Origin of the sequence: Halorubrum sp. SS7 (assembly GCF_005435055.1) — an archaeon.
GTDB lineage: Archaea > Halobacteriota > Halobacteria > Halobacteriales > Haloferacaceae > Halorubrum > Halorubrum salinarum.
In genome coordinates this window covers 1-56,428 of the sequence record NZ_SGXV01000008.1, presented here as the reverse complement: position 1 = coordinate 56,428, position 56,428 = coordinate 1, and the positions used below count along the sequence as shown (strand labels likewise).

The 56,428-nt window shown below is 70.1% G+C and carries 53 protein-coding genes (1 of these 53 cut by a window edge); 37 read left to right on the top strand and 16 right to left on the bottom strand.

The window, feature by feature from the left end; genetic code table 11:
- The 8 genes from EXE44_RS09910 to EXE44_RS09875 form a co-directional block, all read left to right on the top strand.
- Nucleotides 1–1,020 carry the 3' portion of a DNA-directed RNA polymerase subunit B'' gene (locus tag EXE44_RS09910; RefSeq protein ID WP_053770171.1) on the top strand. 546 nt of this gene lie to the left of the window's left edge, so only the last 1,020 of its 1,566 coding nucleotides appear in the window; the start codon falls outside the window, past its left edge; the stop codon is at nt 1,018–1,020.
- Nucleotides 1,021–1,022: 2 nt separating this feature from the next.
- Nucleotides 1,023–2,852 carry a DNA-directed RNA polymerase subunit B gene (rpoB, locus tag EXE44_RS09905; RefSeq protein WP_137717005.1) on the top strand — a complete coding sequence of 610 codons (1,830 nt, stop codon included), beginning with the start codon at nt 1,023–1,025 and terminating at the stop codon, nt 2,850–2,852.
- A complete protein-coding gene (locus tag EXE44_RS09900; protein WP_199241197.1) occupies nt 2,853–5,786 on the top strand; it encodes a DNA-directed RNA polymerase subunit A' in 2,934 nt (977 codons plus the stop codon).
- Entirely contained in the window at nt 5,779–6,993 is a 1,215-nt protein-coding gene (gene rpoA2 / locus EXE44_RS09895; protein ID WP_121600378.1) for a DNA-directed RNA polymerase subunit A'', read from the top strand. The genes EXE44_RS09900 and rpoA2 overlap by 8 nt, the downstream gene beginning before the upstream one ends.
- On the top strand, nt 6,993–7,412 hold the full coding sequence (locus tag EXE44_RS09890) for a NusA-like transcription termination signal-binding factor (RefSeq protein ID WP_137717004.1): 420 nt from the start codon (nt 6,993–6,995) through the stop codon (nt 7,410–7,412). The genes rpoA2 and EXE44_RS09890 overlap by 1 nt, the downstream gene beginning before the upstream one ends.
- Before the next feature lie 44 nt (nt 7,413–7,456).
- Nucleotides 7,457–8,263 (top strand): twin-arginine translocation signal domain-containing protein, encoded by an 807-nt coding sequence (locus tag EXE44_RS09885; RefSeq protein WP_137717003.1) that lies wholly within the window; start codon nt 7,457–7,459, stop codon nt 8,261–8,263.
- Between the two features lie 201 nt (nt 8,264–8,464).
- The gene (locus tag EXE44_RS09880; RefSeq protein ID WP_006111505.1) at nt 8,465–8,893 is read left to right on the top strand and encodes a 30S ribosomal protein S12; all 429 of its coding nucleotides are present in this window, start codon (nt 8,465–8,467) and stop codon (nt 8,891–8,893) included.
- Nucleotides 8,890–9,543 (top strand): 30S ribosomal protein S7, encoded by a 654-nt coding sequence (locus EXE44_RS09875; RefSeq protein ID WP_053770165.1) that lies wholly within the window; start codon nt 8,890–8,892, stop codon nt 9,541–9,543. The genes EXE44_RS09880 and EXE44_RS09875 overlap by 4 nt, the downstream gene beginning before the upstream one ends.
- A 223-nt stretch (nt 9,544–9,766) precedes the next feature.
- On the opposite strand, the gene EXE44_RS09870 is transcribed toward EXE44_RS09875, so the two are convergent.
- Nucleotides 9,767–11,752: an aconitate hydratase gene (locus tag EXE44_RS09870; RefSeq protein WP_121563482.1), complete on the bottom strand. Its 1,986-nt coding sequence runs from the start codon at nt 11,750–11,752 to the stop codon at nt 9,767–9,769.
- Between the two features lie 276 nt (nt 11,753–12,028).
- Between EXE44_RS09870 and EXE44_RS09865 the strand changes: the two genes are divergently transcribed.
- Nucleotides 12,029–12,502: a deoxyuridine 5'-triphosphate nucleotidohydrolase gene (locus EXE44_RS09865; RefSeq protein WP_121600375.1), complete on the top strand. Its 474-nt coding sequence runs from the start codon at nt 12,029–12,031 to the stop codon at nt 12,500–12,502.
- Nucleotides 12,503–12,541: 39 nt separating this feature from the next.
- Here EXE44_RS09865 and EXE44_RS09860 read toward each other — a convergent pair whose 3' ends face one another.
- The 4 genes from EXE44_RS09860 to EXE44_RS09845 all read right to left on the bottom strand — a co-directional run bounded on the left by EXE44_RS09860 (nt 12,542) and on the right by EXE44_RS09845 (nt 16,164).
- Complete coding sequence (locus tag EXE44_RS09860; RefSeq protein WP_121600374.1) at nt 12,542–12,916, bottom strand: tautomerase family protein; 375 nt, start codon at nt 12,914–12,916, stop codon at nt 12,542–12,544.
- A 363-nt stretch (nt 12,917–13,279) separates the two neighbouring features.
- On the bottom strand, nt 13,280–14,644 hold the full coding sequence (locus EXE44_RS09855) for an LLM class flavin-dependent oxidoreductase (RefSeq protein ID WP_137717002.1): 1,365 nt from the start codon (nt 14,642–14,644) through the stop codon (nt 13,280–13,282).
- A gap of 121 nt (nt 14,645–14,765) precedes the next feature.
- Complete coding sequence (locus EXE44_RS09850; RefSeq protein ID WP_121563486.1) at nt 14,766–15,173, bottom strand: cyclic nucleotide-binding/CBS domain-containing protein; 408 nt, start codon at nt 15,171–15,173, stop codon at nt 14,766–14,768.
- Nucleotides 15,174–15,207: 34 nt separating this feature from the next.
- Complete coding sequence (locus EXE44_RS09845) at nt 15,208–16,164, bottom strand: DUF5787 family protein (RefSeq protein ID WP_137717001.1); 957 nt, start codon at nt 16,162–16,164, stop codon at nt 15,208–15,210.
- Between the two features lie 130 nt (nt 16,165–16,294).
- Between EXE44_RS09845 and EXE44_RS09840 the strand changes: the two genes are divergently transcribed.
- The 3 genes from EXE44_RS09840 to EXE44_RS09830 all read left to right on the top strand — a co-directional run bounded on the left by EXE44_RS09840 (nt 16,295) and on the right by EXE44_RS09830 (nt 18,268).
- Nucleotides 16,295–16,678 (top strand): hypothetical protein, encoded by a 384-nt coding sequence (locus tag EXE44_RS09840; protein ID WP_053770159.1) that lies wholly within the window; start codon nt 16,295–16,297, stop codon nt 16,676–16,678.
- On the top strand, nt 16,675–17,307 hold the full coding sequence (locus tag EXE44_RS09835) for an NUDIX hydrolase (protein WP_137717000.1): 633 nt from the start codon (nt 16,675–16,677) through the stop codon (nt 17,305–17,307). Before EXE44_RS09840 ends, EXE44_RS09835 begins: the two co-directional genes overlap by 4 nt.
- Nucleotides 17,308–17,434: 127 nt before the next feature.
- Nucleotides 17,435–18,268 (top strand): NAD+ synthase, encoded by an 834-nt coding sequence (locus EXE44_RS09830; protein ID WP_137716999.1) that lies wholly within the window; start codon nt 17,435–17,437, stop codon nt 18,266–18,268.
- Between the two features lie 76 nt (nt 18,269–18,344).
- Here EXE44_RS09830 and EXE44_RS20750 read toward each other — a convergent pair whose 3' ends face one another.
- Both EXE44_RS20750 and EXE44_RS09825 read right to left on the bottom strand, forming a co-directional pair.
- Nucleotides 18,345–18,494 (bottom strand): hypothetical protein, encoded by a 150-nt coding sequence (locus tag EXE44_RS20750; RefSeq protein ID WP_167551883.1) that lies wholly within the window; start codon nt 18,492–18,494, stop codon nt 18,345–18,347.
- 245 nt (nt 18,495–18,739) lie between these two features.
- Nucleotides 18,740–19,837 carry an anthranilate phosphoribosyltransferase gene (locus EXE44_RS09825; RefSeq protein ID WP_137716998.1) on the bottom strand — a complete coding sequence of 366 codons (1,098 nt, stop codon included), beginning with the start codon at nt 19,835–19,837 and terminating at the stop codon, nt 18,740–18,742.
- Nucleotides 19,838–20,160: 323 nt separating this feature from the next.
- Here EXE44_RS09825 and EXE44_RS20745 point away from each other — a divergent pair, with 323 nt between their 5' ends.
- On the top strand, nt 20,161–20,319 hold the full coding sequence (locus tag EXE44_RS20745) for a hypothetical protein (protein WP_173229154.1): 159 nt from the start codon (nt 20,161–20,163) through the stop codon (nt 20,317–20,319).
- Between the two features lie 108 nt (nt 20,320–20,427).
- Nucleotides 20,428–21,486, top strand: a complete 1,059-nt coding sequence (locus EXE44_RS09820; RefSeq protein ID WP_137716997.1) for an Lrp/AsnC family transcriptional regulator — start codon at nt 20,428–20,430, stop codon at nt 21,484–21,486.
- A gap of 58 nt (nt 21,487–21,544) precedes the next feature.
- Here the strand turns inward: EXE44_RS09820 and EXE44_RS09815 are convergent, their stop codons facing one another.
- Both EXE44_RS09815 and EXE44_RS09810 read right to left on the bottom strand, forming a co-directional pair.
- Entirely contained in the window at nt 21,545–22,309 is a 765-nt protein-coding gene (locus EXE44_RS09815; RefSeq protein ID WP_137716996.1) for a bacteriorhodopsin, read from the bottom strand.
- Between the two features lies 1 nt (nt 22,310).
- Entirely contained in the window at nt 22,311–23,987 is a 1,677-nt protein-coding gene (locus EXE44_RS09810) for a methyl-accepting chemotaxis protein (protein WP_137716995.1), read from the bottom strand.
- 140 nt (nt 23,988–24,127) lie between these two features.
- Between EXE44_RS09810 and EXE44_RS09805 the strand changes: the two genes are divergently transcribed.
- From EXE44_RS09805 to EXE44_RS09795, 3 genes are all read left to right on the top strand, one after another.
- Nucleotides 24,128–24,928, top strand: a complete 801-nt coding sequence (locus tag EXE44_RS09805; protein ID WP_137716994.1) for an aldo/keto reductase — start codon at nt 24,128–24,130, stop codon at nt 24,926–24,928.
- A 79-nt stretch (nt 24,929–25,007) separates the two neighbouring features.
- The gene (locus tag EXE44_RS09800) at nt 25,008–25,223 is read left to right on the top strand and encodes a hypothetical protein (protein ID WP_137716993.1); all 216 of its coding nucleotides are present in this window, start codon (nt 25,008–25,010) and stop codon (nt 25,221–25,223) included.
- A gap of 127 nt (nt 25,224–25,350) precedes the next feature.
- Nucleotides 25,351–25,749 carry a DUF5790 family protein gene (locus EXE44_RS09795; protein ID WP_137716992.1) on the top strand — a complete coding sequence of 133 codons (399 nt, stop codon included), beginning with the start codon at nt 25,351–25,353 and terminating at the stop codon, nt 25,747–25,749.
- Between the two features lie 10 nt (nt 25,750–25,759).
- On the opposite strand, the gene EXE44_RS09790 is transcribed toward EXE44_RS09795, so the two are convergent.
- A complete protein-coding gene (locus tag EXE44_RS09790; RefSeq protein WP_137716991.1) occupies nt 25,760–26,521 on the bottom strand; it encodes a creatininase family protein in 762 nt (253 codons plus the stop codon).
- Nucleotides 26,522–26,653: 132 nt separating this feature from the next.
- Here EXE44_RS09790 and EXE44_RS09785 point away from each other — a divergent pair, with 132 nt between their 5' ends.
- Nucleotides 26,654–26,962 carry a hypothetical protein gene (locus EXE44_RS09785; protein ID WP_137716990.1) on the top strand — a complete coding sequence of 103 codons (309 nt, stop codon included), beginning with the start codon at nt 26,654–26,656 and terminating at the stop codon, nt 26,960–26,962.
- A gap of 39 nt (nt 26,963–27,001) precedes the next feature.
- Here the strand turns inward: EXE44_RS09785 and EXE44_RS09780 are convergent, their stop codons facing one another.
- Together EXE44_RS09780 and EXE44_RS09775 are read right to left on the bottom strand one after the other, a co-directional pair.
- Nucleotides 27,002–28,945, bottom strand: coding sequence for an ABC transporter ATP-binding protein (locus tag EXE44_RS09780; protein ID WP_137716989.1), 1,944 nt, complete (start codon nt 28,943–28,945; stop codon nt 27,002–27,004).
- A 220-nt stretch (nt 28,946–29,165) separates the two neighbouring features.
- Nucleotides 29,166–29,441, bottom strand: a complete 276-nt coding sequence (locus EXE44_RS09775; RefSeq protein ID WP_137716988.1) for a hypothetical protein — start codon at nt 29,439–29,441, stop codon at nt 29,166–29,168.
- Nucleotides 29,442–29,579: 138 nt separating this feature from the next.
- Here EXE44_RS09775 and rnz point away from each other — a divergent pair, with 138 nt between their 5' ends.
- The 13 genes from rnz to EXE44_RS09710 all read left to right on the top strand — a co-directional run bounded on the left by rnz (nt 29,580) and on the right by EXE44_RS09710 (nt 47,163).
- Entirely contained in the window at nt 29,580–30,512 is a 933-nt protein-coding gene (rnz, locus tag EXE44_RS09770) for a ribonuclease Z (RefSeq protein ID WP_137716987.1), read from the top strand.
- A gap of 699 nt (nt 30,513–31,211) precedes the next feature.
- Nucleotides 31,212–32,138, top strand: a complete 927-nt coding sequence (locus EXE44_RS09765; RefSeq protein WP_137716986.1) for a replication factor A — start codon at nt 31,212–31,214, stop codon at nt 32,136–32,138.
- Nucleotide 32,139: 1 nt separating this feature from the next.
- On the top strand, nt 32,140–32,790 hold the full coding sequence (locus tag EXE44_RS09760) for an RPA family protein (RefSeq protein ID WP_137716985.1): 651 nt from the start codon (nt 32,140–32,142) through the stop codon (nt 32,788–32,790).
- A 113-nt stretch (nt 32,791–32,903) separates the two neighbouring features.
- Nucleotides 32,904–33,308: a CopG family transcriptional regulator gene (locus tag EXE44_RS09755; protein ID WP_053770142.1), complete on the top strand. Its 405-nt coding sequence runs from the start codon at nt 32,904–32,906 to the stop codon at nt 33,306–33,308.
- A 344-nt stretch (nt 33,309–33,652) separates the two neighbouring features.
- Nucleotides 33,653–34,756: a pyruvate dehydrogenase (acetyl-transferring) E1 component subunit alpha gene (gene pdhA / locus EXE44_RS09750; protein WP_137717047.1), complete on the top strand. Its 1,104-nt coding sequence runs from the start codon at nt 33,653–33,655 to the stop codon at nt 34,754–34,756.
- A complete protein-coding gene (locus EXE44_RS09745) occupies nt 34,757–35,743 on the top strand; it encodes an alpha-ketoacid dehydrogenase subunit beta (protein WP_137716984.1) in 987 nt (328 codons plus the stop codon).
- Nucleotides 35,744–35,788: 45 nt separating this feature from the next.
- Entirely contained in the window at nt 35,789–37,384 is a 1,596-nt protein-coding gene (locus EXE44_RS09740; protein ID WP_137716983.1) for a dihydrolipoamide acetyltransferase family protein, read from the top strand.
- Nucleotides 37,384–38,811, top strand: coding sequence for a dihydrolipoyl dehydrogenase (lpdA, locus tag EXE44_RS09735; protein ID WP_137716982.1), 1,428 nt, complete (start codon nt 37,384–37,386; stop codon nt 38,809–38,811). The genes EXE44_RS09740 and lpdA overlap by 1 nt, the downstream gene beginning before the upstream one ends.
- Nucleotides 38,812–39,161: 350 nt before the next feature.
- The gene (gene katG, locus EXE44_RS09730) at nt 39,162–41,291 is read left to right on the top strand and encodes a catalase/peroxidase HPI (RefSeq protein WP_137716981.1); all 2,130 of its coding nucleotides are present in this window, start codon (nt 39,162–39,164) and stop codon (nt 41,289–41,291) included.
- Between the two features lie 293 nt (nt 41,292–41,584).
- Complete coding sequence (locus EXE44_RS09725) at nt 41,585–41,914, top strand: DUF5783 family protein (protein ID WP_053770137.1); 330 nt, start codon at nt 41,585–41,587, stop codon at nt 41,912–41,914.
- Between the two features lie 78 nt (nt 41,915–41,992).
- Nucleotides 41,993–42,373, top strand: a complete 381-nt coding sequence (locus EXE44_RS09720) for an iron-sulfur cluster biogenesis protein NfuA (RefSeq protein WP_053770136.1) — start codon at nt 41,993–41,995, stop codon at nt 42,371–42,373.
- 235 nt (nt 42,374–42,608) lie between these two features.
- Nucleotides 42,609–43,028, top strand: a complete 420-nt coding sequence (locus EXE44_RS09715; protein WP_137716980.1) for a PPC domain-containing DNA-binding protein — start codon at nt 42,609–42,611, stop codon at nt 43,026–43,028.
- Nucleotides 43,029–43,068: 40 nt separating this feature from the next.
- Complete coding sequence (locus EXE44_RS09710; RefSeq protein ID WP_137716979.1) at nt 43,069–47,163, top strand: DNA-directed DNA polymerase II large subunit; 4,095 nt, start codon at nt 43,069–43,071, stop codon at nt 47,161–47,163.
- A 210-nt stretch (nt 47,164–47,373) separates the two neighbouring features.
- Here EXE44_RS09710 and EXE44_RS09705 read toward each other — a convergent pair whose 3' ends face one another.
- The gene (locus tag EXE44_RS09705) at nt 47,374–48,018 is read right to left on the bottom strand and encodes a bifunctional 4-hydroxy-2-oxoglutarate aldolase/2-dehydro-3-deoxy-phosphogluconate aldolase (RefSeq protein ID WP_137716978.1); all 645 of its coding nucleotides are present in this window, start codon (nt 48,016–48,018) and stop codon (nt 47,374–47,376) included.
- A 216-nt stretch (nt 48,019–48,234) separates the two neighbouring features.
- Between EXE44_RS09705 and EXE44_RS09700 the strand changes: the two genes are divergently transcribed.
- Nucleotides 48,235–50,424 carry an elongation factor EF-2 gene (locus EXE44_RS09700; RefSeq protein ID WP_137716977.1) on the top strand — a complete coding sequence of 730 codons (2,190 nt, stop codon included), beginning with the start codon at nt 48,235–48,237 and terminating at the stop codon, nt 50,422–50,424.
- Between the two features lie 72 nt (nt 50,425–50,496).
- Here the strand turns inward: EXE44_RS09700 and EXE44_RS09695 are convergent, their stop codons facing one another.
- Complete coding sequence (locus tag EXE44_RS09695; protein ID WP_137716976.1) at nt 50,497–50,988, bottom strand: DUF3592 domain-containing protein; 492 nt, start codon at nt 50,986–50,988, stop codon at nt 50,497–50,499.
- 353 nt (nt 50,989–51,341) lie between these two features.
- Between EXE44_RS09695 and EXE44_RS09690 the strand changes: the two genes are divergently transcribed.
- The 4 genes from EXE44_RS09690 (at nt 51,342) to rpsJ (ending at nt 54,697) form a co-directional block, all read left to right on the top strand.
- The gene (locus EXE44_RS09690) at nt 51,342–51,965 is read left to right on the top strand and encodes an amino acid-binding protein (protein ID WP_137716975.1); all 624 of its coding nucleotides are present in this window, start codon (nt 51,342–51,344) and stop codon (nt 51,963–51,965) included.
- On the top strand, nt 51,962–52,945 hold the full coding sequence (locus EXE44_RS09685) for a homoserine dehydrogenase (RefSeq protein ID WP_137716974.1): 984 nt from the start codon (nt 51,962–51,964) through the stop codon (nt 52,943–52,945). The genes EXE44_RS09690 and EXE44_RS09685 overlap by 4 nt, the downstream gene beginning before the upstream one ends.
- A 174-nt stretch (nt 52,946–53,119) precedes the next feature.
- Nucleotides 53,120–54,385, top strand: coding sequence for a translation elongation factor EF-1 subunit alpha (gene tuf, locus EXE44_RS09680; protein WP_053770129.1), 1,266 nt, complete (start codon nt 53,120–53,122; stop codon nt 54,383–54,385).
- A gap of 3 nt (nt 54,386–54,388) precedes the next feature.
- The gene (gene rpsJ, locus EXE44_RS09675; protein WP_004048854.1) at nt 54,389–54,697 is read left to right on the top strand and encodes a 30S ribosomal protein S10; all 309 of its coding nucleotides are present in this window, start codon (nt 54,389–54,391) and stop codon (nt 54,695–54,697) included.
- A 117-nt stretch (nt 54,698–54,814) separates the two neighbouring features.
- Here rpsJ and EXE44_RS09670 read toward each other — a convergent pair whose 3' ends face one another.
- Complete coding sequence (locus EXE44_RS09670) at nt 54,815–55,375, bottom strand: rhomboid family intramembrane serine protease (protein ID WP_137716973.1); 561 nt, start codon at nt 55,373–55,375, stop codon at nt 54,815–54,817.
- Between the two features lie 61 nt (nt 55,376–55,436).
- The gene (locus EXE44_RS09665; RefSeq protein ID WP_137716972.1) at nt 55,437–55,739 is read right to left on the bottom strand and encodes a hypothetical protein; all 303 of its coding nucleotides are present in this window, start codon (nt 55,737–55,739) and stop codon (nt 55,437–55,439) included.
- Between the two features lie 111 nt (nt 55,740–55,850).
- On the opposite strand from EXE44_RS09665, the gene EXE44_RS09660 reads away from it, so the two are divergent.
- Nucleotides 55,851–56,428, top strand: a 578-nt coding sequence (locus tag EXE44_RS09660) for a lysylphosphatidylglycerol synthase transmembrane domain-containing protein (RefSeq protein WP_137716971.1), incomplete at its 3' end; no start/stop codon positions are given.

Here is a 56,428-nt window from a genome sequence, read left to right as displayed (position 1 = left end):
TACGACTCGAAGTACGGCGACGAGATCCAGGTCGCGAAGACGTTCTCCCAGCGCCGCGGGTACCGCGCGCTGGTCCTCTGTGAGCGTAACCGCGAGGGGCTGCTCGAAGTGTCGTTCCCCTCCGTTTCCGGCTCTATCGACTTCGTGACGCTCGTTCGGGCGCTCGGGCTCGAATCCGACGAGGAGATCGTCCACCGCGTCTCGGACGACCCCGAGATCGTGAAGTTCATGCTGGAGAACTTAGAGGAGGCCTCGGTCCAGACGACCGAGGAGGCCATCGAGACCCTCGGCGAGCGCGTCGCCTCCGGCCAGGGGAAGAACTACCAGCTCAAGCGGGCGAACTACGTCATCGACCGCTACCTGCTCCCGCACCTCCACGAGGAGGGCGTCGACGAGGAGGACGTGCGGATCAACAAGGCGTACTACCTCTGCCGGATGGCCGAGGCGTGCTTCGAGCTCGCCTTAGACCGCCGGGAGGCCGACGACAAGGACCACTACGCGAACAAGCGCCTGAAGGTCTCCGGCGACCTGATGCGCGACCTGTTCCGCACCGCCCTGAACAAGCTGGCGCGCGACGTGAAGTACCAGCTCGAACGCGCGAACATGCGGAACCGGCAGCTCACGGTCAACACGGTCGTCCGCTCGGACGTGCTGACCGAGCGGCTCGAACACCCGATCGCGACGGGCAACTGGGTCGGCGGCCGCTCGGGCGTCTCCCAGCTCGTCGACCGGACGGACTACATGGGCGTGCTCTCGCACCTGCGGCGCCTCCGCTCGCCGCTGTCGCGGTCGCAGCCGCACTTCGAGGCGCGGGACCTCCACGCGACCCAGTGGGGTCGCATCTGTCCCTCCGAGACGCCGGAGGGGCCGAACTGCGGGCTCGTGAAGAACTTCGCGCAGGCGATGGAGCTGTCACAGACGGTCGAGGACGAACAGGGGCTGAAACGAGAACTGGCGTCGATGGGTGTCGAGGGGATCCCCGGCATCGAGGGCGTCGACCGACAGACGGCGGACGACTGATCATGGCACAAGCAGAACGCGAAGCGAAGGTGTACGTCAACGGGAGCCTCGTGGGCACCCACGAGAACCCCCACGAGCTCGCGGAACAGATCCGCGAGGCGCGCCGCCGGGGCGACGTCTCGGAGATGGTGAACGTCTCGGTCAAAGACCGGACCCGCGAGGTCATCGTCAACGCCGACGCGGGGCGGGCGCGGCGCCCGCTCATCGTCGTTGAGAACGGCGAGCCCCTCCTCGGCGACGAGGAGATCGACGCCCTCGAACGCGGCGACGTCGAGTTCGAGGACCTCGTCGAGCGCGGCTACGTCGAGTTCATCGACGCCGAGGAGGAGGAGGACATCCTCGTCGCCGTCGACGAGGAGGACGTGACCGAGGACCACACGCACCTCGAGATCGACCCGCAGCTCGTCTTCGGTATCGGCGCGGGGATGATCCCGTACCCCGAACACAACGCCAGCCCGCGGATTACCATGGGCGCGGGGATGATGAAGCAGTCGCTCGGGCTCCCCTCGGCGAACTACCGGATCCGGCCGGACACGCGTCAGCACCTCCTCCACTACCCGCAGCTGGCGATGGTGAAGACGCAGACCTCCGACCAGATCAGCTTCGACGAGCGGCCGGCGGCGCAGAACTTCGTCGTCGCCGTGATGTCCTACGAGGGGTTCAACATCGAGGACGCGCTGGTGATGAACCAGGGCTCCGTCGACCGCGCGCTCACCCGCTCGCACTTCTTCCGGACCTACGAGGGCGAGGAGCGCCGCTACCCCGGCGGCCAGGAGGACCGCTTCGAGATCCCGGACCAGGACGTGCGCGGCGCCCGCGGCGAGGACGCCTACACGCACCTCGACGAGGACGGCCTCGTCAACCCGGAGACGAAGGTCGACGAGTCCTCCGTCCTGCTCGGCAAGACCAGCCCGCCGCGCTTCCTCGAGGAGCCCGACGACATGGGCGGGCTCTCCCCGCAGAAGCGTCGCGAGACCTCGGTGACGATGCGCTCGGGCGAGTCGGGCGTCGTCGACACCGTGACGCTGATGGAGGGCGAGGACGGCTCCAAGCTCTCGAAGGTGAAGGTGCGCGACCAGCGCGTCCCCGAGCTCGGGGACAAGTTCGCGTCCCGACACGGACAGAAGGGCGTCGTGGGCCACCTCGCGCCTCAGGAGGACATGCCGTTCACCGAGGAGGGGGTCGTCCCCGACCTCGTGATGAACCCGCACGCGCTGCCGTCGCGGATGACGGTCGGCCACGTGCTGGAGATGCTCGGCGGCAAGGTCGGCTCGCTCCGCGGCTCGCGGGTCGACGGCACGCCGTTCCAGGGCGAAGACGAGGAGGAGCTCCGCGATCAGCTCGAGGAGTACGGCTTCAAGTCCTCCGGCAAGGAGGTCATGTACTCCGGCGTCACCGGCGAGAAGATCGACGCCGAGATCTTCGTCGGGACGATCTTCTACCACAAGCTGTACCACATGGTGTCGAACAAGCTCCACGCCCGCTCGCGCGGGCCGGTCCAGGTGCTCACGCGCCAGCCGACCGAGGGGCGCGCCCGCGAGGGCGGCCTGCGCGTCGGGGAGATGGAGCGCGACACGATCATCGGCCACGGCGCGTCGATGGTGCTCAACGAGCGGCTGCTGGAGTCTTCCGACGCCGAGACGGTCCACGTCTCCGCGGAGACCGGGCTCGTCGCCGTCGAGGACCGAGAGCAGCGCCGCGTGTACGACCCGGTCACGGGCGACGAGGACGACATCCACGAGCTGGAGGTCAGCTACGCGTTCAAGCTCCTGCTCGACGAGATGATCGCCCTCGGCATCCGACCGAAACTCGAACTGGAGGACGCGATTTAGATGTCAACGCAAACACCGAAAGTGCTCGGCGGGATCGACTTCGGCCTCATGGACCCGGAGACGTACCGGGACATGTCCGCGACGAAGGTGATCACGGCCGACACGTACGACGACGACGGCTATCCGATCGACATGGGGCTGATGGACCCGCGACTGGGCGTCATCGACCCCGGCTTAGAGTGCCGCACCTGCGGTTCCCACTCCGGCTCCTGTAACGGCCACTTCGGCCACATCGAGCTGGCCGCCCCCGTCATCCACGTGGGCTTCACGAAGCTCATCCGGCGGCTGCTCCGCTCGACGTGCCGCGAGTGCGGGCGGCTCGCCTTAGACGACGCGCAGCGCGACGAGTTCCGCGACCGCTACGAGCGGGCGAAGGAACTGGGCGACGACGAGCACGACGTGCTGAAGGCCGCCGTCCGGCAGGCCCGGAAGGCGTCCACCTGCCCGTTCTGCGGCGAGCCGCAGGCGGACATCAAACACGAGAAGCCGACCACCTACTACGAGGTCCAGGACGTGCTCTCGGGCGACTACTCCGAGCGCATCGCGGCCGCGATGCAGCCCGACGAGGAGGAGGACGACCCGGGCACCTCGCCGCAGGAGCTCGCCGACGCGACCGACATCGCCCTCGACCGGATCAACGAGATCATGGCCGGCGAGTTCCGCCCGCGCAAGGAGGACCGCCGCGCCATCGAGAAGGCGCTCGATGTCGACCTCACCGAGGAGGACATGAACAAGCTGATGCCCTCGGACATCCGCGACTGGTTCGAGGACATCCCGGACGAGGACCTCGAAGTGCTCGGCATCGACGCCGAACACTCCCGGCCGGAGTGGATGATCCTGACGGTGCTGCCGGTGCCGCCGGTGACCACCCGTCCCTCGATCACGTTGGACAACGGCCAGCGCTCCGAGGACGACCTCACCCACAAGCTGGTCGACATCATCCGGATCAACCAGCGGTTCATGGAGAACCGCGAGGCCGGCGCCCCGCAGCTGATCATCGAGGACCTCTGGGAGCTCCTCCAGTACCACGTCACGACGTTCGTCGACAACGAGATCAGCGGGACGCCGCCGGCGCGACACCGCTCCGGGCGCCCGCTGAAAACCCTCAGCCAGCGGCTGAAGGGCAAGGAGGGCCGCTTCCGCGGCTCGCTGTCCGGCAAGCGCGTCAACTTCTCCGCCCGGACCGTCATCTCGCCCGACCCGACGCTCTCGCTTAACGAGGTCGGCGTGCCCGACCGCGTGGCCAAGGAGATGACGCAGACGCTCAACGTCACCGAGCGCAACGTCGAGGAGGCGCGGCAGTACGTCCGGAACGGGCCCGAGGCCCACCCCGGCGCGAACTACGTGCGCCGCCCCGACGGCCGCCGCCTGAAGGTGACCGAGAAGAACTGCGAGGAGCTCGCCGAGAAGGTCGAGGCCGACTGGGAGGTGAACCGCCACCTCGTGGACGGCGACATCGTGATCTTCAACCGGCAGCCCTCGCTGCACCGGATGTCCATCATGGCCCACGAGGTCGTGGTGATGCCGTACAAGACGTTCCGGCTCAACACCGTCGTCTGTCCGCCGTACAACGCCGACTTCGACGGCGACGAGATGAACATGCACGCGCTGCAAAACGAGGAGGCCCGCGCCGAGGCCCGCGTCCTCATGCGCGTCCAAGAGCAGATCCTCTCGCCCCGCTTCGGCGGGAACATCATCGGCGCCATCCAGGACCACATCTCCGGCACCTACCTGCTCACCCACTCGAACCCCGAGTTCACGGAGACGCAGGCGCTGGACCTGCTGCGCGCCACGCGCGTGGACGAGCTGCCCGAGGCCGACGGCGTCGACGACGACGGCCGCGAGTTCTGGACCGGCCGCACGCTGTTCTCGGAGCTGCTCCCGGACGACTTGGACCTCTCCTTTACCTCCTCGGCCGGCGACGAGGTCGTCATCGAGGGCGGCCAGCTGATCGAGGGCACCATCGACGAGGACGCGGTCGGCGCGTTCGGCGGCGAGGTCGTCGACACGCTCACGAAGGAGTACGGCGAGACCCGCGCCCGCGTGTTCATCAACGAGATCGCGTCGCTGGCGATGCGCGCGATCATGAACTTCGGGTTCTCGATCGGGATCGACGACGAGTCGATCCCGCCGGAGGCCGAAGAGCAGGTCGACGACGCCATCGAGAGCGCCTACGACCGCGTCCAGGAGCTCATCGAGACGTACGAGGCCGGCGAGCTGGAGTCGCTCCCGGGCCGCGGCGTCGACGAGACCCTGGAGATGAAGATCATGCAGACGCTCGGGAAGGCCCGCGACTCGGCCGGCGAGATCGCCGACCAGCACTTCGGCGACGACAACCCGGCGGTCGTGATGGCCCGCTCCGGCGCCCGCGGTTCGATGCTGAACCTGACGCAGATGGCCGGCTCGGTCGGCCAGCAGGCGGTCCGCGGCGAGCGGATCAACCGCGGCTACGAGGACCGGACGCTCTCGCATTACCGGCCGAACGACCTCTCCTCGGAGGCCCACGGCTTCGTGGAGAACTCCTACCGCGGCGGGCTCACGCCCCAGGAGTTCTTCTTCCACGCGATGGGCGGCCGCGAGGGGCTCGTCGACACGGCGGTCCGGACCTCCAAGTCCGGGTACCTCCAGCGCCGGCTCATCAACGCGCTCTCCGAACTGGAGGCGCAGTACGACGGCACGGTCCGGGACACCTCGGGCCGGATCGTCCAGTTCGAGTTCGGCGAGGACGGCACCTCGCCGGTGAAGGTCTCCTCCGGCGAGGAGGACGGCATCGACGTCGAGGGGATCGTCGACCGCGTGGTCGACGCGGAGTTCGCCTCCGACGAGGAGAAGGAGCGGTTCCTCGGCGAGCGCGAGCCGCCGACGAACCTCTCGGAGCACGCCGGGCCGGGCCTGAACAAGGCCGGCGGGCCGGGGGTGGAGTCCGATGACTGAGTACGACCACGTCACCGACGACATGGAGGCGGTCGTGGAGGCGACCGAGCTCCCCCGTCGGCTCAAGACGAAGGTGTACGAGGCCATCGACCGGAAGGCCGAGGAGGCCGGCGAGGTCACCATCGAGCAGGCGACCGACATCGTCGACGGCGTCGTGAACCGCTACGAGCAGACGCGGGTCGACCCCCTCGACCCCGTCGGGACGGTCTCGGCGCAGTCGATCGGCGAGCCCGGGACGCAGATGACGATGAACACGTTTCACTACGCGGGCGTCGCGGAGATCGACGTCACGCAGGGGCTCCCCCGGCTCATCGAGCTGGTGGACGCCCGGAAGACGCCGGACACGCCGATGATGACGGTCCACCTCGACGGCGAGTACGCGACCGACCGCGAGAAGGCCCACGAGGTCGTCTGGTCGATCGAGGCGACGCGCATCCTCGCGCTCGGCGACGTGTCGACGAACGTCGCCGACATGCTGGTCCGCATCGACCTGAACGACGACACGCTCTTAGAGCGGTGGCCCACGCACTCCGACGCGACGGAGGTCGCGGAGATCATCGCCGAGACGATCGAGGACTCGCTCGGCGTCGAGACTCGCCAGGCCGGCACGGTCATCGAGTTCGGCCCCAACGAGCCGAGCTACCGCGAGCTGCTCCAGCTCGTCGAGCGGCTCCGGGAGATCGTCTTCAAGGGCATCGAGGAGATCGAGCGCGTCGTCATCCGCAAAGAGGAGATCGACGGCGACGAGGAGTTCGTCCTCTACACCGAGGGGTCGGCGTTCGGCGACACCCTCGACATCGAGGGCGTCGACGCCTCGCGGACGACGTGTAACAACATCCACGAGATCTACCGGAACCTCGGGGTCGAGGCGGCCCGCGAGACGATCATCGACGAGACGAAGAACACGCTCGAAGAGCAGGGGCTCGACGACGTGAACGTCCGGCACCTCATGCTCGTCGCCGACATCATGACGAACAACGGCGAGATCGAGTCGATCGGCCGGCACGGCATCTCCGGCAACAAGGACTCGGTGCTCGCGCGCGCGGCGTTCGAGGTGACGGTCAACCACCTGCTCGACGCCGCGATCCACGGCGAGTACGACGACCTCGACGGCGTCATCGAGAACGTCATCGCCGGCAAGCCCATCTCGATGGGGACCGGCGACGTCGACCTCCGGATGGGGTCGCGCGTCGTGAGCGACGACTAATGCGCGTCGAGCTCTCCGACGAGGCGCGGCGGTACATCGGTCGGTTCGACGAGCTGACCGGCGTCACGCCGACCGACTGCCTCGTGGAGGGCGACCGGCTCGTGTTCGTGGTCCCGGCCGGCGAGATGGCGGCCGCGATCGGCCAGGGCGGCGAGACCGTCGCGGAGGCCGAACGGCGGCTCGACAAGTCGATCGAACTGGTCGAGGACGCGGACACCGCCGAGGCGTTCGTCGCCAGCACGCTCGCGCCGGCGGCCGTCAACGCCGTCACCATCTCCGAGCAGAACGACCGCGTGGCGTACGTCGAGGTCCCGGAGGCGGACCGCGGCGTCGCCATCGGCGCGGACGGCGCAAACATCGAGACCGCCCGCCGGCTCGCGGAGCGGCACTACGACGTCGACGACGTGCAGCTGACCTGACGGCGAACCCACGCCCTTTTGCCGACGCGCCCGTTCCTCGTCGCATGGACCGGAGACGCTTCCTCGCCGGAGTCGGCGCCGCGGTCGGCGCCGCCGGCTGTCTCGGCGGCGACTCGGCGGAGCGGCCGTTCCCCGACGCCGACTGGCGGAGCGAGGACGGCCTCGACGTCGCGACCCTCGCGGAGCGGCACGCCGCGGCGCTCGTCGACGCCGGGGGCGCCACGCTGTTCTCGACGGCGGCGACGAGCCACGACGGCGACGCGGAGCCGACCCCGTGGCTCCCGTCACAGGAGTACGAGGCCGCCTACGACCTCGAAAACGGTCGCCAGTACGTGCGACAGGCGGTGACCGAGACCGACGAGCCGGACGTCTCGGAGCTGTACGTCGCCGACGGGGTGGCGCTGATCCGTCGCGAGACGGCCGACGGGACGCGGTACAGTCGGCAGTCGACGGACCGCTCGGCGAGCGAGCTCGAATCGGCGATGCGCGCGGAGGTTCTGACTGGGATCCGCGTCGAGAGCGAGACTGCGAGCGGCGAGACGGCGTACGAGGGGCTGAACCTCTGGGCCCCGACGAGCGACGGCGGGGGCGAGGTGCGCGGCGAGCCGACCGCGCGGTTCGCGTCCGACTCCTTCGACGGCGACCGGAACGTCCCCGAGACCGTCGAGACGGCGTCGGCGACGGTCCACGTGTACGAGTCCGGCGTCGTGCCGCGGCTCGAACAGTCGTGGGCGGGCGAACACGACGGGCAGGGCGCGACGGTCGACGTCGACATCGACTACCGCGACCTCGGCGCGACGGTGTCGGAGCCGGCGTGGGTCGCCACGGCGCGCGACGAGACGAGCGGCTGACGCTCGTCCCGTTCCAGGCGAAACGACGGGCGCTCTCGTCCGCTTACCGGCTCAGCGGGAGCGAACGTCCGTCGTTTCCGACAACCGGCTCCCCGTGAAACACCCTCAGATCCGTCGAGAGGTACCGCTCGGAGGATCTGAGGCCGTTTCGCGACGGAGAAAGACGACGCTTAAGTAGCTCCGTTCGGAAGTAGGCGTACGATGGCGAACGGCAAGTACGCGGCCCGTAAGCTCAAAAAGGACCGGCAGAAGCGCCGCTGGTCCGACTCCGAGTACGCTCGGCGAGAGCGCGGGCTCAAGACGAAGTCCGACCCGCTGGAGGGTGCCCCGCAGGCGCGCGGCATCGTCCTCGAAAAGGTCGGCATCGAGGCAAAGCAGCCGAACTCGGCGATCCGAAAGTGCGTTCGGGTTCAGCTCATCAAGAACGGGAAGCAGGTCACCGCGTTCTGTCCCGGTGACGGCGCGATCTCCTTCATCGACGAGCACGACGAGGTCACCATCGCCGGGATCGGCGGTGCGAAGGGTCGCGCGATGGGCGACCTCTCCGGCGTCAACTACAAGGTCGAGAAGGTCAACGGCGTGTCGATGATCGAACTGGTTCGCGGGAACGCGGAGAAGCCGGTCAGATGAGCGGCGAGGAGACCGAGGCGCCGTCCGAGGAGGACGTCGCCGCCGACGAGCCGGACCCGGACGCGCCCGCCTCCAGCGAGGCGGCCAACGAGAACGCCCAGCTGTTCGGCGTCTGGGACGTCACCGAGATCGCCTACGAGGACCCCTCGACGAAGCGGTACATGACGGTGACGCCCATCGCCCACACGATGGGTCGCCACGCGTCCAAGCAGTTCAAGAAGTCCGAGATCTCGCTGGTCGAGCGGCTGATCAACCGCCTGATGCAGACCGAGGAGAACACGGGCAAGAAGCAGCAGGCGACGCGGATCGTCCGCGACGCCTTCGACATCGTCCACGAGCGGACCGAGGAGAACCCGGTCCAGATCCTCGTGACGGCCGTCGAGAACGCCGCGCCCCGCGAGGAGACCGTCCGCCTGAAGTACGGCGGCATCTCCGTCCCGAAGGCCGTCGACGTCGCGCCCCAGCGCCGCGTCGACCAGGCGCTGCTGTTCATCTCCGACGCCGTCGCCAGCGCGACGTACAAGTCGTCGACGCCCGCCGCCGAGGCGCTCGCGAACGAACTCGTCGCCGCCGCCGACTACGACGTCGAGGGCTCTTACTCCATCTCGCAGAAGGAGGAGCGCGAGCGCGTCGCCGCCGCGGCCCGCTGAACTCGGCCGCCGGCGCTTTCTCTCTCGTCTCTCTTCCGTCGGCCACCCGCGGGTCCGTCCCGATCGGGTCGCCGGTCGTCGATTCCGTCGTCGCGTCCCCACTTCTCGTCGGTCAGTGACTTCGTCGCCGCGTACCGGTCGGGTAGCCGGGCGTCGCACCGTCGCTGTCGGGGCGTGAAAAAACGAGAACGTCGGCGTCGAGCGGTCCGCGTCGGCCGTCGGCTCAGTCGTCGGCCGGCGCCGCGCCGGAGCCGCCGTCGGCGTGCTGCTGTTTGACCCACGAGAGCTTGCCGCCGGCCGCGAGGATGTCGCGCTCGCGCTCGGAGGCGTCGAGGTCGGCGGTGAACTCCCACTCGCCGTTGACGCTCACGGTGAACTCCTCCTGCCCGGAGCGGACGCCCGCGGGCACGTCGTCGACGATTTCGAGGTCGTCGCCCTGGTCGATCTTCTCGTACGTCTCCTCGTCGATCGCCAGCGGGACGATCCCGAAGTTGAAGAGGTTCGCCTTGTGGATGCGGGCGAAGCTCTGCGCGAAGACGGCCTCGATGCCGAGGTACATCGGACAGAGCGCGGCGTGTTCGCGCGAGGAGCCCTGGCCGTAGTTCTCGCCGGCCACGAGGACGCCGCCGTCGGCGTTGAGCGCGCGCTCGGCGAACGTGTCGTCGACGCGCGAGAGCGTGAACTCGGAGAGCTTCTCGATGTTCGAGCGGAACTTCAGGATGTCCGCCGTCGCCGGGATGATGTGGTCGGTGGTGATGTTGTCCTCCATCTTGAGGAGGGCCTCGCCGCCGTCCACGTCGATCCCGTCTTTCAGCGGCACGTCGCCGATGTTCGGGCCCTTGACGAGCCCGTCGTCGATCGCCTCGTCGGGCGAGATGATGTCCGAGTCGTCCTTCCCCATGCCGGGGCCGTACTTCGTCCCCATCTCCAGGCCGGGCGCCTCGAGGTCGCCGAGCTCGTCCGCGAGGTCACGCGGGTCGACGATCTCGCCGGTGATGGCCGCCGCGGTGGCGACCTCGGGCGAGCAGAGGAAGACGGAGTCGTCCTCGATGCCGGAGCGCCCCTCGAAGTTGCGGTTGAAGGTGCGCAGCGAGACGGAGTCGGAGGCGGGCACGTGGCCGATGCCGATACACGCGCCGCAGGTCGCCTCGGAGAAGTTGACGCCGGCCGCCATCATCTCCGCGGTCCAGCCCTCGCGGGCCAGCATCTCGGAGGCCTGCTTCGAGCCGGGCGCGACGATCATCTCGGTCTGCTTCGCGACCTCGCGGCCCTCCAGCATCTTCGCGCTGGGGAGGATGTCCTCGTAGGCGCCGTTGGTACAGGAGCCGACGATGACCTGCTCGACGTCGGTGCCCTCGTACTCGCTGACGGGGGCGACGTTGTCGGGCATCGAGGGCGCGGCCACGAGCGGCTCGAGCTCGTTTAAGTCGACCTCGATCGTCTCCGCGTACTCCGCGTCGTCGTCGGGCTGGAGGTCGACGTACTCGTCCTCGCGGTCCTGGCGCGCGAGCCAGTCCTTCGTCTTCTCGTCGGTCGCGAAGATCGAGGAGGTGGCGCCGAGCTCGGTGCCGAGGTTCGTGATCGTGGTGCGCTCGGGGATCGTGAGCTTCTCGGCGCCGGGGCCGGTGTACTCGAAGATCTTGCCGACGCCGCCCTTGACGGTGAGCTCGCCGAGCAGGTGGAGCGCGATGTCCTTGGCCGTCGCCCACTCGGGCAGCTCGCCCTCGAGGTGGACGTTGACGACCTCGGGCATCTCGACGTAGTAGGGGCCGCCGCCCATGGCGACGGCGATGTCGAGCCCGCCCGCGCCGATCGCGAGCTGGCCGAGCCCGCCGGGGGTCGGCGTGTGCGAGTCGGAGCCGAGCAGCGTCTTGCCGGGCGCCGCGAAGTTCTCCTTGTGGACCTGGTGGCAGATGCCGTTGCCGGGCCGGGAGAAGTAGGCACCGTACGTGCCCGCCGCGGAGCGGAGGAAGCGGTGGTCGTCGGTGTTCTTGAAGTCGAACTGGTACGTCTGGTGGTCGCAGTACTGCGCGGCGAGCTCCGTCTGGACCTCGTCCATCTCGAGGGCCTCGAACTGGAGCCACACCATCGTCCCCGTCGTGTCCTGCGTCAGCACCTGGTCGATCTCGATGCCGATCTCCTCGCCGGGCGTCAGCTCGCCCTCGACGAGGTGGTCATCGAGGATCTTCTCGGTAATCGTTTGTCCCATAGTACGCGATGATGGCTCTCCCGTGGATATAAAACCCGCGAGTTTCCAGAAGATCGACCGTGTTAGATCCCGCGATACGGCAACCTTCGCCCTAATCCTCGCGTGGTACCACGCACCGTGAAATACGTAGCCGTCCCGAGTGTTTTAGGACATTAAACGCCTGAAACGGCCGAAATCGGGCGACTCGACGGTCCCGGTGATTCCGGCCGGTTCCCCCCGTCGGCGCCGCGACTCGCGGGCGACACCGTTTTGACTCGCCCGCGGTTCCGGACGCGCATGTTCGACTCGGGAGCCGCGGTCGCGGCGGCGCTGGAGGCGGCCGGCGCCGACCTCGACGACGCGCAGCGACAGCCGAACGGCGTCGACCTCACCGTCGACGCGGTGTTCGCACAGACCGAACCGGGCCGCCTCGGACGCGACGGGAAGCGCGTGGGCGAGCGGCGGGAGCTGGAGCCCCGGGGCGACTGCTACCGGCTGGAGCGCGGGAGCTACGTCGTTCGCTACGGCGAGCCGGTGCGGATCCCGGAGGGCCGGATCGGCTTCGTCCTCCCGCGCTCGACGCTGCTGCGGAACGCCTGTACCCTCGACACCGCGGTGTGGGACGCGGGCTACGAGGGCGTCGGCGAGGGCCGGCTCGACGTGGGCCACCCCGTCGAGATCGAGCCGGGCGCGCGGATCGCGCAGCTCGTCCTCGCCGAGGCCGACCACGACGGGACGTACGAGGGCGCCTACCAGGAGGAGAACCTCTGAGCCGGCGGTATGGGGCGGCCCGGGAACCCCCGAGGCCGACTACGCCCCGTCCCAGTCCCCGCCGACGCGGTCGATGCCCATCATGTCCTCGCCCGCGTGTTCGGTGAACACGACCTTGCAGTTCGGCTCGGGCACGCCGAACGCCTCGACCGCCCGCTCCATCACCGCCAGCGCGAACGCGCGCTTGTACTCGAACGGGCGGCCCTCGCGAATTTCGGCGTCTAAGAAGAGGAGCGGTCCGTCGACTCCCCGCCCGATCGCCATCGCCGACGGCTCGCGCTCGGCGATCGTCACGGCGACGTGCCCGGCCGTCGTCTCCATCTCCTCGGTGTACCGGTCGGTGACGAACGCGACGAACGACTCCCGCTCCGCGGGCGACAGCGACAGCGTGGTCGAGAACTGTAACAGGGGCATACCCGCGCTTCGGCCGGGCGGGACTTCGCGCTATCGGCTCTGGGGCGCGAGTTCGCGTGCGGACGCCTCGGCGCGCGCGGCGGCTGCGCGAGCGAGTCGCTCGGTAGGTAAAGGAACGAACGGCACGCCCGTGCCGGGAAAAGATGGCACGAGCGTGTCGTTCTGTAGGTCCCCGCTGACGCTTCGGCCCTCCAAGCGAAGCGTCACCTGAAACAAGCGGTGGTAGACACTTAAGCGTGCCGGGGCCGGCAGCGTTGTCGTATTAGTTACCGGCAACGCGTTCACAACACGCAGTCAACAGGAACCGGGAATCCGCCCGACTGCGACCGGACGACCGCCGATCTGTCTGTCGATCCGATCCGACTACTGCCGAGCGGGGTGGTCAGCGCGGAGCCGCGTCTGCCCCTCGCCGAGGAGCCGCTCGCGGAGCGTCTCTCCCGGGGGCTCGGCGTCGGCCGGGGGGACGAGGCCGCGCTCGCGCAGCTCCGGGACGACGAGGTCGACGAAGTCGACGAGCGAATCGGGGCGGACGACCTCCTTGACGTTGAACCCGTGGACGCCGACCTCCTCGTGCCAGCGCTGGAGCTCGTCGGCGACGCGCTCGGGGGTCCCGACGATCTTCGGCGAGGTGGTGCCGAGCCCGCAGAACTCAGCGACCTCGCGCACCGTCCACTCGCGGTCCGGCTGGGCCTTCGTGAAGGCGTTCATCGTCCCCTGGATCGCGTCCGTCTCGATGTGTTCGACCTTCTGGTCGGGGTCGAGCTCGGAGAGGTCCATGTCGAGGAAGCCCGAGAGCAGCGCGAGCGTCGCCTCGACGTCGACGTGCCGCTTGTACTCCTCGTACTTCGCCTCCGCGAGCGCCTGCGTCTCGCCGACGACTGGCACCACGCCGATGAAGAAGCGGAGGCTCTCGGGGTCGCGGCCGGCGTCGGCCGCGCGCGACTTCACGTCCTCCATGTACTCGACGACGCCCTCCTCCGTCGGCTGGCTGGCGAAGACGGCCTCGGCGTTGCGCGCGGCGAACGACCGGCCGTAGTCGGAGGAGCCGGCCTGGTAGACGACCGGGGTGCGCTGGGGCGACGGCTCGCAGCCGTGCGGGCCCGGCACCGAGAAGTGGTCGCCCTCGTGGTCGACCGCGTGGACCTTCTCCGGGTCGGTGTACCGGCCCGCCTCGCGGTCGACCTCGACGGCGTCGTCCTCCCAGGAGTCCTCCCAGAGCTTGTAGCAGACGTCGAGGAACTCGTCGGCGCGGTCGTAGCGCGTCTCCTTGTCCATCCGCTCGTCGAGCCCGAGGTTCTCGGCGGCCGACTCCAGGTAGGAGGTGACCACGTTGATCGCGACCCGGCCGTCGGTGAGGTGGTCGAGCGTCGAGAACTCCCGCGCGAGCTGGTACGGGTGGGTGTACGTCGTCGAGCGCGTCACCGCGAAGCCGAGGTCGTCCGTGACCTCTGCCATCGCGGGGACGACGAGCTGCGGGTCGTTTGCGGGCGTCTGGACGGCCTTCTCGACGGCGGTCTCGCGGTCGTCGCCGTACACGTCGTAGATGCCGCGCACGTCCGCGAAGAACACCGCGTCGAACCCGCCGCGCTCGGCGGTGCGCGCGACCTCGGTCCAGTACTCGCGGTCGGCGTAGTCCGCCGACCGGTCGCCGGGATACCGCCACGACCCGGGCGAGACGTGCTCGACCGAGGCCATGGTGAAGAGGTTGAGGTGTAGGTGATCGGACACGCCTCTCGGTACGCGCTCCGGGGTAATACGGGCACAGGAAGTGGCGGGACTTGTCGCGGTCGCGGACGGACTCCGGGGGCTCCGGCGACCGCGGCCGAGGCCGCCGCGGGGCGCGGGCGCGTTACGCCGAGACGGACTCCGGCGAGGAGACGTACGCGGCGAAGTCGGAGGTGGTGATGATGCCGATGGGCGTGTCCCCGTCGACGACCGGGACGTGGTGGAACCCGTGTTCGAGCATCGTCGCGGCGACGGCCGCCACGTCGTCCTGCGCGCCCGCCGTGATCGGATCGCGCGTCATGTACCGCTCGACGGTCGTCTCTGCCTTCGGCTGGCTCTTCGCGACGATGTCGACGAAGTCCGTGGAGGTCAGGATTCCGACGAGCCCCCCGTCGTCGTCGACGACCAGCACTGAGCTGATGTCGTTGTCGAGCAGCACGGCGGCCGCGTCCTCGACCAGCGTGTCCGGCGTCACCGTGTGGAGGTCCGTCGACATCAGTCGCGCGACGAACACGTCTTCGATCTCGTCCATACCCGAAACACCCGCCCTCGCCGTATAAGCGTTCTCACAGATACCGTGAGAGCCCGGACTGCCGTCGCGGCCCGGCGCCCTCGGGCTCCGCGACCCACGCCGTCCGCTCGTCCCGGAGGCGGTCGCGGTCCGCCTCGGGCGGGTCGGCCGGCTCGAAGGCGGGACACCCGCTCCCGCACTCGCGGCCGGGGTCGACCACGCGGTCGAAGTGCGCGCAGCGGGGCCGGCCGTCGGCGGTCGCCTCGCCGTGCGCGCACGCCGGCGGCTCCGGGCGCCACCCCTTCCCGTACGCGCGCTCGGCGATCCGACGCCGCTTGCGCGCCTTCGCCTCGGGGCCGACCAGGGACACGTCCGTTCGAGAGGGGCGCTCGGCGCGGATCTCGACACCGGGGGCGTCCGGGTCGAGCGGCGTCGGCTCGCGGACCACCTCGCGCTCGCCCGTCTCCGGGTCGAACCGCCAGACGCCGACCGCCTCCGGGATCCGGTTGAGGTGCGCGCGGGTGACGTAGGAGGCGGTCGCGAGCACGACCTCGTCGAACAGGCCGAGCGCGGCGTCGTAGCGCAGCTGCGCCTCCAGGTCGCCCGGCGTGCCGAGGTCGGGCTTGTTCTCGACGGCGACGAGGCCGCCGACCCAGTCGTCCGGGTAGCGCGCCGTCGCGCGCACGGCGTCCCGCCCGTTCCGCCGCTCGCGTTCGAGGTAGCCGACCTCGACGGCCCGGTCGACGACGGCCGCGGCCCGGTCCGGCGGGAGATCGAACGCGTCGGCGACGGGCACGGCCTCGCCCGGCCCGACGGCGGCCTCGACGGCGGGATCGGGGATCCGCTCGGCGCTGATCGCGGCCCGGTCGTCGAAGCCGGGCCCCGGCGACAGCAGGCAGACGTCGACGATGCGCGTCCCGGGCGTCTCGACGCCCGCGCCGAGCTGGCGGGCGACGACCCGGTCGGGGGATTCGAGCGCGGCGCACAGCGCCAGCTCGAACCGGTACTCCATGGGAGAAGAAGGGGCGCGGCGGGCTAAAGCGCGTCGGCGACCGCGTCCGTGGCTCCGGTTCCGCTCGCCCCCTCCCCACGCCCCCGCCGCCGGTCGAAACCGGTATTCCCCGCGGGCACCTACCCCGACCATGCGCCGGGTCACCCGGAACGTCGTCGTCGCCATCGCGCTGGTCGTCGTCGCGCTGCTCGCGCTCGGCGCGCTCCCCAGCTACCTCGGCAGCGGCGACCCCTACTACCTCACGGTCGAACCGATCGAGACCAACGGCACCGCGGCCGACGTGAACAACGTCTCCGACCGCCGGTACCCGTACCTGATCGGCGCGATAGAGAGCGACGACGGTCGGTCGAAGGGCTACCAGACCGGCCCGTACGGCGTGAAGGAGTGGTTCACGCACACGCCGTTCGACGAGGTGGACGCGCTCACCCAACAGGTGCCCGGCGCCGCGACGGAGGGCGGCGTGCGGGTGCGCCGCGACGGCGAGGTGTACCACGCGGAGGTGGTCCGCCCGTGACGGACGGCCGCGACGACGCGGGCGCCGCCCCCGACGCGCCTGCGGCCGACCTCCGCGACCTCCCCGCGTTCTCCGACGGCCGCAGCCACTCGCTGCCGGGCGAGCCGGAGTGGCCCGTCAAGGAGGTCGCGGTCGAGTACGACGAGGGGTGGTTCGTTGGCGGCTACGACCGCGTCGAGCAGCCCGACGGGACGGAGAAAAAGTACTACTGGGCGGAGCTGTCGCCCGCGACCGTCATCGTCGCCGTCGCCGACGACCGCGTGCTGTTCGTCGAGCAGTACCGCCCCACCGTGCGGAACACGCAACTGGAGCTTCCGGCGGGGGTCGTCGAGGCCGGCGAGTCGTACACCGAGGCCGGCGCGCGGGAGCTCGCCGAGGAGACCGGCTTCGCGCCGTCGTCGACCTCGCTGCTCCAGGAGGTGTGGTGTTCGACGGGCGTGCTGCGCCACCGGCGCGGCTACGTGTTCGCCGAGGGGCTGGAGCCGGTCGACGTCGACCACGACAGCAACGAGTTCCTCTCCCCGCGGTCGGTCCCGGTCGAGGAGGCGCTGGCGACCGCGCGGGACCCGCCGACGAACGACGCGACGCTGGAGGGGCTCCTGCTCGCCGAGCGCGAGGGGCTGCTGTAGGCGCCCGCCGCCGGACCGCGACCCGTCGGTGCCCGACCGTCGCCGCGAACCGACGCAGAACCCGACGCGCGTCCAGTTCCCGGCGCCGACGGAGAGGTATTAGTCGTCTCAGTCCCTGTCCTCTGTCATGAGCCAGACCTCGGAGCAGTCGGTGTTGCTGTCGGACGACCCCCCGCTCGACCTCCGCCTCTCGGACGCGGAGCTGGAGGCGACCCGCGAGCGGATCGTCTCGTTCATCCGCGACGTGGTCGACGACGCGGGCGCGACGGGCGCGGTCCTCGGCCTCTCGGGCGGCATCGACTCGACGCTCACCGCGTACCTCGCGGTCGAGGCGCTCGGCGAGGAGGGCCTCCACGGGCTCACGATGCCCTCGGCGGTCAACGACCCGGACGTGATGAGCGACGCCGAGCGCGTCGCCGCGGACCTCGGCATCGAGTACGACGTGGTCGAGATCCAGCCCATCGCGGAGGCCGTCTTCGACGCCGTCCCCGACGCGGCAGACGACCGCACCGCCGCGGGCAACGTCTACGTCCGCACCCGCGCCGTGGTGAACTACTTCGTCGCCAACGCCGAGGACCGCGTCGTCCTCGGGACCGGGAACCGCGCGGAGGCGATGACCGGCTACTACACGAAGTACGGCGACCAAGCGGTCGACTGTAACCCCATCGGCAACCTCTACAAACAGCAGGTGCGCCAGCTGGCCGCGCACGTCGGGGTCCCCCGCGAACTGGTGATGCAGGAGCCGACAGCCGGGATGTGGGAGGGGCAGACCGACGCCGAGGAGATGGGCCTCGACTACGACACCGTCGACGCGATCCTCGCGGTCCACGTCGACGGCGGGCTCTCGCGGGCGGCGACGGTCCGCGAACTCGACGTGCCCGAGGCGGCCGTCGACCGCGTGGTCGACCTCCACGAGCGCAGTGCCCACAAGCGGGCGATGCCGCCGGCGCCGGAGCGGTAGGAGGGGTCGGAGCGGCGGCGGGCCGTCGGGGTCGGGAGAGACGATCGGGACGGCGAGCCGGAGCGGTCAGCGGGGGTCAGGCGTTCTGCGCCCGTTCCTTCGCCACCTCGGCGATCCCGGCGTTCGCCGAGCAGTTCGGGCACGCGTGTACCCGCCTCCGGTCGTCCCCGAACACCTGGACGAACCGCTCGGAGACGTGCGCCTCGCAGTGTTCACAGGTCGGCATGGCGGTGAATGGTATCGTGGGTCATCTTCGGTACACGTTCACTTGGTGCCCCGACCTCAAGAGCGCTTTTCAAACTCCGTTCCAAATCAGGCCCAAATTCGGGGACCGAAGCCGGAACACGGGCGAAAAAACGAGCCGAGAGACGGGGATTCGCGGGCGCGACGGCGACGCGGTTCCGTCACGCCGCCGCCCTCCCCAGCGATCCTCGATCGCTCCGCGCGACGCGCCGCCGAGGGGTCCGGCGGTCAGAACTCGCGCAGGGCGTCGAGCACGTCGTGGGCGCTCCCGTCGTCGATGACCTCGCGGGCGGCGTCGAGGCCGTCCTCGATGGAGTCGGCGTCGCCGCCGGCGTAGATCCGGAGCGCGGCGTTGACCGCGACCGCGTCCGCGAAGGCGCCGTCGCGCTCGCCGGCCAGCACCTCCTCGGTGATCGCCGCCGAGTCGGCGGCCACGTCGTCGACCGCGAGATCGTCCTCCTCGAGGTCCATCCCGTACTCCGCGGTCTCGATCTCGAAGTCGTCGAAGGAGGCGCCCTCGCTGCCGGCCTCGTCGCCGTCGTCGCCCGCGGCGTCCCACTCGGCGACCTTCGTGTAGCCGGGGCGCACGTCGTCGTACCCCTCCATGCCTTGGAACATCAGGACGCGGTCGAGATCGTGGAACTCGCTCTCCACGAACGTGTCGACCACCTTCTTCGCGAACGCGAGGTGGTAGAAGGAGCCGAGGTGGACGGAGGCGCCGGCGGGGTTCGCCAGCGTCTCGACGGTGTTGACGAACGTGCGGACGCCCATCATGTCGCGCCGCTCGAACAGGTCGTCGATGGCGGGGTTGAACGCGGGCTGGTAGTAGAAGCCGAAGCCGGTCTCGTCGACCATGTCGGCGGAGTCCGACGGCGTCAGCTCGGTGTGGACGCCAAGCTCGTCTAAGACGTGCTTGTACGCGTCCTGCTTCTGGGTCGGGACGCGGTCGCCGGAGTGGACGACGACCGGGGTGCCCGCGGCGGCCGCGACGGCGCCCGCGGCGACGCCTAAGATTGCGGTCCGGCCCTTCCCGTCGTAGTTGGCGCCGCAGTCGACGGGGTCGGCGTCGGGCTCGGCGTACTCGACGCGGTCGCACATCACGTCGACGTACGCCCCGAGCTCCTCGGGCGTGTTCCGCTTCCAGCGGTTCGCGAGCCAGAACGCCCCGAGCGTCGTCGGGTCCGGCTCGTCCGCGAGGATGCGCTCGAACGCCTCGGTCGCCTGCGCGCGCGTCAGGTCGTCGGCCGACTTGTGACCGGAGCCGCAGACCTCGGTCATCAGCCGCTTGAGGGGCCAGTCGCCGAACTCCTGAGTCGCCTGAGCCATACGCGCCGTTCGGGTTCTCGGACGAAAAGTCCCCCGTTCGACTCCCGCGCGTCGGGAACGCTCGGGCGGGGACCGGCCCCCGGGGCGGCTGCCGAGGCGACGCGCGCCGGTCCGCCTCACACCGCGCGCGAGCGCCAGGGCCGGACGACCGGGTCGCTCTCTCCGGAATCGTGGTACTAGTTCGCAAACAATAACCGCATGAACGTCCGCTTATACTAGTATATTTCATACACTTCGGTTATTCTGTGCTTTTCTAATTCTGTATCAGGGCCAAAACGGCGTCAGAGTTATATGTTCGTCCATCTACTGGGTGGTTGTACCCGATGACGTCCAAATCCGTCGCCACCGCGCTCACGCTGTACCGGTCCCGCACGCTGACGCTCGAACAGGCCGCGACCGTCGGCGGCTGCTCGACGGCGCAGTTGGAGGAGAGCGCCCGGGCGTTCGCGCCGACGCCCGGCGAGGCCCACGCCGACGACTGACGCGCGCTCGTCCGCATTCGACACCCGTCCCGCTGACGCTCGACGCGCTCCCGCTGACGCTCGACGCCCTCCGAAACCCGTAGGTACGCCCGGCCCCTACCCGAGGTAATGAGTCTGGACGCCGACTGGCGGGCCGACGTCGACGCCGTCGACGCGGCCCTCATCGACGAGTACCAGAGCGGCTTCCCCGTCGAGGAGCGCCCGTTCGAGCGGGTCGCCGACGAGATAGCGGCCGAGACGGGCGCCGATGTCGACGCCGACGAGATCCTCCGCCGCGTCCGCGACCTCCACGAGCGCGGCGTGTTCCGCCGGTTCGGCGCGGTGCTCAACCCGCCCGTGATCGGTTCCTCGACGCTGGCGGCGGTGCGCGCCCCCGAGGACCGCTTCGACGAGGTCGCCGAGGTCATCAACGGCTACCGGCAGGTGAACCACAACTACCGCCGCGACCACGAGTGGAACCAGTGGTTCGTCGTCACCGCGGGCTCCCGCGAGCGACGGGACGAGATCCTCGGAGAGATCGAGGAGCGAACCGGCTGCGAGGTCCTCGCCCTGCCGATGCTCACGGACTACTACATCGACCTGGAGTTCCCCGTCGTCAACGCCGACCGGTTCGCGCGGGAGTCCCTCGACGAGACCGACGTGTCCGCCACCCGCATCTCCGAGGACGCGCGCGGCGACCTCTCCGCGCTCGACGCCGACCTCCTCTTGGCGATCCAGGACGGCTTCCCGCTGTCCGCGACTCCCTACGCGGACGTGGCGGCGGAGATCGGCGCCCCGGTCGACGACGTGCTCGCCGCGGTCGAGCGCCTGCTGGCGGACGGCTGTATCAAGCGCGTCGGCTGTATCGTCAACCACGTCGTCACCGGGTTCACGAACAACTGCATGGTTGTCTGGGACGTGCCCGACGACGAGCTCGACGAGCGCGGCGAGGCGGTCGGGAGCCTCCCGTACGTCACCCTCTGTTACCACCGGCCGCGCCGCCCCGACCAGGACTGGCCGTACAACATGTTCACCATGATCCACGGCCGCGAGGCCGAGGCGGTCGACGCGAAGATCGACGAGCTGGCGGCCGACCACCTCCCGTTCGCCCACGAGCGGCTCTACTCCACCGAGACGCTGAAACAGACCGGCGCGCGCTACGAGGACCTGGTCGCGGACGGGGACTGACCGGCCGCAGGAAGCGGGAGGGACCGGACGGGCGACGCGAGCCGGACCGGACCGCGGCTCAGTCGTCGCCGAGGGCGGTCGTCCGCTCGCCGGCGGCGTTGCCCCCGACGCTGTCGCCGACGGCGACGCCGCGGTCGGCGCCGAGGCGGTCGAGCGCGTCGGCGCCCGCGACCGCGACGACGACGAAGCCCACCTTCGAGACGATGTCGAGGTAGACGAACACGAGCATCTCCGTCGCGGGCGTCAGCAGGCCGAACCCGGTCGGCGCGAGCAGCCACACGACCGGGTACAGCGTCCACAGCACCACCGTGATGTTCCGGAGCGTGCCGAAGACGGCGCGGACCCGGTCGCCCGCCGCCGAGGCCGACCGCGGGAGCGAGACGAGGAGCCCGTAGACGAGCGCGAGGTACGCCGCCCCGGCGACGCCGAAGGCGACCCACGAGACCGTCCCACCGGTGGCGGCGGCGGTGATGCCGCCGGCGATGACGACCACGTCGACCCCGATCAGTCCGGCGAGCACGCGCCGCGACGGCCGGGCGAGCAGCCCGAGGTACAGCAGGATGAGCGGCGTCGTCACGAGCCAGTCGACGTACCGGACGACCTCCAGTTCGCCGACGGCCGTCGACAGCGTCCCCACGCCGAGCGCCATCGCGAGGTACGCGAGCGCCGCGACGCCGGTGACGCCGGCGAGGGTGCCGTAGTAGACGGCGTGCGACTCGCCCGTCGCCGACGACCGCGAGTACCACGCCCACAGCGGGGGGACCGTCCCGGCGCCCATCGCGAGGGCGCCGATCCACGCCCAGACGGCGGTGTCGACGAGCATCTCAGTTCACCTCCTCCCCGGCGACCGCGTCGTCGCCGTCGTCGCGGGAGAACTCGAACTCGGTCCCGGCGCCGCCCGCGGTCCCCCCGTCGGAGACCGCGGTGGCGTCGGGCGCCGCGCCGCGCCCCGTCGCGCGGCCCGGGCCGTCGAGGCCCTCGTCGGTCGCGAACTCGAAGTCGCCGACCGCGTCGCGCAGCGCGAGCGCGCGGTCGGAGAGCGACCCGGCCGCGGTCTCGACCGCCCCGAGGGTCCGCTCCTGTTCGTCGACCGCGCCGGTCACGTCGCCGGCCGCGCTGGCCGTCTGCGCGCTGATCGCGGAGACGTCCTCGACGTGGCCGACGACCGCGTCGACCGAGTCCGCCTGCGTCTCGGTGGCGCGGGTGATCTCGGTCATGCTGGCGTCGGTGCGCTCCGAAGCCTCCGCGAGGCGCTCTAGGGCGTCGATCGACGTCTCGACCGTGTCGACGCCGGCGGAGATCCGCTGTTCGGTGCGCGCCATCGCGTCGGCGCCCGTCTCCGCGCGCTCCTGGACGGCGTGGATCCGGGCCTCGATCTCGCTGGCCGACGCCTGCGTCTCCTCGGCCAGCGACTTCACCTCCTCCGCGACGACCGCGAAGCCGGCGCCCTCTGCGCCGGAGCGGGCCGCCTCGATGGAGGCGTTCAGAGCGAGCAGGTTCGTCTGCTCCGCGATCTCCGAGATGGTGTCGACCACCTCGCCGATCTCCTCGACCTCCGCCGCGAGCGCCTCGACCTCCGCGGTGGTCTCCGCGGTGGTCTCCTCGACCGCGTCCATCTCCGCGAGCGCCTCCTCTGCGGCCTCGCGGCCCTCCTCGCCGACCTCGGCCGCGTGCTCCGCGGTCTCCGCGACGTCGGTGACGGTGGAGGCGACCTCCTCGGCGGACGACGCGAGGTTCTCCGCCTCGTCGGTCGCCGCCTGGAGGTCGTCGCGCTGCGTGCGGGCCCCCTCGGCGATCTCCGAGACCGCCTCGCTCACCGTTCCCGTCGTCGCCCGGAGGTCGTCCGTGCGGTCGTCGACGGTCCCGGCCACGTCGGCGGTGTCCTCGGCGACCGTCGCGACGGACGCGACCGTCCCCTCCAGCTCGTCGGCCATCTCGTTGAACGCGGCGCCGACGCGCGCCATCGCCTCGTTGTCGCTCTCCGGGTCGACCCGTCGCGTCAGGTCGCCGTCGGCGAGCGCGCGCATCGCGGTCTCGTACTCGGTCGCCTTCTCCTCGACCGTCTCGGCGCGCGCGTCGGCCTCCCGCCGGGCGCGCTCCGCCTCCTCGCGGGCCGACTCGGCGTCGGCGATCTCCGAGCGCAGCGAGCCGCGCATCTCGTCGAACGCGCCGAACAGCCGCCCGATCTCGTCGGTCCGGCCCGTGTCGAGCCGCACGCCGAGGTCGCCCTCGGCCATCCGCTCGGCCTTGGCCGTGAGCTGTCGCAGGGAGATGACCGTGTTCGATCCGATCGTGACGCCGATGAGCGCGAGCCCGATCACCGTCAACAGCGTCATCCCGACGAGCCCGGACCGCACCGTTTCGCCCGCGGCACCGGCCGCGTCGGCGCGAAGATAGACGATAACTCCGTATGAGACTGAGACCCCCATGACCCCGATCAGCGACAGAGCGAGCTTCGCGCCGTAGCTCGATCGGACGCCCGGGGCCGATCCTGCTTGCATGTGTACTCGACCGCAGGGATCCCCCCGTGATAATATCCCTCCTCCGTATATTAACCATGATAATCACTCTCGGCGCGGCGCCCGGCGGTCGCGGGGCTTCGACCGGTACGTTGAGGCCGCCGCCGCCCGCACGGTGGGACATGACGACCGCCTTCGACAGGCTCGGATACGGGACGTACAAGCTGGAAGACGGCGAGGAGTGCGCGGCCGGGGTCGCGCACGCGGTCGAGACCGGCTACCGCCACGTCGACACCGCGCAGGGGTACGACAACGAGGCCTCGGTCGGCGACGGGATCGACCGGAGCGGCGTCGACCGCGACGACCTGTTCGTCGCGACGAAGCTCTCGACGGACAACCTCTCGTACGACGACGCCGTCGAGACCGCCCGCGCCAGCCGGGACCGGCTCGGCGTCGACTCGATCGACCTGCTGTACGTCCACTGGCCGATCAACAGCTACGACCCCGCGGAGACGCTGCCCGCGCTCGACGACCTCGTCGACGACGGCGTGATCGACCGGATCGGGCTCTCGAACTTCGAGCCGGACCAGCTGGACGAGGCGATCGACCGCCTCGACCACGACGTGTTCGCCCATCAGGTTGAGTGTCACCCCCTCCTCCAACAGGAGCGCCTCCGCGAGTACGCGGTCGACGACGGCCACTGGCTCGTCGCCTACTCGCCGATCGCGCGCAACCGCGTCGCCGACGTCGACGCCCTCCGCGAGGTCGCCGCGGCCCACGACGCGACCCCCGCGCAGGTGAGCCTCGCGTGGCTGCTCTCCAAGGAGCGCGTCGCGCCGATCCCGAAGGCGGCCGACCACGGTCACGTCGAGGAGAACTGGGCCGCCCGCGAGATCGACCTGACCGACGACCAGATCGCCCGGATCGACGGGCTCGACCGCGGCGAGCGGGTCGTCGACTTCGAGGAGGCCCCCTGGAACTGACCCCGCGCTCCGGAGCGCTCAATACCGCTATTGTCCCCTCATAGTCGGTTTAACGGTCTTGCCGGTCGATCGGTCTCCCGTGCCGGAGTCGAGCCAACGGTCCGACCGCGGTCCCGCCCCGGAGGTCGACCGCGACGCGGACGGCGAGTCCGGTTCCCGCGACCGCCCGGCCCTCCTCGCCGCCACGCCCGACGCGGCGGCGGTGTCGGACCGGCTCCGGACGCTCGTCGCCCTCGCGGGCCTCCTCGGTCTCCTGCTGACGCTGATCGCGGCGGAGCTGCTCGTCCGGCTCTGAGCCGTCCGCCGCCGGACCGAAACTGAACGCCAGATCCCCCCGATCCGCCGTCGGATCCGTCCTCCCCGGCGGTTTCACTTCCGCTTTCGGGCGCGTTTTTAAAAGGTGCGGGCACGACGGTCCGGACATGGCTCAGTCCACGTTCGACGACGACGACCTGTTCGGCGAGGCGGCCGAGGAGACCCGCGCGGAGGTCGAAGAGCACCTCGCGGCGGCGCGCGACCAGCTCCCCGACGCGGACGCGGTGTGGGAGACGGACGCGGACAACGTCCTCGGCGCGCTCAACGGGCTGAAGTCCGCGCTCGACGCCGGCGACGCGGTCGACAGCGTGCGCTCGGCGAAGAAGGCGTACGTCCTCGGCGAGCGCGCCGACGCCTTCGAGGACGCCGACGACCTGAAGGCGGAGATAGAGGAGCTGGAGTCGCTCGTCGGCGACATCGAGAGCGCGGCCGACGAGGTGGCCTCCCTCACCGGCACCGTCCCCGCGATCCGCGGCGCGCTCCAGGACGCGGCCGACGAGGAGTAACCCTTCTTCCTCAGGTCTCTCGCTCGACCACCGCCGCCGCCAGCTCGGCGAGCGACGCGCTCGCGCGGTCGAGCAGTTCTCGCCCCCGCTCGGCGTCGCCCGCCCGCGGGTCGCCGACGACGCCGTTGTCGGTGAACTCGTCGGAGTCGTGCGCGAGGTTCACCCCGGCGACCCACTCGCCCCACCGGTCGGCGGCGCCCGCGCCCGCCTCGTCGACGCGCTCCTCCCGGACCAGGTCCGGGTTCGTCGCGCGCAGCAGCGCCGTCTCCAGCGGCCCGGCGTGACCCATGTCGCTCGCGTGGTCGCCGACCGCCTCGAACCAGGTGAACGCGACGCCGTACCCCGCGTGGGCGTCGTCGCGCGAGAACCGCCTGGCGACCTCCGCGAGCGCCTCGACGTTCCCCCCGTGGCCGTTGACGAACACGACGCGGTCGACCCCGTGCGAGACCAGCGACTCGGCGGACTCGCGGACGTACGCCCGGAACGTCTCCGGGGAGACCCACATCGTCCCGTCGAACGCGCGGTGCTCCTCGGCGACGCCGACCGGGACCGGCGGCGCGACCGCGACCTCCCCGCGCTCCGCGTCGGCGGCTTCGTCCGACCCCGGCCGCTCGTAGGCGTCGGCGCCCGCCTCGGCGACCGCGACGGCGTTCAGGGCGTCGGTACCGAGCGGGGCGTGCGGCCCGTGCTGTTCCGTGCTGCCGACCGGGAGGAACGCGACGTCGACGTCGGCGTCGCGGACGTCGGTCCACGTGACCTCGCTGAGGCGCATACCCGCACCTCGGCGCGCGGCGTGGTATAGGCGGCGGTCACCGCCGACGCCGCGTCCGACGGGCGCTCGCGGCGAGACCAGGGACGCGGGCGCTCCCGAGGTATTATGCCCCTCCCTGTGGATCCGGACCGCATGAGCAGTGACAACGCGGACCACGACTCGGAGGCGCACGAGCCGGCCCCCGCCGTGACGTTCGGCCCGCTGAAGCGGGCGCTCCGCGAGCACCGCTACCCGGTGACGGCGGCGGAGCTGATAGAGCAGTACGGCGCCGCGACGCTGGAAGCGGGGACGACGACGGAGCGGCTCGACAGCCTGCTCGAAGGCCGCGAGGAGACGCAGTTCCGCGACCCCGCGGAGGTCCGCGAGGCGGTCCTCGACGCGCTCGGGTACGCCGACGACTCCCCGGCGCCCGCGGACGAGTGGACTCGGCTCCCGCGGTGACGGTCGACCGGTCCGACGGGCCGCTCCGACCGGCCGCGGTCAGTCGTCGTCGCTCTCGGCGTCCTCGACGATCCGGGCGGTGCGCTCCTGCGCCCGGTCGATGAACTCCTGGGGGAGCTCGTCGATCTCGCCGGCCTGAACGCCCCAGAGGTGCGCGTACAGCCCGTCGTTGTCGAGCAGCTCGTCGTGCGTGCCGCGCTCGGCGATCTTCCCGCCCTCCAGAACGAGGATGGTGTCCGCGTCCTTGATCGTCGAGAGCCGGTGGGCGATCGCGAACGTCGTCCGGTCCTCCGTGAGGCGGTCGAGCGAGCGCTGGATCAGCATCTCCGTCTCCGTGTCGACGTCGGAGGTCGCCTCGTCGAGGATGAGGATGTCCGGGTCGGTCAACACGGCTCGCGCGATGGTGATCCGCTGGCGCTGGCCGCCGGAGAGCTTCACGCCGCGCTCGCCGACCATCGTGTCGTAGCCGTCGGGGAGGTTCTGGATGAAGTCGTGGGCCTCGGCCGCCTCGGCCGCCTCCCGGACCTCCTCGTCGGTCGCGTCGAACGTGCCGTAGGTGATGTTCTCGCGGACGGTGCCGTAGAACAGGTACGACGACTGCCCGACGTAGCCGATCGCGCGGCGCAGCGACCGCAGCGTCACGTCGCTGACGTTCTGGTCGTCGATCCGGATCTCCCCGTCGTCGACGTCGTACATCCGGAGGAGCAGCTTGAGCACGGTCGACTTGCCGGCCCCGGTCGGGCCGACCAGGGCGAGCGTCTCGCCGCCCTCGACCTCGAAGTCGATGTCCTCGACGATGGTCTCGTCGTCGTAGCCGAAGGAGACGTCGTCGTACACGACGCGGCCGTCGTCGACGACGAGCTCCTGGGCGTCGCGGTCCTCCTCCAGCTTCGAGGGCTCGTCCATCAGCCCGAAGATCCGCGCGGAGGAGGCGCGGGCGCGCTGGTACATGTTGATGATCTGCCCGAACTGGGCCATCGGCCAGATGAACCGCTGGGTGTAGAGGATGAACACGACGAACATCCCTTCGGAGAGCTCGCCCGTGAACGGCCCCGGGGGCCCCTGGAACACCCAGAGCCCCCCGACGATGAACGTGAGGACGAAGCCGATGCCCGCGAGCACGCGGAGGCCGGGGAAGAACTTGATCCGCGTCTCGATCGCGTCCCAGTTGGCGTCGAAGTAGTCGAAGGAGACGTCGTCGACGCGGTCGGACTCGTAGGACTCGGTGTTGGCCGCCTTGATCACCTGGATGCCGCCGAGGTTGTTCTCCAGCCGGGAGTTCATCTTGCCGACCGTCGACCGCACCTCGGCGTACTTCGGCTGGATGATCTTGATGAACACGTAGGTGAACCCGGCGATGACGGGGACGGGCAACAGCGCGACCAAGGCGAGCTGCCAGTTGATCCAGAACAGGAGGACGCCGATCCCGATCACCATCACGGACAGCCGGAACACGGAGTTCATCCCGTCGTTGAGGAACCGCTCTAACCGGTTCACGTCGTTCGAGAGGATGGACATCATCTCACCGGTCTGCTTGTCCGAGAAGAAGTCCATGTTGAGCCGCTGCATCTGGTCGTACGTGTCGGTCCGGACGTCGTGCTGGATGTTCTGGGCGAAGGCGTTGAACCCCCAGTTCCGGACCCAGTGGAAGCCGGCGCCGAAGGCGAACGCGCCGGCCAGCACCGCGATCGTGAACCAGAACTGCGCCGCCTGCTCCGTCGGGAGCCACGCGTCGGGCAGCAACACCAGCGGGATCTGCTCGTCGAACGCGGCCTCGCCGCGGAAGATGGCGTCGAGGGCGATCCCGAGCATTAGCGGCGGGAGCAGGTCGAGCAGCCGCGCGAAGACGCTCGCGAGGATCCCCACCGTCACCTGCGGGACGTAGTCGCGGCCGTACTCGACGAACAGCCGCTTCATCGGATTCTCGATCTTGTCCCGCTGCTCCTCGAAGGGATCGTCTTCCTCCCATTCGACGCCACTCATCACACAATCGTATCAGGTAGGCGGGCAAATAGGTTTCCTTCGAACCGAAATACATCGGCAGAAAACGCCGGTAGCGAGCGGCCGTTCGGGCGATTTCGCCCCGCCGACCGCGGTCGCCGCGCGGACGCCTCGGCCGATCCGAGAACGCGACCGTCGCGCGCGCCGGTCCCGGCTCCGACGACCGCGCCGCGGACTCACCCCTCGCGACCCGGGGTCGGCCTCACAGCTCGCGCCGCTCCACGTCGGGGTCGATCCCGGCCTCGTCGAGGTCCTCCCGGATGCGCCGGCGCAGCGGGTCCGGCACCTCCTCGCGGGGGACCGGCGCCGCCGTCTCGCCCTCGTCGTCGGTCGGGACGGACCAGTAGAGGACGCGGGGCGTCTCGGCGTAGAACTCCACCGCGTATCGGTCGCTGCCCCCCTCGTAGTGGACGCGGGCGGCCGCGCCCTCCGCGCGCCACCCCTCCTGTCTGACCAAGGCGGCGATCGGGTCTCGCATGGCCGCGCTCGGGCGCCCGGACACATGTGGGTGTCGGCCGGGGACGCGACCGGGGCTACTCGCCGGCGCACTCGGTCGCCGTTTCCCCGCTCCGCCCGCATCGACACCGGTTTACAACCGCCGTCCCGATGAGTCGGCATGTCTCTTCGCGTCACGTTCCTCGGGACGGGCGGCGCCGTCCCGACCGTCGAGCGCGCGGCCAGCGCCGTCTTCGTCAACCGCGAGGGCGACCGCTTCCTCTTCGACTGCGGCGAGGGCACCCAGCGCGAGATGATGCGCAGCGGCACGGGGTTCGCCGTCGACCGCGTGTTCGTCTCGCACCTCCACGGCGACCACGTGCTCGGGATCCCGGGCCTCGTCCAGACGCTCGGCTTCAACGACCGCACCGACCCGCTGACGGTCCACTGCCCGCCGGGGACCGACGACCACCTCCGCGACCTCGTCCACGCGGTCGGCCACGACCCCGCGTTCCCGGTCCGGATCGAGCCGGTCGCGCCGGGCGAGGTGGCCCACGAGACCGACGAGTACGCGGTCCGCGCCTTCGAGACGGAACACCGGACCGTCTCGCAGGGGTACGTCTTAGAGGAGGACGACCGCCCCGGCCGGTTCGACCGCCCGAAGGCGGAGGCGCTCGGCGTCCCCGTCGGCCCGAAATTCGGCCGCCTCCACGAGGGCGAGGCGGTCGAGGCCGAAGACGGGACGATCGTCGAGCCCGAGCAGGTCGTCGGCCCGCCGCGTCCGGGTCGCAAACTCGTCTACACCGCGGACACGCGCCCGCGAGAGAGCACCGTCGAGGCCGCCGAGGGCGCCGACCTGCTGATCCACGACGCCACCTTCGCCGACGACATGGCCGACCGCGCCCGCGACACGGCCCACTCGACCGGCCGCGAGGCGGGGTCGATCGCCGACCGCGCGAACGCGGAGCGGCTCGCCTTAGTCCACATCTCCTCGCGCTACGCGGCGGACCCGAGCCCGATACTCCGGGACGCGCGCGAGGCGTTTGACGGCGAGTGCCTGCTCCCGGACGACGGCGACCTGATCGAGGTGCCGTTCCCCGACGCCGACGACTGAGGCGTTAACGGTTCGTGCGGTCAGCACGACGCGGACGGCTCTGCGAACGATACGGAGGCCGCCGCCAAATTCTCATCCGTTCGCTTATAAATAATCGATTGCCGATCGGCGGCGAACACCACCAAAGCCTCAGCCGCTTGCTTATAAATTATTAAGTGAGGATCGGCGGCGAACACCACCAAAGCCCCAGCCGCGAGGGCTCGGTGCGCTCGCTGCGGTCCTCGTCGCTTGCTCCGCTCGCTCGCTGCGGTCCTTGCGTCGCACGCCTTCGCCCTCGCGGCTGCCCCTTTGAGTCCCACCCCGCACCGCTCCGCACAGCACCTCACGCCTCCCCAGCCTCGTCGGCGGCTCCCGTCGGTCGCCGCCGACTCCCTCGCACGCGCTCCTCGCGCCCGTTGGGCGCTCGGAGGCGCGCGCCACCGCCATCGTTCTCGTCACGCTTGCCGGATCTCCGTCTCGTGAGGCCGCGATCCGTGTGATCGTTCCACTTGAAACGAAGCCCGCGCACGGCTGACGGGCGTCTGACGCGAGCGAGGTTGTCCCGTCGGTCGATCTCCGCGGATCAAAAGAACACCGCGTAGCGGGTCTCAGGCGGGCGTTTAGTTCCACTTTCACCGCGGTCACGTACGTTTTAATACCATCTGGACCCAACCGTCGTACGCCTCCCACTGAAAACAAGACCGGAGGCGGAGACACCCCATGAGCGAACTGCGACAGGAAGCGGAAGCGATAGCGGAACAGTTCTCGGACCACACCGACGTCGACCCCGACGACGTCGAGGAGCGCCTCGAAACGCTCGTCGACGAGTACCGCGTGCCGCTCGACGAGGCGAGCCGGAGCGTCACCAACAGCTACCTCGAAGACGCCGGCATGGAGCGCGACGAGCTCGGCCGCGGCGGCAGCGAGGAGGTCCTCGTCAACGACATCGACGAGGACGAGCAGTGGGTCGACTTACGCGTGAAGCTGGTCGACCTCTGGGAGCCGCGCAGCGACTCCATCTCGCAGGTCGGCCTGCTCGGCGACGAGTCGGGCACGATCAAGTTCGTCGCCTTCGAGACCTCCGACCTCCCCGAGCTGACGGAGGGCCAGTCCTACGAGCTCTCGAACGTCGTCACCGACGAGTACGAGGGGAGCTACTCGGTGAAGCTCAACCGGACGACCGGTATCACCGAGATCGACGAGGCGATCGAGGTCGGCGACAACGCCGACACCGTCGAGGGCGCCCTCGTGGACATCCAGTCCGGCTCCGGCCTGATCAAGCGGTGCCCCGAGGAGGACTGTACGCGCGTCCTCCAGAACGGGCGCTGCTCCGAGCACGGCCAGGTCGAAGGCGAGTTCGACCTCCGGATCAAGGGCGTCTTGGACGACGGCGAGACGGTCACCGAGGTCATCTTCGACCGCGAGGCCACCGAGGAGCTCACCGGCATGACCCTGGAAGAAGCCAAGGACATGGCGATGGACGCGCTCGACACCACCGTCGTCGCCGAGGAGATGGGCGAGGACGTGCTCGGGCGCTACTACCGGGTCACCGGCCCCACCTTCGGCCGGTACGTTCTGGTCGACGAGATGGAGGATCCCGGCACCGTCGACGTTGAAAGCGCGCTGATCGAAGCGAGGTCGATCTGAAATGAGCCAGTCAGCACCCACCCGAGAGGTCGCCCGGCGCGTGTTCGCGAGCGAGTTCAACGACGCCGGCTACACGTTCACCGAGTCCGATGACGAGCGCGCCCCCGTCTACGCGCTGCTCCCGACCGGCGAGTCCTCGAACCGCGTGTTCTTCGTGGGCACGCTCACGGAGAAGGAGGACGTCGGCGAGGACAGCGAGTACTGGCGCGGCCGCATCGTCGACCCGACGGGCACGTTCTTCGTGTACGCGGGCCAGTACCAGCCGGAAGCCGCTTCCAAACTCCGGGACCTGGAGCCCCCGGCCTACGTCGCAGTCGTGGGGAAGCCCCGGACCTACGAGACCGACGACGGCACGGTCCGGGTCTCCGTCCGCCCCGAGTCGATCACCGAGGTCGACGCCGCCACCCGCGACCGCTGGGTCGCGGAGACCGCCCGCCGCACCGTCGAGCGCGTCGCCGCGTTCGACGACGAGGGCAACGAGTACGCGCGCATGGCGCGCGAGGAGTACGACCTCGACCCCGAGACGTACAAGGCCGCCGCGCTGTCGGCGTTAGAGGACCTCGACGAGAGCGGCGACGAGCTCGCCGGCGACGACGCCGCGCTCGGCGACGCCCCCGACGGGTCCGACCCGGCCGGCGCACCGGAGCCCTGAGGCGAGCGGGCCGGAGCCCTGACCGGGACGCCGGCCCGGCGCCCGGACGGCGCCGCTCGCCGTGCGACCGTCTGACAAACTGTTAAGTACGCAGCGGGACCTACGACCCGCTAATGGGCAACAAGAACAAGACGGTCTCGTTCCGCGTCAACGAGGACGCGTTCGAGGCGCTCCGCGACATCGCCGAGGAGCGGGACATCTCGCTGTCGGCGGTCTTCCGGGACTACGTGGACATGCTCGTTGCCCACGACGGTCAGGTCCGGGTCGTCCCGGAACACGAGCTGACCGACGCGGACGGCGACGGCGAGGCCTTCCCGCCCCGGGTTGAGGTCCCGAAGAGCTTCGTCCGGGAGCACGAGCGGTTAGAGCTCGAGGCCGAACACCTCCGCGAGCAGCTCGAAGAGCACAAGCGGTACATCAACCACCTCCGGGAGCAGGTCGAGGGCGACGACGAGGACGTGATCCACTTAGAGGACCTCGACGGCGAGTCGGACGAGCCGTCGTTCCGCCTCGGTTAGGGTCACACGCCGCCCCCTTCCGCTCCGACCGAGACCGCCCGACCCGCCGCTTCTCACGCCGCGCTCGCCCGCCGAGCCGCGGCGCCGCGCCGTCCGGGTCCCGCTCCGACCGGCGGCCCCGTCGCGAAAACCTTCCTGTTCGTCCGTTACTGACCGCCGAACCGCCCATCTTGGCGAAAATATTGCCGAACAGCTCCGAGTTTGTTCAGAAACGTCCGATTCTCTTCCAGTGCGATGGACGGTTTCTCAGTGCGAAGGCGCTATTTCTGATTATAATAAATTATTTACGAAAACGATATTACCCGGGCGGTGAACGGATCGGACATGCGAAGGTGGGTTCGACCGTGACCGTGTTCGACAGGGCGTACGACGATACGGTTCGCGTCCTCGACGAGGACGGCGAGGTCGTCGGCGACGTTCCCGACCTCGACGACGAGTCGCTCGTCGAGATGTACAGGCACATGCGGCTGGCGCGCCACTTCGACGGCCGCGCGGTGAGCCTCCAGCGACAGGGCCGGATGGGGACGTACCCCCCGCTCTCCGGCCAGGAGGGCGCCCAGATCGGTTCGGCGTACGCGCTCGACGACGACGACTGGATGATCCCGTCGTACCGCGAACACGGCGCCGCCCTGGTCCACGGCCTCCCGCTGAAACAGACGCTGCTCTACTGGATGGGCCACGAGGACGGCAACCGCGCGCCGGACGACGTCAACGTCTTCCCGGTCGCCGTCCCCATCGCGTCGCAGGTGCCCCACGCGACGGGCGCCGCGTGGGCCTCGAAGCTCCGCGGCGAGGACGACGCGTTCATCTGTTACTTCGGGGACGGCGCGACGAGCGAGGGGGACTTCCACGAGGGGGTCAACTTCGCCGGCGTGTTCGACACGCCGACCGTCTTCTTCTGTAACAACAACCAGTGGGCCATCTCCGTCCCCCGCGAGCGGCAGACCCGGAGCGCGACGTTGGCGCAGAAGGCGGAGGCGTACGGCATCGACGGCGTCCAGGTCGACGGCATGGACCCGCTCGCGGTGTACAGCGTCACGGAAGCGGCCTTAGAGAAGGCGCGTGACCCTGACGCCGACCGGCCGCGGCCGACGCTCATCGAGGCGGTCCAGTACCGCTTCGGCGCGCACACGACCGCCGACGACCCGACCGTCTACCGCGACGACGACGAGGTCGAGCGCTGGAAGCGGAAGGACCCGATCGACCGGCTGGAGGCGTACCTCCGGGACGAGGGGGTCCTCGACGACGAGCGCGTCGCCGAAGTCGAGTCGTCGGTCGAGGCGCGGGTCGCGGACGCCATCGACGCGGCGGAGTCGATGGCGCGGCCCGACCCGCGGGAGCTGTTCGAGCACGCCTACGCGGAGCTCCCGCCCGAACTGGAGCGGCAGTACGAGGAGTTCGCCGCGCTGCGCGACGAGCGCGGGGACGAAGCGTTCCTGGAGGACTGAATGAGCGAGACACAGAACCTCACGTTGGTACAGGCGATACGAGACGGACTACACACCGAACTGCGCGAGGACGACGACGTGGTCGTGATGGGCCAGGACGTCGGGAAGAACGGCGGCGTCTTCCGCGCCACCGAGGGGCTCTACGACGAGTTCGGCGGCGACCGGGTGATCGACACCCCGCTCGCCGAGTCGGGCATCGTCGGGACCGCGGTCGGGATGGCGGCGATGGGGATGCGCCCGGTCCCGGAGATACAGTTCTCCGGGTTCATGTACCCGGGCTTCGACCAGATCGTCTCGCACATGGCGCGGTTCCGCACCCGCAGCCGCGGGCGGTTCACGCTCCCCATGACGCTCCGGGCGCCCTACGGCGGCGGCATCCGCGCGCCGGAACACCACTCCGAGTCGAAGGAGGCGTTCTACGCCCACGAGGCGGGGCTGAAGGTGGTGATACCCTCGACGCCGTACGAGGCGAAGGGCCTGCTCGCGGCGTCGATCCGCGACCCCGACCCGGTGGTCTTCCTCGAACCGAAGCTGATCTACCGGGCGTTCCGCGAGGAGGTGCCCGAGGAGCCGTACACGGTCCCCATCGGCGAGGCGGCCACGCGCCGCGAGGGCGACGACGTGGCGGTGTTCACCTACGGCGCGATGACCCGTCCCACGCTGGAGGCCGCCGAGACGCTCGGCGAGGAGGGGATCGAGTGCGAGGTCGTCGACCTCCGGACGGTCTCCCCGCTCGACCGCGAGGCGATCGTCGAGGCGTTCGAGAAGACCGGCCGCGCGGTCGTCGTCCACGAGGCGCCCAAGACGGGCGGGCTCGCGGGCGAGATCACGGCGATCCTCCAGGAGGAGGCGCTGCTGTACCAGGAGGCGCCGATCGGCCGCGTCACCGGCTTCGACGTGCCGTACCCGCTGTACGCGCTGGAGGACTACTACCTCCCGTCGGCGGCGCGCATCGAGGACGGCATCCTGGAGGCGGTCGAATTTTAACATGGCCGCCGGAGATACACCCATGAACGCCGAGGTGACCGACGCGTGACGGTCAAGGAGTTCAAGCTGCCCGACGTCGGCGAGGGCGTCGCGGAGGGCGAACTCGTCAGCTGGCTGGTCGCGCCCGGCGACCGCGTCGAAGAGGACCAGCCCGTCGCCGAGGTCGAGACCGACAAGGCGCTCGTCGAGGTGCCGTCGAGCTACGACGGGACCGTCGAGGAGCTGTTCGTCGACGAGGGGGAGATGGTCCCCGTCGGCGACGTGATCATCTCGTTCCGGGTCGACGAGGACGGCGACGGCGGGGCGACCGCCGACGCGGAGCCCGAGCCCGACGCGGGCGACAAGTCGGCGACGGACGCGACCGCCGACGCGGCCGACGGGGCGGCGAGCGAGCCCGACACGCCCTCGGGCCGCACCTTCGCGCCGCCGTCCGCCCGCCGGCTCGCCCGCGAGCTGGGCGTCGACGTCGCGGCGGTCGACGGGAGCGGCCCCGGCGGTCGCGTGACCGAGGCCGACGTACGGGCCCACGCCGAGGGCGGCGGATCCGCCGACGCGGGCGGCGCGGACGACGGCCCCGAACCCCGCCCCGCGCCGACCGACACCGGCTCGGCGGGGCGGAAGTCCGCGGTCAGCAAGCGCGGCGGCTCTTCGGACGGGGCGTCGGCGACCGCCGCCGGCGCGCCCGAGCCCGCGGGCCGCGAGACGACGCTCGCGACCCCCGCGACCCGGAAGGTCGCCCGCGAGCGCGGCGTCGACCTCGACGACGTGCCGACCGACGAGACCCGCGACGGCGAGGCGTTCGTCACGGCCGACGCCGTGAACGCGTACGCCGACGCGCTGGAGTCGCCGGCCGAGCCGGAGCCGGCGACCGTCGACGCGGACCCCGCCCCGGACGCGGCCGCCGCGACCGACGCCGCCGGCACCGCTTCGGGCGACGAGACGGTCCCCTACCGCGGCGTCAGGCGCACCATCGGGAAGCAGATGGAGCGGTCGAAGTACACGGCGCCGCACGTCACCCACCACGACACCGCCGAAGTGGACGCGCTCGTCGAGGCCCGCGAGCAGCTGAAGCCGACGGCCGAGGCCGAGGGCGTGAAGCTCACCTACATGCCGTTCGTGATGAAGGCCATCGTCGCCGGGCTGAAGGAGTACCCGTACCTCAACAGCGAGCTCCGCGAGGACGACGAGGAGATCGTGTTGAAGCGCGACTACAACCTCGGGATCGCGGTCGCGACCGACGCCGGCCTCATGGTCCCGGTCGTCGAGGACGTCGACGAGAAGGGGCTCTTCGAGCTGGCCGACGAGGTGAACGACCTCGCCGCCCGTGCCCGCGAGCGGAAGCTCAAGCCGGCGGAGATGAAGGGCGGCACCTTCTCTATCACCAACTTCGGCGCCATCGGCGGCGAGTACGCCACGCCGATCATCAACTACCCCGAGACCGCGATCTTAGGGCTCGGCACCATCGAGGAGCGCCCCGTCGTGCGCGAGGGCGCCGACGGGACGAGCGAGGTCGTCCCGGCGCCGACGCTGCCGCTGTCGCTGTCGATCGACCACCGGGTCGTCGACGGCGCGGTCGCGGCCGAGTTCGCGAACACCGTCATGGAACACTTAGAAACCCCCCTGCTGCTACTCAACGAATAATGGTCGTCGGAGACGTCACCACGGGAACGGAGGTACTGGTCATCGGCGCGGGACCGGGCGGCTACGTCGCCGCCATCCGCGCCGCACAGGAGGGGCTCGACACGACCTTAGTCGAGAAGGACGCCTACGGCGGCGCCTGTCTCAACCGCGGGTGTATCCCCTCGAAGGCGCTGATCACGGGGAGCGGACTGGCCCACGAGGCCGGCAACGCGGAGTTCATGGGCGTCCACGCGGACCCCGCCGTCGACATGGGGAAGATGATCGAGTGGAAGGACGGCGTGGTCGACCGGCTGACGGGCGGCGTCGAGAAGCTCTGTAAGGCGAACGGCGTGAACCTGGTCGAGGGCGTCGCCTCGTTCGTCGGCGAGAACACCGTCCGGGTCGCGCACGGCGGCGACGGGCAGGGCTCGGAGACGCTGGAGTTCGAACACGCGGTGATCGCCACCGGGTCGCGGCCGATCCAGGTCCCCGGCTTCGACTTCGCCGAGGACCACGTCTGGAGCTCCGCCGACGCGCTCGACGCCGACACGGTCCCGGACCGACTCGGGGTCGTCGGCGGCGGCTACATCGGCATGGAGCTGGCGACGACGTACGCCAAGCTCGGCGCCGAGGTCACGGTCGTCGAGATGCTCGACGACATCCTCGACCCCTACGAGGACGACGTGAAGCGCGTCGTCCGCAAGCGCGCCGAGGAGCTCGGCGTCGAGTTCAACTTCGGCGAGGGCGCGAGCGAGTGGACGGAGGCGCCCGACGGGGGCTACCTCCTCCGCACTGAGACCGAGGACGGCGAGGAGTCGACCTACGGCGTCGACAAGATCCTCGTCGCGGTCGGCCGCCAGCCCGTCACCGACGGGCTCGACCTGGAGAACGCCGGGATCGAGACGGACGACCGCGGGTTCGTCGAGACGGACGACCGCACCCGCACGGCGGTCGAGTACGTCCACGCCGTCGGCGACGTGGCCGGCGACCCGATGCTCGCGCACGCGGCCTCCAACGAGGGGATCGTCGCGGCCGAGGTGATCGCCGGTGAGCCGGCCGCGCTCGACCGACAGGCGGTCCCGGCCGCGGTGTTCACGGACCCCGAGATCGGGACGGTCGGGATGACGGAGGCGGAGGCCGCCGACGCCGGCTTCGACCCCGTCGTCGGCGAGATGCCGTTCAACGCTTCCGGGCGGGCGATGACGACCGGCCACACCGAGGGGTTCGTCCGGATCGTCGCCGACGAGGAGACCGGGTTCGTCCTCGGCGGACAGATCGTCGGCCCCGAGGCGTCGGAGCTGATCGCCGAGGTCGCGCTCGCGGTCGAGATGGGCGCCACCCTCGAAGACGTGGCCGCCACCGTCCACACCCACCCGACGCTCGCGGAGGCGGTGATGGAGGCCGCGGAGAACGCGCGCGGGCAGGCGATCCACACGCTGAACCGCTGATCGCGTTCGACCCCTCCCCGTCACGCGCACCGCGCTCCCCCCGTCCCCGTCGCGAGCGGTCGCCGTCCCGTCCCGCCGAGGTCCCGCGGCGAGGCGAACCGACGGGCCGCCGGACCCCCGCGTGTGACTCTCATCCACGCTCGTCGAACTGTCGAAACTCCGACTCGTCGTCCCCGACAGCGTACGCTTACCGCCCGGTAAACCTCTCGAAGCGGCGCTACGGTCTCCGATGAGGACTTCGCAGATCCCCAAATAGAACTTCATTATTTCGATAGAAACCCTCCGTTATAACGATGTTTACCTCTCCGAATTAGACAATATTATCTACGAAGAGGAGCGACCATTTTTTGATGGCTAGTAACACCAAAGAGTGGTGGCCGGATCAGCTGGATCTGGAGCTGCTCGACCAGAACGCCGGCGATATCGGTCCCTACGACGAGGACTTCGACTACGCGGCGGCGTTCGAGGACCTCGACCTCGCCGAGGTCAAGTCCGACCTCGAAGACGTGATGACCGACTCGAAGGAGTGGTGGCCCGCCGACTACGGGCACTACGGCCCGCTGTTCATCCGGATGGCGTGGCACAGCGCCGGCACGTACCGCTCGCTCGACGGGCGCGGCGGCGCCGCCGGCGGACACCAGCGGCTCCCGCCGATCAGCAGCTGGCCGGACAACGTGAACCTCGACAAGGCTCGGCGGCTGTTGGAGCCGGTCAAGACGAAGTACGGCGAGAAGCTCTCGTGGGCCGACCTCATCGTGCTCGCCGGCAACGTCGCGCTGGAGTCGATGGGCTTCGAGACGTTCGGCTTCGCGGGCGGCCGCGCAGACGACTTCCGCGGCGACGACGCCGTCGACTGGGGCCCCGAAAGCGAGTTCGAGACGACCTCTCCCGACCGGTTCGACGAGAACGGCGACCTCAAGGCCCCGCTCGGGAACACCGTGATGGGCCTCATCTACGTCAACCCCGAGGGGCCGAACGGCGAGCCCGACCTCGAGGGCTCGGCGAAGAACATCCGCCAGTCGTTCAGCCGGATGGCGATGAACGACAAAGAGACCGTCGCGCTCATCGCCGGCGGCCACACCTTCGGGAAGGTCCACGGCGCCGACGACGGCGACAACCTCGGCCCCGAGCCCGAGGACGCCCCCATCGACCTCCAGGGCCTCGGCTGGGACAACGAGTTCGGCGAGGGGATGGGCCCCGACACCATCACCAGCGGCATCGAGGGGCCGTGGAACGCCACCCCGACGGTCTGGGACACGAGCTACGTCGACAACCTGCTCGAGCACGAGTGGGAGCCGGAGAAGGGCCCCGGCGGCGCGTGGCAGTGGACCACGAAGGACGACGAGCTCGACGACGCCGCCCCGGGCGTCGCGGACCCCGACGACAAGGAGGACATCATGATGCTCACGACGGACGTCGCCCTGAAGCACGACGACGACTTCCGGGCCGTCCTCGAGGAGTTCAGCGACGACCCCGACGAGTTCCAGGAGACGTTCGCGAAGGCGTGGTACAAGCTCATCCACCGCGACATGGGCCCGCCGGAGCGGTTCCTCGGCCCCGAGGTCCCGGAGGAGACGATGATCTGGCAGGACCCGCTGCCGGACGCCGACTACGAACCGATCGGCGACGCGGAGGTCTCCGACCTCAAGGGCGCGCTCCTCGACTCCGACCTCTCGACCGGCGAACTCGTCAAGACCGCGTGGGCGGCGGCGTCCACCTACCGCGACAGCGACAAGCGCGGCGGCGCCAACGGCGCCCGCATCCGCCTCGAACCGCAGCGGAGCTGGGAGGCCAACGAGCCCGAGCGGCTCGCCGACGTCCTCGCGACGCTCGAAGACGTGCAGGCCGAGTTCAACGAGTCGCGCGCCGACGACGTGCGGGTCTCGCTCGCCGACCTCATCGTGCTGGGCGGGACCGCGGCCGTCGAGCAGGCCGCGGCCGACGCGGGCTACGACGTCGAGGTGCCGTTCGAGCCCGGTCGCGTCGACGCCACCGCCGAGCAGACCGACGAGGAGTCGTTCGAGGCGCTCAAGCCGAAGGCCGACGGGTTCCGTAACTACCTCGGCGACACCGACGAGGACGTCGAGGACCTCATGGTCGACAAGGCCGACCTGCTGAACCTGACCGCCAGCGAGATGACCGTGCTGGCCGGCGGGCTGCGAACGCTCGGCGCGACCTACGGCGACCGCACGGCGTTCACCGACGAGCCCGGGACGCTGACGAACGAGTTCTTCGTGAACCTGCTCGACATGGAGTACGAGTGGGACGAGGTCACCGACGCCGAGGACATCTACGAGGTCCGCGACCGGGACACCGGCGAGGTCGCGTGGGAGGCGACGCGCGCCGACCTCATCTTCGGCTCGAACGCGCGGCTCCGCACCATCGCCGACGTGTACGCCAGCGACGAGGAGAAGTTTGTCGAGGACTTCGTCGCGGTCTGGAGCGAGGTCATGACGCTCGACCGCTTCGACCTCGAGTAACGCCCCCGTCGCAGTCGGATTTTTTCGGTCTCGCAGCGCGGTTCCGGTAGCTCCGGCTCTCCCTCGCCGACGCGGCCCGAATCGCTCTTCTCGCCCGCCGAGCCCTCGGCTTGTAACGGACGGCTGGTTCCCCGGCCATCGCCGTGCGCAACGAATTCTATATCGCGACATGTGATTTATCACTGCGCCGACGGCCGAATCTCCCGTTCGACCGCAGGCCCGTTTTCCCGGGCCGAACCGGCGTCTCGGCGGCGATCGACCGGCTTTTTTCCCGCCAGGCCCTCGCTCGCGACATGGCCGACGAGTTCGACCCGGAGAAGTTCGAAGACAAGTACGCGAACTACTTCCAGGAGCTCCAGCGGGCGTACAAGAACGCGTTCAACCAGATGAACGACCGGCACGACTCGGAGCTGATCCACGGCATCGACCAGACCGTGCTCAACGAGTCGGAGCCGTTCTACGAGGACGGCGAGTTCCGCGTCGAGCTCCCGGAGAACCCCCGCGAGCGCATCCGCGGCGCCGTCGCGGTCGACGACGAGACGTTCGAGGAGACGCTCGACGAGTACGTCGAGCGGATCGAGTCCGAGCTGTACCGGACGCTCGGCGTCGACCGCCCGGAGTGACCGAGTAAGGGGGTCCGCGTCGGCGCCCGGATCCGGCCGAACCAAAGGCATAAGCCCGCCGCCCGCCAACTCGCGAGCATGAGTACGGACACGACTGACGCGGAAAACGAGCTCCGCGAGCGGATCACGAACTTCCTGCGGCGCAACTTCCCGCAGATCCAGATGCACGGCGGGAGCGCCGCCATCGCCCACCTCGACCGCGAGAAGGGCGAGGTGACGGTCCAGCTCGGCGGCGCCTGTTCCGGCTGCGGCATCTCGCCGATGACGATCCAGGCGATCAAGTCCCGGATGGTCAAGGAGATCCCCGAGATCGAGACGGTCCACGCGGACACCGGCGCGGCGGCCGGCGCCGACGGCGACCTCGGCGGGACCAGCAGCGGCGGGATGTCCCCCTCGTTCCCCGGCGAGACGACCGACGACGACGGCGGCGACGACGAAGGCCCGCAGGCCCCGTTCTGAATCGGTCCGACCGACGGTTTCTCTCTTCTTTCTCTCAGACTCCCGAGTCGCATCGCCGTTCGCCGCTTAGTAGTCGATTTCGTACGGAAGCGGCATCCTCGGGCCTGAATCTGTGCGATACGGTTCTCGACCGGATCTTCAAGGTAAATCTCATGCCGCTATATCGAATTCGAACCCCACCTCGATCTCAGTCCGACTGAAGCCTTTTTCTCCCCGGCAGCCGTGGGGAGTTGCTATGTACCATCGCGAGGTCGAACCCACGGCGGAGTACGTCGCGCGGTTCGAGACCGGCGCCGACTGGCGCGAGGAGATAGAGGCCCTCGCCCGCGAGGAGAACGTGGAGGCGGGCTGGTTCACGGCGCTCGGCGCGGTTCAGGACGCGGACGTCTGGTTCTACGACCAGGAGGAGACCGAGTACCGGTCGGTGACGTTCGACGAGCCGCTGGAGGTGGCCGCCTGCGTGGGCAACGTCTCGCTCTTAGAGGGGGACGTGTTCGCCCACACCCACGCGGTGCTCTCGCGCCCGAGCGGGCAGGCCCTCGCGGGGCACCTCGACTCCGCGACCGTCTGGGCGGGCGAGTGCCACCTGCGCGCGTTCGCCGAGCCGCTGGAGCGTTCGCACGACGAGGCCACCGACCTGGACCTGTGGCTGTGACCCGCCGAGCGCACCGCGTCGCCCCCGCGACCGAGCCGCGATGAGACCGGACGACGAGCGCTACTTCGCGAGGATCGAGGAGCGCCTCGACGAGGCGTGGGACGTGGCCGAGACGGCCAAAAAGCAGGGGAGAGACCCCGAACCGGAGATCGAGATCCCGGTCGCCCGCGACATGGCCGACCGCGTCGAGAACATCCTCGGGATCGACGGCGTCGCGGAGCGCGTCCGCGAGCTGGAGGGCGAGATGTCCCGCGAGGAGGCGGCTCTGGAGCTGGTCACCGACTTCGTCGACGGGAACGTCGGCGACTACGACTCCCGCGAGGGGAAGATCGAGGGGGCCGTCCGGACCGCCGTCGCGCTGCTCACCGAGGGCGTCGTCGCCGCGCCGATCGAGGGGATCGACCGCGTGGAGCTGCTGGAGAACGACGACGGCACCGAGTTCGTCAACGTCTACTACGCCGGTCCGATCCGCTCGGCGGGCGGGACCGCCCAGGCGCTGTCGGTGCTCGTCGCCGACTACGCGCGGTCGCTGCTCGATGTCGACGAGTACAAGCCCCGCGACGTGGAGGTGGAGCGCTACGCCGAGGAGATCGCCTTATACGACAAGGAGACCGGGCTCCAGTACACCCCGAAGGACAAGGAGTCGAAGTTCATCGCGAAGCACATCCCCGTCATGCTCGACGGGGAGGCGACGAGCGACGAGGAGGTCTCGGGCTTCCGCGACCTCGAACGCGTCGACACCAACTCCGCGCGCGGCGGGATGTGCCTCGTCGCCGCCGAGGGGATCGCGCTGAAGGCCCCGAAGATCCAGCGGTACACCCGGAACCTCGACGAGGTCGACTGGCCGTGGCTCCAGGACCTGATCGACGGGACGATCGGGAAGGACGGCGCGGGCGACGGCGACGCGCCGGCGTCCGAGGGCGCCGACGGCGACGCGGACGAGGACGGCGACGACGCCGACGGGGAACCCGACGAGCCGGCGGCCGACCCCGCGGCCGACGACTCGCCCGACGGCCCGCCCCGCGCCGACCCCTCCCAGAAGTTCCTCCGAGACCTGATCGCGGGCCGGCCCGTCTTCACGCATCCGAGCGAGGCCGGCGGCTTCCGGCTCCGGTACGGTCGCGCGCGCAACCACGGGTTCGCGACCGGCGGCGTCCACCCGGCGACCATGCACATCGTCGACGACTTCCTCGCGGCGGGCACGCAGATCAAGACGGAGCGGCCCGGGAAGGCCCACGGCGTCGTCCCCGTCGACTCCATCGAGGGGCCGACGGTCCGCCTGGCGAACGGCGAGGTCCGGCGGATCGACGACCCCGAGGAGGCGAAGGCGGTCAGCAACGGGGTCGAGAAGGTGCTCGACTTGGGCGAGTACCTCGTCAACTACGGGGAGTTCGTCGAGAACAACCACCCGCTCGCGCCCGCGTCGTACGCCCCCGAGTGGTGGGTCCAGGAGTTCGAGGCGGCCGGCGCCGACGTGCAGGCCATGGGCGACGACCCGCACGTCGACCTGGAACACCCGGACGTCGACCGGGCGCTCGCGTGGGCGCGCGAGTACGACTGCCCGCTCCACCCCGAGTACACCTACCTCTGGCACGACGTGTCGGTCGACGCGTTCGCGGCGCTGGCCGACGCCATCGCCGCCGGCGAGGTCGCCGACGGCGTCCTCGCGATCGAGCGCACCGAGCCGGTCCGGGACGCCTTGGAGTCGCTGTTGGTCGAACACGCCGCGACCCCGGACGCGCTCCGGATCCCGACGTGGCGCCCGCTCGCGCGGTCGCTCGGGATCGACGACGGCCTGCGCAGGGAGTGGGACGCGGACGACCTCTCGGCGGCGGCCCGCGAGTACGCCGACGGCGAGAACGCGATCCGCGCGGTCAACGAGGTCGCCCCGTTCGAGGTCCGCGAGCGCGCGCCGACCCGGATCGGCAACCGGATGGGCCGGCCGGAGAAGTCCGAGAGCCGCGACCTCTCGCCCGCGGTCCACACGCTCTTCCCGATCAACGAGGCGGGGGGCCCGCAGCGCGACGTGGCGGAGGCCGCGGGCGTCATGGACGACACCGGCCGCCGCGGGCGGCACGAACTGGAGGTCTCCGACCGCGTCTGCCCCGACTGCGGCGAGCACACCTACGCCGCGCTCTGTCCCGACTGCGAGACGCACACCGAGCCGCACTACGAGTGCAACGACTGCGGCACCGTCTGCGAGCCGGACGAGGCCGGCCGCGTCGAGTGCCCGAACTGCGAGTGGGAGGTGACGGCCGCGAGTTACCAAGAGGTCGACGTCAACGACGCGTACCGCTCCGCGCTGGAGCGGGTCGGCGAGCGCGAGTCCGCCTTCGAGATCCTGAAGGGGGTCCAGGGGCTCACCTCGCGGAACAAGACGCCCGAGCCGATCGAGAAGGGGGTCCTCCGCGCGAAGAACGGCGTCACCTCGTTCAAGGACGGCACGGTGCGGTACGACATGACCGACCTCCCGGTCACCGCGGTCCGGCCCGAGGAGCTGGACGTCACCGCGGACCACTTCCGCGAACTCGGATACGAGACCGACATCGACGGCGAGCCCCTCCGCCACGACGACCAGGTGGTCGAGCTCCGCGTCCAGGACATCGTCCTCTCGGACGGCGCGGCCGAGCACATGCTGAAGACCGCGGACTTCGTCGACGACCTGCTCGAACAGTTCTACGGGCTCGACCGCTTCTACGAGGTCAACGAGCGCGACGACCTCGTCGGCGAGCTCGTCTTCGGGATGGCCCCGCACACGAGCGCCGCGACCGTCGGGAGGGTGGTCGGTTTCACGTCGGCCGCCGTCGGATACGCGCATCCGTACTTTCACGCCGCCAAGCGTCGGAACTGCTTCCACCCGGAGACGGAGATCGAGTATCGAGACGACACGGGTTGGCACCGCGAAACGATCGAGACGTTCGTCGAGGATCGGCTGGACGATCCGCGGACCGACGACTTCGGAACGCTCATCGAAGAGCTTGACGGGTCGATCGAGGTGCCTTCGATCGACGAACGCGGGCACGAGACGACCCAGTCAGTGACTGCCGTCTCGAAACATCCGAGTCAGGACCACTTCGTCCGGATCGAGACCCAGTGCGGGCGTTCGATCCGGGTGACGCCCGACCATACGATGCTGCGGGTCGCTGACGGCGGAGTCGAGAAGGTCGCCGCGAACGAACTGGCCGTCGGCGACACGGTTCCGGCGAGCCCCTCCCATCGGAGCGTATCGGCCGACACCGCCACCAGTACGGCGACGGACGGCGGAATCGAGACCGACGAAGTTGCGTCGGTTTCGTTCCTCGAAAGCGACGTCGAGTACACGTACAATCTCACTGTCGCCGAGACGCACACGCTCGCGGCGAACGACTTATCAGTGGCTCAATGTGACGGCGACGAGGATTGCGTGATGCTGCTGATGGACGGACTTCTCAACTTCTCGAAAGAATTTCTGCCGGACCAGCGCGGCGGGCGGATGGACGCGCCGCTCGTCATGTCCTCGCGGATCGACCCCTCGGAGATCGACGACGAGGCGCACAACGTCGACATCGTGCGCGAGTACCCGCTGGAGCTGTACGAGGCGTCGCGCGAGCTGGCCGACCCGGGCGAGGTCGAGGAGCTGATCCAGATCGGGGAGGACACGCTCGGGACCGACGACGAGTACCACGGGTTCGACCACACCCACGACACGACGGACATCGCGATGGGCCCGGATCTGTCGGCGTACAAGACGCTCGGCGACATGATGGAGAAGATGGACGCGCAGCTGGAGCTGGCCCGGAAGCTGCGCGCAGTCGACGAGACGGACGTGGCCGAGCGCGTCATCGAGTACCACTTCCTGCCGGACATCATCGGCAACCTCCGCGCGTTCTCGCGGCAGGAGACGCGCTGTCTCGACTGCGGCGAGAAGTACCGCCGCATGCCGCTGACCGGGGACTGCCGCGAGTGCGGCGGGCGCGTGAACCTCACGGTCCACGAGGGGTCGGTGAGCAAGTACGTCGACACCGCCATCGAGGTGGCCGAGCGGTTCGACTGTCGACCCTACACGAAACAGCGGCTGAAGGTGTTAGAGGGGTCGCTGGAGTCGATATTCGAGGACGACACGAACAAGCAGTCCGGGATCGCGGACTTCATGTGACGACCCCGCCGTCGCGTCCTGTCCCGCGACGACGGGGTCGACCTCCCCGGGCGGGGAGGAAACGGCGAGCGTGGTTGGGTATACCGACAGCGTGCTGCGAGCGACTTCCAGCCCGTGCCTCTCGTCGACCGGCCGGAAGCCGGTCGCGCGTTACGTCTCCACGCTCTTGTATGTGTGGTACGCGGTGGCAGGATAGCGCGGACCGAGCGGTCAGTCGTCGCCGCGCGCCTCCTCGATGACCCGCGTGAACTCGCGGGCGGTCTCGGTGATGGTCTCGTAGTCGCCGCGCTCGGCGGCGTCGTAGTCGACGAGCGCGCCGCCGGCGCCGACCGCGAACGCGCCCGCGTCGATGTACTCCGCCGCGTTGTCGGGGCTCACGCCGCCGGTCGGCATCATCGGGATCTGGCCCAGCGGGCCCTTCATCGCGCCGAGGTGGTCCGGGCCGACGGTCTTCGCCGGGAACACCTTCACGAAGTCCGCGCCGGCCTCGTAGCCTCGGATCGCCTCGGTCGGGGTCATCACGCCCGGCGCGGTGACGGCGCCGTAGCGGTTGCACGTCTCGATGACGTCCTCGTGGAGGCTGGGCGAGACGACGAACTCGGCGCCCGCCATCAGCGTGGTCCGGGCGGTCTCGCTGTCGAGGACCGTCCCCGTGCCGACGACGACCTCGTCGTCGAAGGAGCCGGCGACCTCGCCGATGAGGTCGGCGACCTCGGGCGTGTCGGCGGTGATCTCGACGGCGGTGACCCCGCCCTCGCGCAGCGCCTCGGCGATCTCGATGAGCTGGTCGGCGGGCACGCCGCGCAGCACCGCGACGACGCCGCTGTCGACGAGCCGTGAGAGCGTCTCGTTCATACTCTCCGTTTCCCGAGTCGGTCCTTAAAACCGCGCCGATGCCCGCGGGCGCCGCCGGCGACCGGGCGGCCCGTCCGATCGCGACGGGCCGTCCTCTCGCGGCCCCTCCGTGACACCGGTCGACACGAAATCGGCGGCGATCGGGGGTACTCGGCCGCGAAACGGCCGCGACGAAACACTACCCTTTTGACCCTGCTTTCGGTAACAGTCGGTATAATGGGCCGACGCAAGAAGATCGTTCAGGAATGTGAGCGGCTGATGGACAACCCGGAGCACATCCGGAACATCGCCATCGCCGCCCACGTCGACCACGGGAAGACGACGCTCTCCGACAACCTGCTGGCGGGCGCCGGCATGATCTCCGAGGACACCGCGGGCGAGCAGCTCGCGATGGACACGAAGGAGGACGAGCAGGAGCGCGGCATCACCATCGACGCGGCGAACGTCTCGATGACCCACGAGTACGAGGACACCAACCACCTCATCAACCTCATCGACACCCCGGGCCACGTCGACTTCGGTGGCGACGTGACCCGCGCGATGCGCGCGGTCGACGGCGCGCTGGTGGTCGTCGACGCCGTCGAGGGCGCGATGCCCCAGACGGAGACGGTGCTCCGGCAGGCGCTCCGCGAGGGCGTGAAGCCGACGCTGTTCATCAACAAGGTCGACCGCCTCATCTCCGAGCTCCAGGAGGGCCCCCAGGAGATGCAGGAGCGGCTGATGTCCGTCATCGCCGACGTCAACGAGCTCATCCGCGGGATGGCCGAGAACATGGACGACATCCCCGAGGACTGGACCGTCTCCGTCGAGGACGGCACGGTCGGGTTCGGCTCCGCGCTGTACAAGTGGGGCGTCTCGATGCCCTCGATGCAGCGGACCGGCATGGACTTCGGCGACATCATGGAACTGGAGCAGAACGACAAGCGGCAGGAGCTCCACGAGCGCACGCCGCTGTCGGACGTCGTGCTCGACATGGTCTGCGAGCACTTCCCGAACCCGGTCGACGCCCAGCCCCGCCGCGTTCCGCGCATCTGGCGCGGCGACCCCGACACCGACCTCGCCGAGGGCATGCAGCTCGTCGACGAGGACGGCGAGGTCGTCTTCATGGTCACCGACATCTCGATGGACCCGCACGCCGGCGAGATCGCGACCGGCCGCGTCTTCTCCGGCACGCTGGAGAAGGGCCAGGAGCTGTACGTCTCCGGCACCGCGGGCAAGAACCGCATCCAGAGCGTCGGCCTCTTCATGGGGTCTGAACGGGAGGAAGTGGAGCGCGTCCCCGCCGGGAACATCGCGTCGGTCACCGGCCTGCGCGACGCCATCGCCGGCTCGACGGTCTCCTCGGTCGAGATGACGCCGTTCGAGTCGATCGAGCACATCTCCGAGCCGGTCATCACGAAGTCCGTCGAGGCCCAGAACATGGACGACCTGCCGAAGCTCATCGAGACGCTCCAGCAGGTCGCCAAGGAGGACCCGACGATCCAGATCGAGATCAACGAGGACACCGGCGAGCACCTCATCAGCGGCCAGGGCGAGCTCCACCTCGAAGTGATCACCCAGCGGATCCAGGACAACCAGGGCATCCCGGTCATCACCGGCGAACCGATCGTCGTGTTCCGCGAACAGCCCCAGGAGGAGTCCCGCGAGGTCGAGGGGCAGTCGCCGAACCGCCACAACAAGTTCTACATCACGGTCGAGCCGCTCGACCAGGACATCGTCGACGCGATCCAGCTCGGCGAGGTCTCGATGGACATGCCCGAACTGGAGCGCCGCGAGGCGCTGCAGGAGGCCGGCATGGACAAGGACACCTCGCAGAACGTCGAGGACATCCACCGGACCAACATCCTCATCGACGACACGAAGGGGATTCAGCACCTCAACGAGACGATGGAGCTCGTCCTCGAGGGGCTCCAGGAGGCGCTCGACGACGGGCCGCTCGCCGCCGAGCCGGTCCAGGGGTCGCTGTTCCGGCTCCACGACGCGAAGCTCCACGAGGACACCATCCACCGCGGTCCGGCGCAGGTCATCCCGGCGGTCCGCGACGCGGTCCACCGCGCGCTGATCGACGGCGAGGTCCGCCTGCTGGAGCCGATCCAGGACGTCCGGATCGACGTGCCCTCGGAGCACATGGGCGCCGCGTCCGGCGAGATCCAGGGCCGCCGCGGCCGCGTCGACGACATGTACCAGGAGGGCGACCTCATGGTCGTCGAGGGCATCGCGCCCGTCGAGGAGATGATCGGGTTCTCCTCCGACATCCGCTCGGCCACCGAGGGCCGCGCCTCGTGGAACACCGAGAACGCGGGCTTCCGCGTGCTCGTCGACAACCTCCAGCGCGAGAAGATCATGGAGATCCGCGAGCGCAAGGGGATGAAGCTGGAGCTGCCGCAGTCGATCGACTACTTCTGAGTCGACGACGCGGTCCGCGGTAGTCGGTTCTCTATTCTCTCTCCGCGTTCGATTCACCCAGCGGCGCGGCCGTCAGCCGCGGATCCGCTTGACGGCTGACACTCCGCCGCCGAGGGCGAGGAACAGGCCGAGCGCGGCCGCGAACAGCGGCGCGTTCGACGTCTGCGCTTTCAGGAACGCCCCGTCCGGATCGGCCGGGTCGACGTAGGCGGTGGTCGACTCGTTGACGGCGTACGCCGCGACGACCTCGCGGGCCGCCGACTCGGTGTCGTAGTTCGACGTGATCGCCGAGGGGTAGACGTTGGTGCTCGCGTACTCGGTCCCCTCGTACTCGTAGGTGAACCGGACCGTCGGTCGGTAGTCCGCGCCCGGACTGCTCCCGGTCGCGGTCGACTCGACGCCGACGTCGGTGATCGCGGCGTCGACCGCGACGGCGTCGTCGACCGCGTCGGACTGCTGCGTGTAGTCGTACGCGCCGTAGCCGGTGACCGCGAGCCCGACCACCAACAGGAGCAGCGCGCCCTTCAGCGTCTTCGGGCCGTCTATCGAGAGGCCGCCGCTCATTCGGGGCGCACACCTCGGTTCGGGGAGTAGTGGTTCGGCGCGGCAGACTGCGTCACGACGCTCGGCGGACTGCGTGGAGGGTGTCGCACGCGGAGTCGTCGACTCGCGTCGGTCAAATATGTGGGGGCTCCCCGAACCGTGCGGTACGTTGGCACCCGCTGCGGCGAGGCAACGCCTGCCATCGCCGAAGGCTTATACCCGATCGTCCGACTCCGTTCGGGTATGCAGACGGGTACGACTCCACCCCGGCGCACCGCGACGGAGCCACCGAGCGACCGCTCCGGCCCGGGGACAGGAACGTGCCCGCGAACGCGCGGTCCGGACGGGCGCGCCGCCGCGCCGGGGGTGGCGCCGTGAGTGACCGTCGCGACGGGACGCCGGCGGCCGCGCTCGACGCGGAGGACGGGACCGACGCCGCGGAGGGCGCGGACGCGGCCTCCCCGGACGGCGGTCACGCGGCCGCGGCCCCCTCCACGCACACGGTGCGGCTGGAGCTGGTCGACGAGCCCGGCCAGCTGCTCGCCGCGCTCCACCCGATCGCGGACAACGGCGGGAACCTCCTGTCGATCTACCACGAGCGCGGGAACAAGACGCCCCGCGGGCGGATCCCGGTCGAGGTCGACTTCGAGGCGACCCCCGAGCGGTTCGAGGAGATCGTCGACGCGCTCCGCAGCGAGGGCGTGAACGTGATGCAGGCGGGCACCGAGCGCTACGCCGAGGAGGTGACGCTGCTCCTGTTCGGCCACCTCATCGACACCGACCTCTCCGACACCCTCTCGCGGATCGAGGCCTGCGAGTCGGCGTCGGTCGCCGACGTGTCGCTCGCGGCGCCGCAGGGCACCGAAGAGGTGTCGAGCGCGCGGCTCCGGCTGGAAGCGCGCGCCGGCGAGACGGACGCGGCGCTCGCGGCGGTCCGCGAGCTGGCGGCGGAGAAGGACCTCCGCGTCGTCGAGCCGCTCACGGGGGTGGACGCGTGAGACTCGCCGTCATCGGCGCGGGCGCGGTCGGGCGCTCCGTCGTCGAGCTGGCGGGCGAGTACGGCCACGAGGTCGTCGCGGTCGCGGACTCGTCGAGCGCGACGGTCGCCGACGGGAGCGGCGCCGGGGCCGGCGTCGACCCAGACGCGGTCGTCGCGCGGAAGGCGGAGCGCGGGATCGTCGGCGACGCGGACCCCGAGGACGCCCTCGCGGCGGACTACGACGCGCTCGTGGAGGCGACGCCGACGACGCTGGGCGACGCCGAGCCCGGCTTCTCGCACGTGACCCGCGCGCTGGAGCGCGACCGCCACGCGGTCCTCGCGAACAAGGGCCCGGTCGCGGAGCGGTTCGGCGACCTCCGGGCGGCCGTCGACGACAGCGACGGCGAGATTCGGTTCGAGGCGACCGTCGGCGGCGCGATCCCCGCGGTCTCGACCGTCGAGGACATCGAGCCGGGCCACGTCACCGCGGTCCGGGGCGTGCTCAACGGCACGGCGAACTTCATCCTGACGCGGATGGCCGCCGAGGGGCTCGACTACGACCACGTGCTCGCGGAGGCGCAGGACCTCGGCGTCGCCGAGGCCGACCCGTCCTTCGACGTGGACGGGACGGACGCGGCGCTGAAGTGCGTCATCCTCGCGAACGTGCTGTCCTTCGGCGCGGCCGACGACCCGGCCGACGCCCGTGAGTTCACGCTCGACGACGCCGAGGTCGAGGGGATCCGGGACGTGCCCGGGTCGACGCTCCGCCTCGCGGCCGAGGACGGGCGGACGGTGCGGCTGATCGGCGAGGCGACCGGCGAGACGGTCCGCGTCGCGCCGCGGCTCGTCCCCGAGAACGGGACGCTCGCGGTCTCCGGCACTCAGAACATCGTCCAGATCGAGACCACCCACGCCGGCCGGCTCAACATCTCCGGCCGCGGCGCGGGCGGCCCCGAGACCGCGAGCGCGGTCCTCGGCGACGTGGGGCGGCTGGAGTAGGGCGCGTCGACCCCCGATTCCGTCACCGCGGCCCGGGGCGTGTGTCGCTCTGTCGTGCCCCGCGTTGTCGAGAATCGCCGGACGGCGGCGCGATACTCTGTGGGCCGTATCGAAACCGTTTTAGTGGAATCTACCGAAACTTACTCACAGAGCGCCTTAGCGCGTGATTACCCCATGAGTGACAAACCGCACCAGAACCTGGCCATCATCGGCCACGTCGACCACGGCAAGAGTACGCTCGTGGGTCGCCTCCTCTTCGAGACGGGGAGCGTCCCCGAGCACGTAATCGAGCAGCACCGCGAGGAAGCCGAAGAGAAGGGCAAAGGCGGCTTCGAGTTCGCCTACGTGATGGACAACCTCGCCGAGGAGCGCGAGCGCGGCGTCACGATCGACATCGCCCACCAGGAGTTCGACACCGACGAGTACTACTTCACCATCGTCGACTGTCCGGGCCACCGTGACTTCGTGAAGAACATGATCACGGGCGCCTCGCAGGCCGACAACGCGGTGCTCGTCGTCGCGGCCGACGACGGCGTCGCGCCCCAGACCCGCGAGCACGTGTTCCTGGCCCGCACGCTCGGGATCAACGAGCTCATCATCGGCGTCAACAAGATGGACCTGGTCGACTACCAGGAGTCCTCCTACAAGGAGGTCATCGGCGAGGTCGAGGATCTGCTCAACCAGGTCCGCTTCGCGACCGACGACACCACGTTCGTGCCGATCTCGGCGTTCGAGGGCGACAACGTCGCCGAGGCGTCCGAGAACACGCCGTGGTACGACGGCCCCACCCTGCTGGAGTCGCTCAACGACCTGCCGGAGGCCGAGCCGCCGACGGACGCGCCGCTCCGCCTGCCGATCCAGGACGTCTACACCATCTCCGGCATCGGGACCGTCCCCGTGGGACGCGTCGAGACCGGGATCCTCAACACCGGCGACAACGTCTCCTTCCAGCCGTCCGACGTGGGCGGCGAGGTGAAGACGGTCGAGATGCACCACGAAGAGGTGCCCAAGGCCGAGCCCGGTGACAACGTCGGGTTCAACGTCCGCGGCATCGGCAAGGACGACATCCGCCGCGGCGACGTCTGTGGCCCGGCCGACGACCCGCCGAGCGTCGCCGAGACGTTCCAGGCCCAGGTCGTCGTCATGCAGCACCCGTCGGTCATCACGGCCGGCTACACCCCGGTCTTCCACGCCCACACGGCGCAGGTCGCCTGTACGATCGAGTCGATCGACCAGAAGATCGACCCGTCGTCCGGCGAGGTCGCCGAGGAGAACCCGGACTTCATCAAGTCCGGCGACGCGGCGGTCGTCACCGTGCGCCCCCAGAAGCCGCTCAGCATCGAGCCGTCCGGCGAGATTCCGGAGCTCGGCAGCTTCGCCATCCGCGACATGGGTCAGACCATCGCGGCCGGCAAGGTGCTGGAAGTCAACGAGCGATAATCGATGCAGCAGGCACGCGTCCGCCTCGCCGGCACGAGCCCCGAGGACCTCGACGACATCTGCGACGACGTCCGCGAGATCGCGGACTCGACGGGGGTCGCCCTGTCGGGCCCGATCCCGCTGCCGACGAAGACGCTCGAGATCCCGTCGCGCAAGTCCCCGGACGGTGAGGGGACGGCGACGTGGGAGCACTGGGAGATGCGCGTCCACAAGCGTCTGATCGACATCGACGCCGACGAACGCGCGCTCCGCCAGCTCATGCGCGTCCAAGTGCCGAACGACGTCAGCATCGAGATCGTTCTCGAAGACTGAGCGCTAGGGCGTTTCTCTTTCACCCCTTTCGTTTTTCACCCCGCCCAGCCACGGCGCCGTCCCTCGCGTCCGGCCGCGGCGGTACCGCGTCTCCGTCTCGCCTCCGCCGCGTCCCGCTTACCGCGCGTCGAGTAGTCCCACGCGACCGGCCGCGAGCCCGCAGAACGCCCCGGTCGCGTGCGCGACGAGCGCGACGCCCGGCGCGGCGGTCGTCGCCGTGAGGGCCACGGCGACGAGCCCGAACAGGAGGAACTGCGCCCGCGGGGAGAGCCGCAGGCGGTCGAACAGCGTCGCGCTCACGACGTTGCCGGCGAGCAGGTAGCCGCCGAGCGCGAACACCGCGCCGCTGATCCCCAGCACGGCGGCCGGCGGACCGAGCAGGCTCCCGAGCGTCACCTGCGCGGCGCCCGCGAGCGCGCCCGTGGCGACCACGAACGCGTGGAAGCGCAGGCGGGTCGTCCGGCGCTCGACGAGCGGGCCGACGAGCAGCAGCGCGACGGCGTTCGCGACGAGGTGACCGACGGAGCCGTGCGCGTACACGCTCGTGACGAGGGTCCACGGGGCGACGGAGAGCGGGGTCGACAGCGCGAAGAGACCGAAGAGGCCGACGAGGCTCAGGAGGGCCTGCGCGGCGCCGACGAGGAGGGTGATCCCGAGCGTTTCGAGTGTGGCGCGCATGGGGCGACGGTTGGGGCCGCGCGGCCAAAAGGGTGGGTGAGCCGCCCGTCGCGGAGCCGACTCAGATCACGTCGTCGGGGTCGTGGGCGCGCGCCATCCGCGTCGCCTCGGCGGCGTAGCGCTCGCGGTCGTCGGGGTCGTCGACGGTGCCGACGTTCGACGGCGCCGCGTCGACGGCCGCCGTGGTGTCGCGCACGTCCGAGAAGGAGGTGAGCGCGCGCTCCTTGCGGAAGTAGCGCTCGCCGTCCGGGGTCGCGTACGTCAGGATCACCATGTTCTGCTCGTCGTCGGAGTAGGTGCGCTCGACGAGCCACATCCGGACCGCGTCGGTCGTCGGGTCAGGGGTCACTTTCGTCGTGTTCATGCGTAATATTTTGATTTCCGTGAACAAACGTGTTGCGCCGGCGCGACGCCGGCCCGCGTCGTCACCCCGAACCGCCAGCGTTTTATTCTTTAGGTCTACCTAAACGAACGCATGAAGCCGCGCGTCGCCGCCGCTCGACTCCGCGAGCGCCTCTTCCGGATCCGTGAGCGTCTCCCCCGGGGAGCGCTTCCGGTCGCGGGGACGGTCCTCGTCCTCGCCGTCGGCGGCGCGGTGTTGACGCGGACCCTCGACGTTGAGGCCGTCGTCTCGGCGGCGACCGACGCGGACCCGGCGTTCCTCGCCGCCGCGCTCGTCGTCTACCTCGCGTCGTGGCCGGTCCGCGGCCGCCGGTACGGGGACGTGCTCGCGCCGATGGGCCACCGGTGCCGCACGGCGTTCCTCACGGCGGCGGTGTTCGCGAGTCAGACCGCGAACCTGATCGTCCCCGCGCGGGCCGGCGACGGGGTGCGCGCCTACCTGCTGAACGACCGCCGCGAGGTCCCCTACCCGACCGGCGTCGCGTCGCTGGCGGTCGAGCGCGCGTTCGACCTCGTCGCGCTCGGCGCGCTCGGCGGCGCGGCGTTCGCGGTCCTCCTCCTCGACGGACGCACCGTCGCGCCGGACGGGTCAGGGCGGGCCGTCGCGGCCGCCGCCGCGCTCGCGCTCGCGGCCGCGCTGGGCTCGGCCGG

Bases quoted from the DNA above. Each gene is read 5' to 3' on its own strand.
- rpoB (WP_137717005.1), top strand. From the start codon at position 1,023: ATGGCACAAGCAGAACGCGAAGCGAAGGTGTACGTCAACGGGAGCCTC.
- EXE44_RS09900 (WP_199241197.1), top strand. From the start codon at position 2,853: ATGTCAACGCAAACACCGAAAGTGCTCGGCGGGATCGACTTCGGCCTC.
- rpoA2 (WP_121600378.1), top strand. From the start codon at position 5,779: ATGACTGAGTACGACCACGTCACCGACGACATGGAGGCGGTCGTGGAG.
- EXE44_RS09890 (WP_137717004.1), top strand. From the start codon at position 6,993: ATGCGCGTCGAGCTCTCCGACGAGGCGCGGCGGTACATCGGTCGGTTC.
- EXE44_RS09885 (WP_137717003.1), top strand. From the start codon at position 7,457: ATGGACCGGAGACGCTTCCTCGCCGGAGTCGGCGCCGCGGTCGGCGCC.
- EXE44_RS09880 (WP_006111505.1), top strand. From the start codon at position 8,465: ATGGCGAACGGCAAGTACGCGGCCCGTAAGCTCAAAAAGGACCGGCAG.
- EXE44_RS09875 (WP_053770165.1), top strand. From the start codon at position 8,890: ATGAGCGGCGAGGAGACCGAGGCGCCGTCCGAGGAGGACGTCGCCGCC.
- EXE44_RS09870 (WP_121563482.1), bottom strand. From the start codon at position 11,752: ATGGGACAAACGATTACCGAGAAGATCCTCGATGACCACCTCGTCGAG.
- EXE44_RS09865 (WP_121600375.1), top strand. From the start codon at position 12,029: ATGTTCGACTCGGGAGCCGCGGTCGCGGCGGCGCTGGAGGCGGCCGGC.
- EXE44_RS09860 (WP_121600374.1), bottom strand. From the start codon at position 12,916: ATGCCCCTGTTACAGTTCTCGACCACGCTGTCGCTGTCGCCCGCGGAG.
- EXE44_RS09850 (WP_121563486.1), bottom strand. From the start codon at position 15,173: ATGGACGAGATCGAAGACGTGTTCGTCGCGCGACTGATGTCGACGGAC.
- EXE44_RS09845 (WP_137717001.1), bottom strand. From the start codon at position 16,164: ATGGAGTACCGGTTCGAGCTGGCGCTGTGCGCCGCGCTCGAATCCCCC.
- EXE44_RS09840 (WP_053770159.1), top strand. From the start codon at position 16,295: ATGCGCCGGGTCACCCGGAACGTCGTCGTCGCCATCGCGCTGGTCGTC.
- EXE44_RS09830 (WP_137716999.1), top strand. From the start codon at position 17,435: ATGAGCCAGACCTCGGAGCAGTCGGTGTTGCTGTCGGACGACCCCCCG.
- EXE44_RS20750 (WP_167551883.1), bottom strand. From the start codon at position 18,494: ATGCCGACCTGTGAACACTGCGAGGCGCACGTCTCCGAGCGGTTCGTC.
- EXE44_RS09825 (WP_137716998.1), bottom strand. From the start codon at position 19,837: ATGGCTCAGGCGACTCAGGAGTTCGGCGACTGGCCCCTCAAGCGGCTG.
- EXE44_RS20745 (WP_173229154.1), top strand. From the start codon at position 20,161: ATGACGTCCAAATCCGTCGCCACCGCGCTCACGCTGTACCGGTCCCGC.
- EXE44_RS09820 (WP_137716997.1), top strand. From the start codon at position 20,428: ATGAGTCTGGACGCCGACTGGCGGGCCGACGTCGACGCCGTCGACGCG.
- EXE44_RS09815 (WP_137716996.1), bottom strand. From the start codon at position 22,309: ATGCTCGTCGACACCGCCGTCTGGGCGTGGATCGGCGCCCTCGCGATG.
- EXE44_RS09810 (WP_137716995.1), bottom strand. From the start codon at position 23,987: ATGCAAGCAGGATCGGCCCCGGGCGTCCGATCGAGCTACGGCGCGAAG.
- EXE44_RS09805 (WP_137716994.1), top strand. From the start codon at position 24,128: ATGACGACCGCCTTCGACAGGCTCGGATACGGGACGTACAAGCTGGAA.
- EXE44_RS09795 (WP_137716992.1), top strand. From the start codon at position 25,351: ATGGCTCAGTCCACGTTCGACGACGACGACCTGTTCGGCGAGGCGGCC.
- EXE44_RS09790 (WP_137716991.1), bottom strand. From the start codon at position 26,521: ATGCGCCTCAGCGAGGTCACGTGGACCGACGTCCGCGACGCCGACGTC.
- EXE44_RS09785 (WP_137716990.1), top strand. From the start codon at position 26,654: ATGAGCAGTGACAACGCGGACCACGACTCGGAGGCGCACGAGCCGGCC.
- EXE44_RS09780 (WP_137716989.1), bottom strand. From the start codon at position 28,945: ATGAGTGGCGTCGAATGGGAGGAAGACGATCCCTTCGAGGAGCAGCGG.
- EXE44_RS09775 (WP_137716988.1), bottom strand. From the start codon at position 29,441: ATGCGAGACCCGATCGCCGCCTTGGTCAGACAGGAGGGGTGGCGCGCG.
- rnz (WP_137716987.1), top strand. From the start codon at position 29,580: ATGTCTCTTCGCGTCACGTTCCTCGGGACGGGCGGCGCCGTCCCGACC.
- EXE44_RS09765 (WP_137716986.1), top strand. From the start codon at position 31,212: ATGAGCGAACTGCGACAGGAAGCGGAAGCGATAGCGGAACAGTTCTCG.
- EXE44_RS09760 (WP_137716985.1), top strand. From the start codon at position 32,140: ATGAGCCAGTCAGCACCCACCCGAGAGGTCGCCCGGCGCGTGTTCGCG.
- EXE44_RS09755 (WP_053770142.1), top strand. From the start codon at position 32,904: ATGGGCAACAAGAACAAGACGGTCTCGTTCCGCGTCAACGAGGACGCG.
- EXE44_RS09745 (WP_137716984.1), top strand. From the start codon at position 34,757: ATGAGCGAGACACAGAACCTCACGTTGGTACAGGCGATACGAGACGGA.
- lpdA (WP_137716982.1), top strand. From the start codon at position 37,384: ATGGTCGTCGGAGACGTCACCACGGGAACGGAGGTACTGGTCATCGGC.
- katG (WP_137716981.1), top strand. From the start codon at position 39,162: ATGGCTAGTAACACCAAAGAGTGGTGGCCGGATCAGCTGGATCTGGAG.
- EXE44_RS09725 (WP_053770137.1), top strand. From the start codon at position 41,585: ATGGCCGACGAGTTCGACCCGGAGAAGTTCGAAGACAAGTACGCGAAC.
- EXE44_RS09720 (WP_053770136.1), top strand. From the start codon at position 41,993: ATGAGTACGGACACGACTGACGCGGAAAACGAGCTCCGCGAGCGGATC.
- EXE44_RS09715 (WP_137716980.1), top strand. From the start codon at position 42,609: ATGTACCATCGCGAGGTCGAACCCACGGCGGAGTACGTCGCGCGGTTC.
- EXE44_RS09710 (WP_137716979.1), top strand. From the start codon at position 43,069: ATGAGACCGGACGACGAGCGCTACTTCGCGAGGATCGAGGAGCGCCTC.
- EXE44_RS09705 (WP_137716978.1), bottom strand. From the start codon at position 48,018: ATGAACGAGACGCTCTCACGGCTCGTCGACAGCGGCGTCGTCGCGGTG.
- EXE44_RS09700 (WP_137716977.1), top strand. From the start codon at position 48,235: ATGGGCCGACGCAAGAAGATCGTTCAGGAATGTGAGCGGCTGATGGAC.
- EXE44_RS09695 (WP_137716976.1), bottom strand. From the start codon at position 50,988: ATGAGCGGCGGCCTCTCGATAGACGGCCCGAAGACGCTGAAGGGCGCG.
- tuf (WP_053770129.1), top strand. From the start codon at position 53,120: ATGAGTGACAAACCGCACCAGAACCTGGCCATCATCGGCCACGTCGAC.
- rpsJ (WP_004048854.1), top strand. From the start codon at position 54,389: ATGCAGCAGGCACGCGTCCGCCTCGCCGGCACGAGCCCCGAGGACCTC.
- EXE44_RS09670 (WP_137716973.1), bottom strand. From the start codon at position 55,375: ATGCGCGCCACACTCGAAACGCTCGGGATCACCCTCCTCGTCGGCGCC.
- EXE44_RS09665 (WP_137716972.1), bottom strand. From the start codon at position 55,739: ATGAACACGACGAAAGTGACCCCTGACCCGACGACCGACGCGGTCCGG.